The following is a 55247-nucleotide window of genomic DNA, read 5'->3' as shown; positions in this document are numbered from 1 at the left end:
AACAGCCAGGGCGCATGGGCGCGGATCATGTCCTGCACCACAAATGTCGTATAGGCGCCGAGCATCACCAGCTCCCCATGCGCCATGTTGATGACGCCCATCACCCCGAAGGTGATGGCCAGCCCCACCGCTGCCAGCAGCAGCACGGAGCCGAGGGACAGGCCGAACCACACGTTCTGCACGGTGTTCCAGAAGGCGCGCGACCTTTCGATCTCGGTAATCGCGTTTCCGGCGGCGGCGGCGATGGCAGGTTCGGGGGAGGCGAGCAGGGGGGTCAGCAGCGAGAGCGCGGACTGGTCGCGGAGATCGCCGATGAGGGCCACCGCCTTCTCCTTCTCGACCACCGGCCTGTCGGAGGTCAGCACCGCCGCCGCATGGGCGAGGGCTAGCCGCGCGCCGATCGCCGCGTCGGTCTCCGCTGCCATCGCGGCCTCGAGTGCGGAAAGCTGCTCCGGGTCCGGGGCGCGGAAGGCAGCCTCTGCAGCGGAAAGGCGTTTGGCCGGGTCGGGATCGCGCAGCGTCAGCACGCCGAGCGCCGCGCGGATGTCGCGCCGCAGGGAGTTGTTGACCTTCACCTTCTCCGCATTGCGGCCGGGGTCCGGGATTGTCTCACCCGTCAGCGCCACGCGGGTCTCACGGCCTTTCACGATCACCACGGTGCCATCGGATTTCAGCGCGGCCAGATCGCCGTCCACGAGAGCGTTCAGGACATCGACAGCGCGCGGATCGCCGGTGGCGGCAAGCGCGGTCACCACGCGGGCGCGGTCGCTGAAACCGCCGGCGGGCAACTGGGTCACCAGCTCATCCACGCTCTGCGCGGCGGCCATTCCTGCAAGGGTGATGCCGAGGGCGGCAAGAAGAAGGCGGAAGAAGGTCATGCACCTGTCCCGGAAATACATGCGGCGCGCGGAAAGGCGCGCGCCGCGAAGGGCGGATCAGTTGGAGCCGCCGCAGGTCTTGGTCTGGGTGTTGAAGTTCCCGCAGGAGAGCGGCGCCCGCCAGTCGGAGATCAGCGGCTTCGACTCCGGCAGGAAGTCCGACCATTCGTCGCCCAGCACGAGGCCCGAGGTTTCCCATACCACGTCGAACTGGCCGTCCGCCTGAATCTCGCCGACAAGCACCGGCTTGGTGATGTGGTGGTTCGGCCCCATGGAGGCATAGCCGCCCGTCAGGTTCGGCACGGCAACGCCGATGATGGAATCGATCACCGCATCCGGCGTGGTGGTGCCCGCGGCCTCCACGGCCTTCACCCACATGTTGAAGCCGATGTAATGGGCTTCCATCGGGTCGTTCGTGACCCGCTTGTCATCCTTGATGAACTTGTGCCAGCCCTCGATGAAGGCGGCATTCTCTGGCGTATCGACCGACATGAAGTAGTTCCAGGCGGCCAGGTGGCCGACCAGCGGCGCGGTGTCGAGACCCGCCAGTTCCTCCTCGCCCACGGAGAAGGCGACGACGGGGATGTCTTCCGCCTTGATGCCCTGGTTGCCGAGTTCCTTGTAGAACGGCACGTTGGCATCGCCGTTGATGGTGGAGACGACCGCGGTCTTCTTGCCGGTGGAGCCGAACTTCTTGATGTCGGAGACGATGGTCTGCCAGTCGGAATGGCCGAAGGGCGTGTAGTTGATCATGATGTCCTCGGCGGCGACACCCTTGTCCTTCAGGTATTGCTCGAGGATCTTGTTGGTCGTGCGGGGATAGACGTAGTCGGTGCCGGCCAGCACCCAGCGCTCCACGCCCTCGTTCTCCATGAGGTAATCGACGGCTGGGATCGCCTGCTGGTTCGGTGCCGCACCGGTGTAGAACACGTTCCGCTGGCTTTCCTCGCCCTCATACTGGACGGGGTAGAAAAGCAGGCCGTTCAGTTCCTCGAACACCGGCAGAACGGATTTGCGGCAGACGGAGGTCCAGCAGCCGAACACGGCGGCGACCTTGTCCGTCTCCAGCAGCTGCCGCGCCTTCTCCGCCGCAAGCGGCCAGTTGGAGGCGATGTCCACGACCACCGGCTCCAGCTTCTTGCCCAGCAAGCCGCCTTTCTCGTTCTGCTCCTCGATCAGCATGAGCATGACGTCTTTCAGCGTCGTCTCCGAGATCGCCATCGTGCCGGAAAGCGAATGCAGGATGCCGACCTTGATCGTATCTTCCTGGGCGCGAGCAGGCGCACCGAAGGCGGCGGCCAGCACTGCTGCCGCCAGAAGGGATTGTCCCAATTTCATTCTGTCCAATACTCCCGGTGGATGGCGGCAGTCCGCCCGACGCGCCGCAAGCGACCGCCGTTCGTCTCCCCCCGTTGTTGTCCCGCGGTCTGCCGCGGCGGGCGCGGCGCTCCCCGTACCCGCGTTCCGGCGGGATGACGGAGGCTTGCCACGCTGCCGACAGCGGGCAAAGGATTCTGGGCAGGACCAACGATGGCCCCGGCCGGGATGCCCAATTATTGAGCGCCCCCGGGCGGGTAAAGCACGCAATGTGTGCATGAAGCAATTTTCTTCGGCAAAGTAGGGTCTTCGCGCAAGCATCTCCCAACAGCGTTCACGGGAAGATCACGGAGGATCAAAAAACACGCAGGAGGCAGGTTGACGCAGGGCGGCGTTTTGCTACGTGTTTCGGCAGCGCCAGAGGGGAAGCCCTCGGCGCGGAAACCGGTACCGGGCCCCTCTGGCGAGAGTTCATCGGCGCTCTCGCGATGTCGGTGCCGCTGTGGAAACAGCCGGCGGAACTATGGACACATGAACAACGCGACCAACGGTCGTGCAGGAGCGGGCCGGACCCGTGCTTGCGCGTTTGGCCACGGGGGGCTGCGCGGATGAGCGGGGCAACCAGAACGAGCACGCTTTCCTATTTCAAATGGGCCTTCGTCGTTACTGCATTCGGCCTCGCGCTGGGCGCATGGCTGGGCTGGCAGACGACCGGGACGGTGCAGGGGATGCTGTCGGTCTTCTTCATCTGCTGCGTGCTGGCGGTGCTGGAGATCTCGCTCTCCTTCGACAATGCCATCGTGAACGCGAACAAGCTGAAGGACATGACCCCGGAGTGGCAGCACCGCTTCCTGACCTGGGGTATCCTCATCGCGGTCTTCGGGATGAGGATCGTGTTCCCGCTGCTGATCGTGGTCATCGCGGCGAATGTCGGGCCGTGGCAGGCGATCATCATGGCGGCGAGCCAGCCCGAGGAATATTCCCGCATCATGCAGGATGCCCACCTGCCCATCGCGGCCTTCGGCGGGACTTTCCTGATGATGGTCGGCCTCACCTTCTTCTTCAACCATGAGAAGGACGTGCACTGGGTCAGGTGGGTGGAGGAGAAGGCCGCGCGCTATTCCTCCGTCAAGGGGATCGAGATCGCGGTCGTGCTCGTCATCATGCTGGCCTTCTCCCGCATCATCCAGTCCGATCCCGACCTCGGGCCCGCGGCGGCGAACACCTTCTTCCACGCGGCGGTCTGGGGTCTTCTGACCTTCCTGCTGGTGGAAGTGGTCGGCGGGGTGCTGGACAAGCGCGAGGAGACGATGTCGGCCGCTGCAAAGGGCGGGCTGGGCGCGTTCATCTATCTGGAGGTGCTGGACGCGAGCTTCTCCTTTGACGGGGTGATCGGGGCTTTCGCGCTCACCAACAACCTGTTCGTCATCGCCATCGGTCTGGGCATCGGGGCGATGTATGTCCGCTCCATGACCATCATGCTGGTGGAGAAGGGGACGCTCGCGCATTTCCGCTATCTGGAGCACGGGGCGTTCTACGCGATCCTGATCCTGTCGGTGATCATGTACGTGCAGTCGCTCGTGCATATCCCGGAGGTCATCACCGGGCTTGGCGGCGCGGCGCTGATCGGTGTCTCGCTATGGTCCTCGATCCTCTACAACCGGCGTCATCCCGAACATTCGGACGCCGCGCCCTCCGGCCCGCAGGGCGACACGCTGTAGAACCGGAAAGGGCGGCCACCCTGGCCGCCCTTCGATCTTCCAGTTCCAGTCGCGGTTTTTAAGCCCCGGTCTTCAGTCCCGGTCTTCAGTCCCGGTCATTCAGTCGCGGTTGAAGACGCGTACCGGATGCAGCTCCCCGCTCCGGTAGGTGCCGACCGCAATCGCCTGCCCCTCGAAGGAGGCCCATGCCTCCTCGCCATATTCCACATCGGAGGAGGGCAGGACGATGCCGGGATTGCCGTTGCGGAGCCGCGCCGCGCCCTCGGGCGTTGCACGCAATTCCGGCAGATCCTCCAGCCCGTCTTCCAGCGGCAGGACGAGAGCATCCAGCTCGGGTTTCCGCGCCAGCTCCTCGATCCGTTCCATGGTGACGCCCTTTTCGGCCTCGAAGGGGCCGGACCAGACGCGGCGCAGCCATTCGACATGGCCATAACAGCCCAGAGCCTGCCCCAGATCCCGCGCGATGGACCGGACATAGCCGCCCTTGCCGCAGACCATCTCCAGCTCCAAGTGATCCGCGTCGGGCCGGAGCATGACCTCCAGGCTCTCGACCCAGAGCAGGCGGGGGGCAAGCTCCATTTCCTCCCCCTCGCGCGCGAGGGCATAGGCGCGCTCACCATCCACCTTCACGGCGGAAAACTGCGGCGGCACCTGCATGATCTCTCCCCTGAAGGCGGGGAGCGCGGCGGCGATATCGGCATCCGTGGGGCGCTTGGCGGAGGTTGCTATGACCTCCCCCTCCGCGTCATCGGTGTTCGTCGCGGTGCCGAGGCGGACGGAGAACCGGTAGCATTTCAGCGCATCGGTGACATAGGGCACCGTCTTGGTCGCCTCTCCGAGTGCGATGGCGAGAACCCCTGTCGCCGCCGGATCGAGCGTGCCTGCATGGCCAGCCTTCTTTGCGTCAAGCGCCCAGCGGACCTTGTTGACCACCGCGGTGGAGGTGATGCCCGCAGGCTTGTCCACCACGAGCCAACCCGAAATGTTGCGTCCCTTGCGCCGTGCCAAGCTCCGCTCCTTCCCTGTTCCCGAAAGCGGGCTAGCTAGCGCCCGCAGGCCGGGCCGTCAATCGGCGGCGTTCTCCGGCACGGCCAGTCCGACGATCGGGCCCATCGGAAAGCCGAAGTCGTTGCGCCGGAGCGCCGGGGCATAGAGCCGGGAGATCTTGCCGTCCAGATAAAGCGCGTTCGGCGTCTTCAGCCCCTCACGGAACAGCCGGCCGAACTCGTAAAAGGTCACGGGCCGGTCGGAGATGGCGAACACCGCTGTCCCATCCTGCCGGATACCCACGCCATTGCGGATGAAGCGGGAGTCGCTGTCGGGCAGGAAGCGGGGATGCAGCTCGCCGTCGATCACCAGCATGGGACCGGACTGGGTGGCAAAGCGGCAGGGCAGGGGATGGCGGGCGAAAGCCCGGCTTTCGACGACGGCGTAACCGCTCTCCCCGATACAGAAGACGCCGTTCGGCAACATGCCGAAATTGCCCTTGCTCGCGCCGGTGACGATGGCGTTGTGCTCGACCCCCTTCGTCACAAGCAGGCCGACCGGACCGCGGTCGGCGTGATACATGCCGCCGTTCATGGCGAAGCCGAGGCGCCGCCCCTCCGCCCGCAGGTCATTGTCGATCCGCCGGAAGGAGCCGTAGAGACTGCCCGAGTCATCGCTGTGCCACACGCGGATGTCTGCACCCTTCGGTACAGGGCACAGGACATACCCCTCGCCCTCGAACGTCATCCGCTCGCAGGGCGGGGCCGCCGCGGGGGCGGCGACGGGGATGAGGCTCATCAGGGCGGCGAGAAAGAGCAGGACGGGGGCGAACGGCCCCTCAACCCTGCCTGTCATCGCCCCGGTCATCGTCCCTGTCTTCGTCCTCGTCAGTCTCCAGATCGCGGCGCACGTCATCGCGGGCGAAAAGGCGGCGGGTCTCGTCCATCCGGTCGAATGTCTCGTCCAGCGCGAACCGCAGCTCGGGCGCGAATTTCAGCGACAGGCCGGAGGCGACGAGGCGGCGAAGCTCATGCCGGTTGCGGCGGAGCGCGGCCAGAGCCTCCTCCTGTCCCGCGCCGCCCAGCGGCATGACATAGGCCGTCGCCACATGCAGGTCGGGGGAGGTGCTGACCTCCGCCACGGTGATCGACATGCGGGACAGGTCCGGGTCATGGATGTCGCCGCGCGCCAGCACCTCCGACAAGGTGCGGCGGATCAGCTCGCCCACGCGGAGCTGGCGTTGCGAGGGGCCGGAGCCCCTGTGTGAATCCCGAGGAGTGCGCTTCTGTGCCATGATCCACCATCTAGGTCATGCGGGAGCCGCCCGCAATGCGCCGGTTTGCCAAGTTCGCCCGTGCCGGTTAGGGAGGGGCAAACGGAGGGCGTGATGACGGAACTCGAAGCAGGCGAAACCCGGCCCGGCGTGGTCGTCACGGGGGTATCGGGGCGGATGGGGCGGACGCTCGCCGCCTTGGTGCTCGACAGCCCGGAGTTGCGGCTCGTCGGGTGTCTGGAGCGGTCCGGCGGTGCCGGGGTGGGGGCGGATGTCGGCCGTCTGCTGGGCCGCGATCCGGTAGGCGTGCTTGTGGAGGACGACCCGCTGCCCGCATTCGCCCGCGCGCAGGCGGTGATCGACTTCACCTCACCCGCCGCGACCGTGGAATTCGCGGCGCTGGCTGCGCAAGCGCGTGCCGTCCATGTCATCGGGACCACCGGTCTGGAGGCGGGTGATCTTGCCAGGATCGCCGCCGCCGCGCGCCATGCGACGATCATCCGCGCAGGCAACATGAGCCTCGGGGTGAACCTGCTGCTCGGCCTGACCCGCAAGGTGGCGCAGGCGCTGGGGCCGGAGTTCGACATCGAGATCGTGGAGATGCACCACCGCCACAAGGTCGATGCGCCCTCCGGCACCGCGCTGATGCTGGGGGAAGCGGCGGCGGAGGGGCGCGGCGTGGTGCTCCCCGATGTGTCCGACCGGGGGCGCGATGGAATCACCGGGCCGAGGGAGCCGGGCCATATCGGGTTTTCCGCCGTCCGGGGCGGGGATGTCGTGGGCGAGCATGACGTGATCTTTGCCGGTCCGGGGGAGCGGCTGATTCTGCGCCATGTCGCCACGGACCGCGCGATCTTCGCGCGGGGTGCGCTCCGCGCGGCGCTCTGGGGGCAGGGGAAAGCGCCCGGCGAATACACGATGGCCGACGTTCTCGGACTCTAGCGCTTCAGGAGTTCTTCCACCCACGGGGGCACGATCTCGGTGGCGCGGCCCTGCCGCGTCTCGTCGAAGTCCGAGTGGATGGCCGAGGCTTCGAGGTTGAGTTCGATCGTATGGGCCCCGGCGCGGCCTGCATCCTGGACGAAGGCCGCCGCCGGATAGACATTGCCGGACGTGCCTATGGCGACAAAGATCTCGGCCTTTCGGAGCGCCGTCCAGATCTCCTCCATGTGATAGGGGTATTCCCCGAACCATACGATATCCGGGCGTCCCGCCGGAGCACCGCAGGCGGGACAGACCTCCTCCACCGCCATGACCGCAGGTGCTGGCCAGCGATGGCCGCAGGCCGCGCAGAGCGCGCCTTCCAGCGATCCGTGCATATGCAGCACATTCCGTGATCCCGCGCGTTCATGCAGGGTATCGACATTCTGTGTGACGATCATCACCTCTCCCGGCAGCATCGTCTCCAGCCGTGCGAGCGCTGCATGGGCGAGATTGGGCACCGCCGCACGGGACGTGCGGCGGCGGTCGTTATAGAAGTCCTGCACGAGACGTGGGTCGCGGGTGAAGGCTTCGGGCGTCGCCACATCCTCGATGCGATGATCTTCCCAAAGACCATCTGAATCGCGGAAGGTTCTGAGCCCGCTTTCGGCAGAGATTCCGGCTCCCGTCAGGATGACGATACGCATTTTTACGCTCCTGTCGCCTATAGTTATAAATAATTATGCGTCCAGCCCGTATTTCACTTTATGGTTAACATGGACGTGCTAGTCTGATGCACGGTCATCGTACTTTGTATTATCGGAGTTTTATAAAATGACCCGCGCTTCCATTTTTGCGACTACCGCCACTCTCGTTCTACTGTCTCCCCTTGCGGTCAACGCGGCTGTCATCCGCGTGACTGAGGATAACTTCACGGCAGCAGCCGGAAAGCTTACCTTTTCCGAATTCGCTGTCGGGACGGAAAATCCGGTATACGCCCCCGCCGACTATGGCGGTGGTGCGGATTCTCCCACGGTCTATACCGGTGGATACTTCACTGGCCAGTCGATCAGCCCCGACCCCGGCACCGACTGCCCCGGCGCTTCGCCCACCGGATGCGTCATCGGCTCCCCTACGGGACCGCTGTCGCTCGACGCCTCCGCCCCGCCCGCGTTCATCACGACGGACGGCGCTTTCCCCACCTCTCCGACCCTGAGCGGCACACCCCGCTTCAACGGGCCGGTCGCCCTCCTCTTCAGCGAGGATCAGACCGGCGTGGGCTTTGAGGCAGGTTATTTCGATGCCGTAGGCAGCACAGGTATCACCGCCTTCGCGCGTGACGGCTCCATCCTTGGAACCGTCGTGAACACCACGACCGGGATCGAGTTCCTCGGCCTCGTTACGGACGACCTGAAACCGGCGATCGCCGGGGTGTTCCTCGATCTCGTCGGAAATGAACCGGCGGGCTACAATATCGACAATGTGCGCTTTGGTGTGGGTGATGAAATCATCCCGCCGATCATCTCGCCGGTGCCGCTGCCGGCGGCGCTGCCGCTGTCCCTTGCGGGGCTTGGGGCCATCGCCCTCTTCCGGCGCCGCAAGGACGCCTGAACATCGTATGAATTGTGGCAAGGGCGTCCTCCGGGGCGCCCTTTCGCTTTTCGCGTCTTGTGCGGTGACGGGTTGCGTGCTGCAGTGCGGGAATACAACCGGAGGGCGTTCATGCCGGTCAAGCGCATCCTTTTCGTGTGTCACGGCAACCTCTGCCGCTCTCCCATGGCGGAGGGCGTCCTTCGGCAGATCGCCGGAGAGGCAGGGCTGACGGTGGTGGTGGACAGCGCGGGGACCGGTGTATGGACAGCGGGCGCATCGCCCGACCTGCGGGCCTTCGAAGCGGCGGAGGCGCGGGGCTACAGCCTTGAAGGCATCCGGTCCCGCAGGCTTTCCGCGGCAGATTTCTCTGCCTTCGATCATGTGATCGCGATGGACAGGGCCAATCTCGCCGTCGTCCGGCGTCTGGCGCCCGCGGAGTCACGGGCGGACACCGGCCTGCTGCTCAGACACGCCGGGCGATGGCTCCGCGTGCAGATCCCCGACCCCTACACCGATGGCCGCTTCGAGCACGCGCTCGATCTCATCGAGCACGGGTGTCGGGGTCTGGTGGCCACGCTTCAGCGCAAGGCGGCGGATCAGCGCGAGCAGTATGTTTCCGCGGCGCTGCCGAAGTTGCGGTAGCGTGTCCAGAATTCGTTGTCGGACGTCTTCTTCGACACGCGCACTTCCTGGGCTTCGTTCGGATCCTTGAAGAACCGGGCTGCGCGGCGCTGATCGGAGCCCGAAAGGGTCATGTCGGCAACCTGCTGGATGCAGTTGCACATGGCACCCGCGCGTGCGCCGCGGTCGGAGCCCAGACAGGCGTTTTCTATCGTCCCGCGCGCTTCTGCTCCGGTCGCAAGGGAAAGACCGGAGACGGCCATGCCGATGGCCAGAATCACGTATTTCATGCTGCTGTCCTCGTTCGCCTTTGGGGTGGCGTTGTCTCGCCCCCCGGATTTGTTGATCCGATGACGCTAGCACGGCCCGACCGTTTTCGCCACCTTTCCGCGCATCCCGACATGCAGTGGAGCAGCGGCGCTCCGCCACCAGATCGGGCCTGCCGCGCGGGTTCCATGCGTGCGAATCAGACGCCCGCTTGACCGCTCCCCGAAACCCGCTCATATGGCGCCATGACCGAGCTTTCGCTGATCCGCAACTTCTCCATCGTGGCCCATATCGACCACGGCAAATCCACCCTCGCCGACCGGCTGATACAGCTCACCGGCACGGTGGCCGAGCGCGATATGAAGGCGCAGCTCCTCGACTCGATGGATATCGAGCGGGAGCGGGGGATCACCATCAAGGCGAACACCGTGCGGATCGACTATCCGGCGAAGGACGGCAAGAGCTATGTCCTGAACCTGATCGACACGCCCGGCCACGTGGACTTCGCCTATGAAGTCTCGCGCTCCATGCGCGCGGTGGAGGGGTCGCTCCTCGTCGTCGATGCGACGCAGGGAGTGGAGGCGCAGACGCTCGCCAACGTCTATCAGGCGATCGACGCGGGGCATGAGATCGTGCCGGTGCTGAACAAGATCGACCTCCCCGCCTCCGACCCGGAGCGGGTGAAGGAGCAGATCGAGGATGTGATCGGCATCGACGCCTCCGACGCCGTCCCGATCTCCGCCAAGACGGGCCTCGGCATCCCCGAGGTGCTGGAGGCCATCGTTCACCGGTTGCCCGCGCCGAAAGGCGACCGTGACGCGCCGCTGAAGGCCATGCTGGTCGATTCGTGGTACGACCCCTACCTCGGCGTTGTTGTCATGATCCGCGTGATGGACGGCGTCATCCGCAAGGGTGACCGGATCAGGATGATGCAGACGGGCGCGCTCTACGGCGTGGACAAGCTCGCGGTGCTGAAGCCGCAGATGGTGGATATCGCGGAACTCGGTCCGGGCGAGATCGGTGTGCTCACCGCCTCCATCAAGCAGGTGCGTGACACCCGCGTGGGCGACACGATCACCCATGAGCGCAAGGGCACGGACAAGCCGCTTCCGGGCTTCAAGCCGGCGCAGCCGGTGGTGTTCTGCGGCCTGTTCCCGGTGGACAGCTCCGAGTTCGAGGCATTGCGCGACGCCATCGAGAAACTGGCGCTGAACGATGCCTCCTTCAGCTACGAGATGGAGACCTCCGCCGCGCTCGGGTTCGGGTTCCGTTGCGGTTTCCTCGGATTGCTGCACCTCGAAGTGATCCGCGACCGGCTGGAACGGGAATACGACATCGACCTGATCACCACCGCACCTTCGGTGGTCTATCACGTCTATATGCGCGACGGCTCCATGATGGAGCTGCACAACCCGGCCGACATGCCCGACCTGACCCATGTGGATCATATCGAGGAACCGCGGATCAAGGCGACGATCCTCGTGCCCGACGAGTATCTGGGGGACGTGCTGAAGCTCTGCCAGGACCGGCGGGGCGAGCAGCTCGACCTCTCTTACGCGGGGAGCCGGGCGATGGTGGTCTATGACCTGCCTCTGAACGAAGTGGTGTTCGACTTCTACGACCGGCTGAAATCGGTGACGAAGGGCTATGCCTCGTTCGACTACCAGATGGCCGGTTACCGTGAGGATTACCTCGTCAAGATGCAGGTGCTGGTGAACGATGAGCCGGTGGACGCGCTCTCCATCATGGTGCACCGCGACCGCGCGGAAGCGCGGGGCAGGGCGATGGTGGAGAAGCTGAAGGAGCTGATCCCCCGGCACATGTTCAAGATCCCGATCCAGGCGGCCATCGGTGGGCGGGTCATCGCGCGGGAGACGATCTCCGCCATGCGCAAGGACGTGACCGCCAAATGCTACGGCGGCGACGTGACGCGGAAGAAGAAGCTGCTGGAGAAGCAGAAAGCCGGGAAGAAGAAGATGCGGCAGTTCGGCAAGGTCGAAATCCCGCAGCAGGCCTTCATCAACGCGCTGAAGATGGACAACTGACCGCGCTATGCGCCTCACCTGCTCTACCGGCCGGTGAGGGCTGGCCGAAAACTCCAGTTCCGGGGCGGTAGAGTTCCGGGCGGTAGAGTTGTCAGGGGCCGATCACGCCCGGCCGGTCCTGTAGCCGAAGGACCATGTCCCAACGGTCAAGCCCGTCGCCGAAACCATCGGGCGTGACGGCGGCGGCAATGAAGCCGAACCGCTCATAGAAGGCGCGGGTATGCTGGCTCGTGGCGAGAGCGACCTCCGTTATGCCTGGCAGGCGACGGGCGAGCGCCATCCGCGCTTCCGTCAGCTTCCCGCCCAGCCCCCTCCGGTGCGCGGCGCGATCCACCATTCCCCAAGTGAGGATGGCGCGATGCGCTTCCGCATCGACGGACAAGCCGCCGCAGGCCAAGACCCTCTCATCGGACAGCAGCACCAGATAGGTCGCAGGCTCCATGGTGCGTAGATGGGTTTCAAACGCGTCCCTCTCCGACGGCGCAAAGAACCCGGGCACGTTGCTGTCGAATATGGCGAGGCAGGCAGCCGTGTCTGTGGGGAGCCAATGACGGACGGCAATGTTCTCCAGCACCGGGTCACCCATGTCCTCCCCATGAAAAAAGGGCTGCCTGCGGGGCAGCCCTCTCTCATTCCGTCATGCGGCTCACATCTGGGACTGGGCTTTCCGCGCTTCCCCGGTCAGGGCGGCGCCGCCGGACTGGATGTCATGTCCCGCACCTGCCATAGTGTTGCAGGCGGCGATGGCGAGGATGGCCAGCAACGGCAGAAGGCGAAGCGAGCGTTTCATGTCGAATACTCCTTTGGAATGCTGCCGTCTAACATTCGGGAACGGGCATGGGTTCCCGGTCAGGAAAGAAATTTATCGACCGCGGCCTCAACTTCGCGCGGGCGTTCCGCATGGAGCCAATGGCCGGCCCCGGCGATCTCCTCGAACACCGCGTTCGGGAACAGGTCCAGAATGCGCGCGTGCATCTCCGGGCGGACGTAGCGGGACTCGGCTCCGCTGAGAAACAGGGCAGGGCCGTCGAACCGGCCGGAGACTTCCGGGAAGCCGACGGCATTCGCCATGCCGCGTTCCAGTTCCTCCAGATTGAGCTTCCAGCGCGGGCCACCCTCTGCGCGAAGGTCCAGCGACTGAAGCAGGAAGGCGCGCGTCCCAGGGTCTTCGACCCCAGCCGCCAGCCGCTTGTCGGCCTCACCGCGGGTCGTGAGATCGGTAAGATCGAGGTCTCTCATCGCGTCTATCAGCGGCTGCTGTGTGTGATGATAGACGACCGGGGCGATGTCGGCTACGACGAGCCTGCGGATCAGTTCCGGCTCCTGCAGCGCCAGCACCATCGACGCCTTGCCGCCCATGGAATGCCCCAGCACATCCGCCCGCCCGCCATGCGCACGGATCACCTCGGCGATATCGGCGGCCATGGAGGGGTAGTCATGCGGCGCGGCCCAGGCGCTGTCGCCGTGGTTGCGCTGGTCAACCGCGATGACCTGACGCCCCGCCGAAAGGCGCTTGGCGATGACATTCCAGTTCCGCGCGGAGCCGAAAAGGCCATGCACGATGACAAGCGGGGGGGACTCGGCCGGTTCGCCGGTGATGATCGTGTTCAGCATATCCGGGTAGATATCGCCTGCCATGCGATCCGCCAAGGGGTTGCTGCGACGGAGCGGCGCACTAGCTGACTCACGGAAACGCGAGGGGTGTTGAAACGCGAGGCAGGGCGATGCGCAGGACGGATGACAGGGCGGACGATATCTCCACGCTGCTGTCGCGGCGGGCCGGGCTGCATGGCCGGACCCTGGCGGACAAGCTCTCGCATGCGCGGGGGGTGGTGCCCGGCTATGTGCGCAAGGAGGCCGGTCTTTTGGCGGAGGCGGAGCGGCTCCGGGGGCATCCGAAGCTCGCCGGACGGCTCGCGGAGCGTGATCTCGATCACGCCTATCGCGTCTGCCGGGGGCATCTGGAGGGGCGGGACCGGCGGGGTCTCCGCCGCTCCCGGTTTCTCGACTGGCTGGCCGGGCTGGCCTTTCAGTTCTTGCTGCTCGCGCTGCTGATCGGCGCCGTGCTGGTCTGGCGCGGCTTTCTGTAGATCAGAGCGTCGGGTAGAGCGGGAAGCGCCCGCAGAGGGCGGCCACTTCGGCCTTTACCTTGGCTTCCACATCGGCATTTTCTGTGTCGCCGTTCGCCGACAGGCCGTCGGTCACCTCGACGATCCAACGCGCGATCTGGCGGAACTCCTCCTCGGCAAAGCCCCGCGTGGTGCCAGCTGGTGTGCCCAGACGCACGCCAGAGGTCACGAAGGGTTTCTCCGGGTCGAAGGGCACGCCGTTCTTGTTGCAGGTGATATGCGCCCGGCCGAGCGCGGCCTCCGCAGCCTTGCCCGTCACATGCTTGGGGCGCAGGTCGGCCAGCATCAGGTGGTTGTCCGTGCCGCCGGAGACGATGTCGATGCCGCCCTTCTGAAGCTCGTCGGCCATCGCCTTCGCGTTCTTCACGATCTGTGCGGCGTAGGTCTTGAATTCGGGGCGCAGCGCCTCGCCAAGAGCCACCGCCTTGGCGGCGATCACATGCATGAGCGGGCCACCCTGAAGCCCGGGGAACACGGCGGAGTTGATCTTCTTGGCAATGTCCTCGTCGTTCGTGAGGATCATCCCCCCCCGCGGCCCGCGCAGGGATTTGTGCGTGGTGGTGGTCACCACATGGGCATGCGGCACGGGCGAGGGATGCTGCCCGCCGGCCACCAGACCCGCGATATGGGCCATGTCTACCATCAGCCAGGCGCCGACCTCATCCGCGATCTTGCGGAACTCCGCCCAGTCCCAGATGCGGGAATAGGCGGTGCCGCCGGCGACGATCAGCTTCGGCTTGTGCTCATGCGCGGCGGCCCGGATCGCCTCCATGTCCAGAAGCTGGTCCTGCTTGCGCACGCCGTAGGAGACGACGTTGAACCACTTGCCCGACATGTTCACCGGCGAGCCATGCGTCAGGTGCCCGCCCGAATTCAGGTCGAGGCCCATGAACGTGTCGCCCGGCTGGAGCAGGGCGAGGAATACCGCCTGGTTCATCTGGCTGCCGGAGTTCGGCTGCACGTTGGCGAACTTCGCACCGAACAGCTCCTTGGCCCGTTCGATCGCCAGCGTCTCGACGATATCCACATACTGGCAGCCGCCGTAGTAGCGCTTGCCCGGATAGCCCTCGGCATATTTGTTGGTGAGCACCGAGCCCTGCGCCTGAAGCACGGCCAGAGAGGCAATGTTTTCCGAGGCGATCAGCTCGATTTCGTCGCGCTGCCGACCCAGCTCCTTGCCGATCGCGCCGAAGATTTCGGGATCGCGCGCTTCGAGTTGTTCGGTGAAGAAGCCGCTGTCGCGGATCGCTGCGGTCATGGGTGCCACTCCCTGCGGGTGCTGAAAGATGGGCGCTTTTAACGCAAGCCTCTCCGCGCCGAAAGCGGTAATGCGCCGCTTTTCCGCCCGAGCCGCTTGCCAACGGATTGCGGGCGGGCGAAGACAACGGGGCAGGGGGACAGAATGACGGACAAGAGGCGGATCGCCTTCCTCGCTTCGACTTCCGATCTCGCGCAGGATGCGCGGGAACGGCTGATCGCGCGCTATGGCGATGCCCCGGTGGAGGCCGCGGATGCGATCGTGGCGCTCGGAGGGGATGGGTTCATGCTCCAGACGCTGCACGGCACGCAGCATCTCTCCGTGCCGGTCTATGGCATGAACTGCGGCACCGTCGGTTTCCTGATGAACGAATTCGCGGAGACAGGGCTGACCCGCCGTCTGGCCGATGCGGAGGAGGAGGTCATCAACCCCCTCGCCATGACGGCGGAGGATGCCGCGGGCCGCATCCATGAGGCGCTGGCCATCAACGAGGTCTCTCTGCTCCGCGCCGGGCCGCAGGCGGCCAAGCTCCGAATCACGGTGGACGGCAAGGTGCGCATGGAGGAGCTGATCTGCGACGGGGCGCTTGTCGCGACCCCTGCGGGCTCCACCGCCTACAACTATTCCGCGCATGGGCCGATCCTGCCCATCGGCTCCGCCGTGCTTGCCCTGACGCCGATGGCGGCGTTCCGGCCGCGTCGCTGGCGGGGGGCCCTGCTGCCGCGAACCGCGACCGTCAGGTTCGATGTGCTGGAACCGCAGAAGCGCCCGGTCATGGCCGACAGCGACGGAAGGTCGGTGCGCGACGTGCTCTGGGTTTCCGTCCGCTCCGACCCTGCGGTGCGGCACCGCATCTTGTTCGATCCCGGCCATGGGCTGGAAGAACGGCTTATCCGTGAACAATTCGTCTGAGGACTGACATGACCAAGCGCTTTGGAGATCCCGTCGCCGACTGGACCGCCGCCCGGAAGCCGGAGGCGACGCCGCTGGCGGGCCGGTACTCGAGGCTCGAACGGCTGGAGGAGGATGCCCATGCCGCGCCGCTCCATGCGGCGAACGGGGCGGATGACGCGATCTGGGATTACCTTCCCTATGGGCCTTTCGCCACGGCGGAGGATTACGGAAGATGGGTGCGTGACGTGTCGGCGCTGGAGGATCCGTTCTTCTTCGCCATCCGTGACCTGGACCGGGAAGGCACCCCCGCCGGCGTGGCGAGCTTTCTGCGCATCACGCCGGATGTGGGCACCATCGAGATCGGGCACATCAACCTCTCTCCCGCGTTGCAGGGGCGGCGCGCGGCGACGGAGGCGCTGTCGCTGATGATCGGCTGGGCCTTCGATGCGGGCTATCGCCGGGTGGAGTGGAAATGCGACAGCTTCAACCTGCCCTCCCGGCGGGCGGCGGCCCGGCTGGGTTTCAGCTACGAGGGGACGTTCCGCCAGGCGGCCATCACGAAGGGCCGCAACCGCGATACGGCATGGTTTGCCATCATCGACAAGGACTGGCCCGATATCCGCGCGGCGCATGCCGCCTGGCTTGATCCGGGGAATTTCGCGGCGGACGGGCGCCAGAAGACACGGCTTTCGGACCTGACCGAACCGCTGCTCGTCGCCCGCGACCCCGGGGCCGCGGGTTGAGACGCGCCCCGGAGATTGCACCACGCGGCCCCCGCGTGTAAGAGCGGCACCCAGAAAACCGCCGGAGAAGGCAGGAGGAACGAGCATGCGCAGGGTCGTCGTCACGGGTCTCGGACTGGTCACGCCGCTGGCGTCGGGAGTGGAGGAAACCTGGTCCCGGCTGTTGGCGGGGGAGTCGGGGGCAGGCCCCATCACCCGGTTCGACACCACCGGCCTCGCCACGACCTATGCCTGCGAAGTGCCCTATGGCGACGGCACGGACGGAACATTCAACCCCGACGACTGGATGGAGCCGAAGGAGCAGCGCAAGGTCGATACCTTCATCCTCTACGGCATGGCCGCCGCCACCCAGGCGATCCGCGACAGCGGCTGGGAGCCCGCGACCGAGGAGGACAAGGAGCGGACGGGCGTGATGATCGGCTCCGGTATCGGCGGGCTGAACTCCATCGCGGAAACCGCGCTGCTCATCAAGGAGAAGGGACCGCGCCGCGTATCGCCCTTCTTCATCCCGGGCGCGCTCATCAACCTTGTCTCGGGGCAGGTGTCGATCCGCTTCGGCTTCAAGGGACCGAACCATTCCGTCGTCACCGCCTGTTCCACCGGTGCCCATGCCATCGGCGATGCCGCGCGGCTCATCATGCTGGGCGATGCGGATGTGATGGTCGCGGGCGGCGCCGAGGCCGCGATCTGCCAGATCGGCATCGCGGGCTTCAATGCCTGCAAGGCGCTTTCCACCAAGCGGGCCGACGATCCCAAATCTGCCTCCCGTCCCTATGACGCGGATCGCGACGGCTTCGTCATGGGCGAAGGCGCGGGCATCGTCGTGCTGGAGGAATACGAGCACGCAAAGGCGCGGGGCGCGAAGATCTACGCCGAGGTGCTGGGCTACGGCCTCTCCGGCGACGCCTATCACATCACCGCTCCTGCGGAGGACGGTGACGGCGGCTTCCGCTCGATGAAGGCGGCGCTGAACCGGGCCGGGATGCAACCCTCCGACATCGACTACATCAACGCGCATGGCACCTCCACCATGGCGGATACGATCGAACTCGGCGCGGTGGAGCGGCTGATGGGCGATGCGGCGGCCTCCGCCACGATGTCCTCCACGAAATCGTCCATCGGCCACCTGCTCGGCGCGGCCGGGTCGGTGGAGGCGATCTTCTGCATTCTGGCGATCCGCGATCAGGTCGCACCGCCGACGATCAACCTCGACAATCCGGCCGTGGAACCGACGCTCGACCTTGCGCCGAACAAGGCGGTGAAGCGCAAGATCGACGTGGCGCTGTCCAACTCCTTCGGCTTCGGCGGCACGAATGCGTCGCTGGTGATCGGGCGGGTGACCGGCTGATGTGGCGTAACATCGCCTCCAACGCGCTGACGCTGTTCATCGTGCTTCTGGCGGCGGTGGCGGGCGTCGTCGCCTGGGGCAAGCGGGAGTTCTCAGGGCAGGGGCCGCTTGCGCAGGCGATCTGCTTTCAGGTGCCCCGCGGCGCCTCCATGAGCGCCGTCGCCGAACGGCTGGCCGATCAGGGTGCGATTTCCCACGCGGCCATCTTCCGCATCGGCGCGAACTACCGGGAGCAGTCGGGCAACCTGAAGTTCGGCTCCTACCTCATCCCCCCCGGCGCACCGATGGAGTCCATCCTCCAGAGCCTGACGCAGGCCGGACAGAGCACCTGCGGGACGGAGATCAATTACCGCATCGGCGTGCTTGTCGCCGATACCGTGGTACGGGAGCTTGACCCGACAACCAACCGCTACGTGGAAGTGGTGAAGTTCGACCCCGCGACGGAAGCGGCTCCGGCGCAATATGTCGATCTCGCCCAGGGGCAGGACGTGCGCTTCCGTGTGACGCTGGCCGAAGGCGTGACGAGCTGGCAGGTGGTCGAGGCGCTGAAACGCGCGGAGTTCCTCTCGGGAGAGGTGGGCACGGTCCCGGCGGAGGGATCGCTCTCCCCCGACAGCTATGAGGTCACCCGCGGCGGCAACCGGGCGCAGCTCATTGGCCAGATGGAGAACCGGCAGGCGGCGACGCTGGCGGATCTCTGGGCCAACCGCGCCGAAGGTCTGCCCTACGACACGCCGGAGGAGGCCCTCGTCATGGCTTCCATCGTGGAGAAGGAAACCGCGGTGCCGGAGGAGCGCCGCCGGGTCGCCAGCGTGTTCGTCAACCGTCTGCAGCAGGGGATGCGGCTTCAGACCGACCCGACGGTGATCTATGGCGTCACGCAGGGGAAAGGCGCGCTTGGCCGGGGCCTGCGGCAGAGCGAGCTGCGGCGGGTCACCCCGTACAACACCTATGTCATCGACGGGCTGCCGCCCACGCCCATCGCCAATCCGGGCCGGCTGTCGATCGAGGCCGCGCTGAACCCCGAGCAGACGGCCTACCTCTTCTTCGTCGCGGATGGCACGGGGGGGCACGCCTTCGCCACCACCCTGCAGGAGCATAACCGCAATGTCGCCCGCTGGCGGGAGATCGAACGGACGCAGGGCCTGCCGCCGGATGCGACCGGCACCAATGTCGGCGGCGCGGATCAGTAGCCCGACCCGCGGCCGGGGCGGGCCAAGTCAGACCTTGCCCGCCAGCCGCGCCTGTTCCCTGCTCAGGGCGGCCAGGATCATTTCCGCTTCATAGGGTTTCTGCACCACGGGGATGTTCTCGAACACCGAGGGAATGATGGAACTGTCCCCGTAGCCCGTGGCGAAGACGAACGGGATCTTCCGTCGGATCAGCTCCTCCGCCACCGGGAAGGACGTGTCGCGCCCGAGGTTCACGTCCAGAACGGCGAGATCGGGCGCCGCGCGCTCTATCATCGACAGGGCCTCTCCCGAGGCGCGGGCTGCGGACACGTTGTCATAACCAAGATCGCCCAGCATCGCCTCCACATCCATCGCGATCAGCACCTGATCTTCGACCAGGAGGATGTTCAGGTCATGCGCGGGCGCGTCGGCTTGTGACTCCGGCTTGGGCAGGGACATGGATTCCTCCGTAGGTGCGGGATCGGCTCCGCTCGGCGTAACATGCTGGGCAGGGATCAGGAAACGGGCGCGCAGGCCTTCGGGCGCGAAAACCACTTCCGCCTCGCCGTCCAGATCATGCGGGATGGAGCGGGTGATGAGTGTGGAGCCGAACCCGTCGCGCTTCGGCTCGACGACCTCCGGCCCGTCGCTTTCCGTCCAGGTGATCTCCACCGCTCCGTCGGCACGGCGCTGCCAGCCGACGAGCAGCCTGCCCTGAGGCTCCGACAGCGCGCCGTATTTCGCCGCATTGGTCGCCATCTCATGCAGCACAAGGGCCAGTACCGGGAAGGCGCGCACGTCAAGATGCACGGGTTCCCCGGAAAGTGTGACCGCATGGCCAAGATAGGGGCCAAGTTCCGCCCGCATCAGGTCATCGAGCATCCCGCCATCTTCGCCGCGGATCACCTGATCATGGGCATAGGCCAACGCCTGAATGCGTCCGCGCAAATCCTCCACATAATCCCTCAGGCTACCGCCATCGACGACCGGCTGACCGATCAGCGACTTTATGAGCGCCAGCACGTTCTTCACCCGGTGGTTCAGCTCGTCGTTCAGCACCCGCTGTCGCAGGGCGGCGCGGTCGCGCTCATCGGCCAGCAGCTCGCTGTGGCGGAGCAGGATTTCCGTGATCGCGCTGCGGATCGATTCCGCCGCGTCTACTTCCTGAACGGTCCAGGGGCGCGACTGCTGATAGACGGTCTCTTTCCAGATGGCGAATCTGCGCCGGGGCGTAAGCCGGTCGCCATGGGGGCCGGTCGTATAGGTCTTGTTCGGGTCTCCGGCCCAGTCGAGCGACTGGATGATCTCCTTGCGGAAGAAGAACATGTAATCGCGCGGCAACTGCGACAGTGGGATGATGAGCAGGCCGGAGGCCGCCCCGTGATATTCCGCCGCTTCGGGCAGCACGGAGGACAGCGCATTGGTGGACCAGACCCGCCCCTGCGCCACATCCCGCAAATCGGCGACGATGCTCCGCGCCGCGCCCGGGGGCGGGGTGGTGCCGGTTTCTGTCCACAACCCGTCGATCAGCAGCGCGGCGCCGTCGGCATGCAGCACCTGCGCAAGCTCCGGCAGGCTGCGGACCAGCACCCGATCCGGCGGTGTGGTGCTGCCGAGATAGGTCAGTCGCTCCACGGTCGCCCGTACCTCACGCGCGAGCTCCAGCTTCTCCTGCCGCTGGAGGGAACTTAGCTGGAGGGAGAGGAACTCACCGAACATCTCCATCGACACGCGGAGCGACATCGGCAGGACACGGCTTTCGTAATGGTGGCAGGCAATCAGCCCCCAGAGGCGCCCATCCACCACGATGGAGATCGACATGGAAGCGCCCACCCCCATGTTGCGCAGATATTCGCAGTGGATGGGAGAGACGGCGCGCAGATGGGCCTGTGACAGATCGAGCTTGCGCCCTTGGTCATCCACTTCCGGCAGAAGCGGGACGCGGTGGTCGGACGCATCGGATATGATGCGGATGGTGTTGCGGAGATAAAGCGCGCGGGCCTGGATGGGAATATCCGCTGCCGGGAAATACTGGCCGAGGAAGCTTTCCAGGTCATTCCGTTTCGTCTCGGCGATCACCTTGCCGGACCCGTCCTCCTGAAAGGCATAGGCCATCACCCGGTCATATCTGGTGGTGCCGCGGACCAGCCGGACAGCCTGCTGGATAAGGGCTGATTCCTGATCGATGCGGCGGATGCGGGCCATCAGGGTGCGGCTGATCTCCAGCGGTGCGCCGCCGCCTTCCTCCGCGGGCTCGAACTCCACCACGATCTCGTCGCCGGAGCGGTGGATGGCGATGTCGAACAGGGGACTGCCCTCCCGTGCCTCCACGGCGAAGAGCAGGGCGGGACGGTCGATGGCGAGCAAGAGAGCGTTGCGGAGCCGGTGAAGGGTCCCACGTCCCAGAACGGCGTCGGTCGATGTGCCGGGACGGAGCTCGGGCGCCTCCAGCATGGCTGCGGCATTGGCGGAGACACGGGTCACCACCGTAAGATCGCCGCTCAGGGCCAGCAGACAGCCATGCGGTTGAGTGGCGCCGGGAATGTGGATCGGCTCGCGGTCGCAGGTCGTCAGATCGAGCTGGAAGTCTCCCTGCATCAGTCCCTCTTTCCGAAGGCGTTCTGGGCGAGGGCGAAGCAGGTGCTGCTCGCCGTTGCGGCCAGACCCAGATCGAAGTCGCTCTCCGCCTCCAGCCGGACGAGGAACTCCCGCCACTCGGGCACGCGCCCCGCCTGAAGGGCAAGGTGCCGCGCTCCGTGGTCGCCCGTCAGGCCAAGCGTCTGTGACCGCCGCAGCAGCACCTGCGCCCCGAGGGTCGCGCCTTCCAGAACGTAGAGCGTGCCGTAAGCCGTCTCGCGCCGCGCATCAAGAAGGGGGCCTCCCGCCAGCGGGGCCATCGGTGTCAGGCCAAGATCGCCGATATCGGAGAGGAGGGCGGGAGCCACGCGGGCCGGCCGCCAGCCCCGAAGCCCCTCCGGCAGCGGCATGCTCTCCAGTGCCGTCTCCACCACCGCCCTGAACCGGTGAAGCGCCAGGAGATAGTCCCCATAGCCGGCCAAGCTGTCCACGCCGCCGACGGCCTTGTCCACGGCGTCATGCGAGGCATGCGTTGCGGCCCGCAGGTGCCAGCGTCGCGGCATATCCGTCATGAAAGTTCCCTTCTCGCCAGGCATTCCGGTGCAGGCCGCACCCTTCCCGCACGCGGCCGGCCAACGCATGGGATACGGGGGGAGGTATAGTGCTCTTTGACGGTCTCGCCAGAGCTAGTGAATGCTTTCGCTGATCGGCTTCAGCGGCAGATCGTCATGCGGGGGCACCGTCTGCCGTTCGATCATCCGGTGAACGCGCGGTGGCGCATCGCCGGAATGAAGGGTGCGGAGCCGCTTGGTGATCTCGTAATCCCCGACGGTACGGCGCTGGTTATGGCGGAGGTAGTCCATCCATGTCGGCACATGATAGCTTTCCGTCCAGAGGTCCGGCTGTTCGAGGTCACGCAGGAGCGCCCATTGGCGCGCGCCATCCCGGATGCGGATGCGGCGGCGCTCGCTCATCGCGGCAAGGAAGTCGTCGGTGTCCTCGGGGCGGATGACGTAATCGACCATGATCATCAGCGGCCCGCTGCGCTGCTTGATGTCCAGCCGCAGCGCGGGTTCGTTGAAGCGCTCCAGCGGGTCGAGGTTCACGGTGCCGAAGGCCGGCAGGCTCCAGCCCAGCCCGAGCGCCATGCCGAGGACCAGCGTGATGGAGGCCGCGAGCAGCGCGACATCCACCCCGTATCCCTCCGCGATCATGCCCCAGACCCAGCTCCCGATCGCCATGCCTCCGAAGGTGAACGTCTGATAGAAGGCAAGCGCCCGGCCCACGACCCAGCGGGGCGTGGAAAGCTGCACCGTCACGTTGAAGAGCGACAGCGCCATGACCCATCCCGCGCCGCCCAGCAGAAGGAACAGGCAGCTCAGCCACAGGTCCCGGCTGATGGCGAGAACGGCCGTGGTGATCGCCACGGCGAGAAAGCCGCAGCGGGCGACATTCTCGTTCGACAGCACTTCCCGCAAGCGTGCGTTGGAGAGCGCCCCCCCGATCGCGCCCAGGCCGAAACAGCCGAGCAGCAGGCCATAAGTCAGCGCGGTGCCGTTCAGCAGCCGCTGCGACACGACCGGCAGCAGCGCCAGGATGGAGACCGCGGAGAAGCCGAAGCAGAAGGCCCGCAGCATCACTTTCAGCAGATGCGGCGACATGGAGACATAGCGCAGGCCGGAGCCGATGGCGCGGCCCAGCGGTTCACGCGCAAGCGGTGCGGGTTTGGGCTCCGGCTTCCAGCGCCAGAGCGCGAAGATGAGCGAGACATAACTGAGCGCGTTCAGCGCGAAGGCCACCGCCGCTCCCGCCGTCGCCACAATGATGCCGCCGATGGCCGGCCCGACGCTCCGCATCAGGTTGAAGCCCATGGAGTTCAGCGACACGGCCTGAGCCAGATCCTGCCGGGGAACGATGTCGCCCATGGAGGATTGCCATGACGGGTTGTGAAGCGCTGTGCCCACGCCGATCAGGAAGGTGAAGCCCAGAAGCGTCCAAGGCGTCAGCAGTCCGGCAAAAGCGGTCAGCGCCAGTCCGATGGACACGAGCAGCATGAAGGACTGCGCGAACAGCATGATCCGCCGCCGGTCGAGCGTATCGGCCAGTGCACCAGCCGGGATGGAGAACAGCATGATGGGCAGTGTGGTGGAGGCCTGAACCAGCGCCACGAGACCGGTGGACGTGGTCAGCGTGGTCATCATCCAGCCCGCGCCCACGCCCTGTATCAACCCGCCGAGGTTGGACAGCAGCGTGGCCATCCACAGCATCCGAAACGTCTTGTGACGGAAGGGGGCGAGAGAGGAGGGGCGTTCAGGCACGGAAGCGTCCTCGCATGGCTGCTTAACGACCGAATATGTCGTTCTGGCTGCAACGGCAATGGCGGGATAGCTGCGCACCGCAGGATGTGACCTTTCCGCGATAAACGGGAACATCGCCGCTTAAGCGGCGTTTCATTCCCCGATCGCGGAGGGTGCGAGATGCGCGATGAGGAGTTGGTACTGCCGCTTGCCGAGGAACACGCGACGATCTCCGTGAGAAACAGCGTGTCAGGCCGGGTGAGCGTTCATCTTCGTACTGAAACCGTTGTCGAGACTGCGGAAGTGGAACTGGCTTCCACGGAAGTGGAGGTGAAGCGTGTTGCGATCAACCGGGAGGTGGATGCGGTCCCCGAGACGCGTGTCGAGGACGGTGTCACAATCATCCCCGTGGTCGAGGAACGTCTGGTCGTCCAGCGGCGGCTGGTACTTACGGAAGAGATACATCTGATCCAGCGCCAGAGGCGCGACGCCGTTTCCATGCCCGTGACCCTGAGGCGTCAACGGGCGGAGATCTTCAGAAGCGGCCGATCGTCCGAGGCTTCATCCATGAGAGAGGACCATATCATGGCCGACTATGGAAACCGGAACTTGACGGCATTTTTCGACAGCAAGGCGGAGGCGGACAAGGCGCGGAACGCGCTGAAGGCTCTGGGCCTCCCCGACAGTTCCATCCGCGTTACCGGGGGCGAGGAATATGCCGGCCGCGCCTCCTCGGATTATGAGGATCGCGGCTTCTGGGAGAGCATCTCCGACTTCTTCTTCCCCGGCGACGAACGCGAGACCTATGCCGAAGGGCTGCGCCGCGGGGGCTACCTCGTGGCAGTGAGCAATGTACCTGACGACAAGCATGATCACGTGCTCGACATCCTGGAGGACGAAGGGGCCATCGATCTCGACGTTCGCGCGGATGAATGGCGTCAGCAGGGCTGGGGCGGAGAAACCGCGACCGGTGCGGCCACCGCCGCTGCGACCGGTGCGGCAGCGACTGCGGCAGCCGCAATGAGCAGCACGCGCGGCGATACGATGCCGAAGCAGATGGCCGCGTCGCAGCAAGCGACTTCCGGCCAGATGGGCGGCACCGTCGGCAGCGCTCCGACTGCTGCGGCCTATGATGCAGCACGTGCCTATTCCGACAGGGACGAGGAAGAATATCGCGCCACCGACGAGATCATCCCGATCGTCGAGGAGCAGCTCCGCGTCGGCAAGCGGGACGTGAACCTTGGCCGGGTGCGGGTACGCTCCTACGTGGTGGAGACGCCGGTCTCCGAGGAGGTCACTCTCCACAGCGACCACGTCGAGATCGACCGTCATCCGGTGGATCGGGCGGTGAAGGCGGGTGAGGATCTGTTTCGCGAACGCGTAATCGAGGCCGAGGAACACGCAGAAGAAGCCGTGATCAGCAAGGAAACCCGGGTGAAGGAGGAGATCGCGCTCCGCCGTCATCAGGAGGATCACACCGAAACCGTATCCGACAAAGTGCGCCACACCGAGGTGGAGATCGAGGACGCACGCAAGGAAATGAAAACGCGGAGCGCCGAAGTCATCGACTCCAAGGATATGGCGGCGATGCGGGATACGAAGGACAAACCCGTTCGCCCCATCTGACTCCGGGCCGGCGGTGGGCCGCCTTTGGGAGACGCTGACACTTCTGGGGCCGGCTCATTATCGGGCCATCTGACCCTCGGGCCGCCTGACCCTTGGGCCGCCTCATTGTCGGGAACGCATCGCGAGGGGGCGGCCGCAGGAGCCGCCCTTTCGCTTGCTGACGGTTCAGGCTTCGGAGCCATCTTCCATGGCTTCCAGCTCATCTATGAAGCCGGAAATCATCGACAGGCCCTTGTCCCAGAAGGCGGGATCCGTCGCGTCCAGCCCGAAGGGGGCGAGAAGTTCCTTGTGATGCTTCGACCCGCCCGCCTTCAGCAGCGCGAAATACTTGTCCTGGAAGGAGGGATCGCCTTCCTCATAGACCGCGTAGAGCGCATTCACCAACCCGTCGCCGAAGGCATAGGCATAGACGTAGAACGGCGAATGCACGAAGTGCGAGATATAGGTCCAGTAGGTCTCGTAGCCTTCCATGAACCGGAAGGCATCGCCGAGGCTTTCCGCCTGCACGGACATCCAGAGCGCGTTGATGTCCTCTGGCGTGAGCTCACCCTCCCGGCGCGCGGCATGTAGCTTGCATTCGAAGTCATAGAACGCGATCTGCCGGACGACGGTGTTGATCATGTCCTCCACCTTGCCGGCGAGGAGCGTCTTCTTCTCTTCCGGCGTCTTCGCCTCCGCCAGCAGTTTGCGGAAGGTCAGCATCTCCCCGAACACGCTCGCCGTTTCTGCCAGCGTCAGCGGGGTGGAGGACAGAAGCTCTCCCTGTCCCGCGGCCAGCACCTGATGGACCCCATGGCCCAGTTCATGGGCAAGCGTCATCACGTCCCGCGGTTTGCCGAGGTAGTTGAGCATGACATAGGGATGCACTTCGGTGACGGTCGGATGCGCAAAGGCACCGGGCGCCTTGCCGGGCTTCACGCCCGCGTCGATCCAGCCCTTGGTGAAGAACGGCTCCGCGATCTCCGCCATCTTGGGTGAGAAGTCGGAATAGGCGTCAAGCACCGTCTTCTTCGCCGTCGTCCAGTCCACCGTTGTCGGCGCATCGACGGGAAGGGGGGCGTTCCTGTCCCAGATCTCCAGATGGTCTAACCCCATCCACTTCGCCTTCAGACGGTAGTAGCGGTGGGAGAGCCTCGGATAGGCCGCGACCACGGCGTTGCGCAGCGCCTCCACCACCTCCGGCTCCACCTGATTGGACAGATGGCGGGCGGTCTGGGCGGTCGGCATCTTGCGCCAGCGGTCCTCGATCTCCTTTTCCTTGGCGAGCGTGTTGTGGACACGGGAAAAGAGCTTGATGTTCTGGCCGAACACCCGCGCCAGCTCCCGCGCCGCCGCTTCCCGCGTCGCGCGGTCGGTGTCGGTCAGCAGATTGAGCGTGGCCTCAAGGTTGAGCGTCTCGTCCTTGACGGTGAACTCCAGCCCGGCGGTCGTCTCATCGAACAGCCGGTTCCACGCAGCAGCCCCGACGGCGGACTGGTCGTGCAGGAACGTCTCCAGCTCATCGGAAAGCTGGTAGGGGCGCATGGCGCGGATCCGCTCGAAGATCGGCTTGTAGCGGGCGAGATCGGCGTTCTCCGCAAAGCGAGCCTCCAGCGCCGCATCGTCGATCCGGTTCAGTTCGAGCGAGAAGAACACCAGCGGCGTGGTGAAGGTCGTGATCCTGTCCTGACAGTCGGAGAGGAACTTGGCCCGCGCGCTGTCCATGGTGTTCTGATAGTAGCGCAACCCGGCATAGGACATGACCCGCCCCGCCACGGTGTCGATCCGCTCATAGCGGCGGACGACCTCCAGCAGCCCCGCCGCGTCCAGATCGGCCAGACGACCCTGATAGGACGCGGCGAAATCGGCACATTCGGCCTCCAGCCAGTCCATGTCCTCCCTGAGCTTCGGTGCGTCCGGGGCGGCGTAGAGGTCGGTCAGGTCCCATTCCGGCAGATCGCCGAACGCGGCTGCGCCGGAGGCGGTGTCGAAAACGGGTCGGGGGAGGGGCAGGGCCATGGCAAGTCTCCTTTTGCGCCATAAACTGGTGTGGTCGGCGGGAGAGTGCAAGCTGTAGCAACGCCGGACGGCGGCGCGCGGACGGTGGTGTGATCCTTGCGGAGCTGTATGAGGCCCGTCATTCGTGCAGGAATTTCCGGGCTGAAGGACGCGGCTTCGGTCGCTATGATCCGCCTGCAAGGCAAGCGGAGGATACCCATGCTCAAGGTGGCTTTGGTGACCGGAGGAACCCGCGGCATCGGCAGGGCCATAGCGGAGGATCTGCAGCGGGACCACAAGGTCGTGATCACGTGGCGGACAACGGCGCCGGAGGGCCTTTCCCCGGACATCAGTGCCATTCGTGCTGATCTAGCCGAGCCGGATGCGGCTTTCCGGGTCGTGGCGGAAGTGATGGCGCAGCTGGGTCGTCTGGACGTGATCGTCAACAATGCGGGTGTCGTTCGGCACACCCCGAAGGAGCGCTTCGATGCGGCAGCGGCGACGGCGATTCTTGCGGTCAATCTGCTCGCGCCCCAGGCCCTCCTCGCGGCAGCCTTGCCGCATCTGAAACCCGGTTCTGCCATCGTGAACATATCTTCCGTGAATGCCGTGCTGCCCCCGCGCGACGCTTCCACCTATGGGGCGAGCAAGGCTGCGCTGAACCTCTGGACCCGCGCCATGGCGAAGGAGCTGGGCGGCAGGGGGATTCGGGTAAATGCCGTGGCTCCTGGCGCCATCAATACCCCAGAGCACCCCCGGTCCGCGGAATTGACCGCGCTTTTCGTCGGGGAGACCGCTCTCGGCCGGATGGGGGAACCGCGCGACATCGCCCGCGCCGTTCGCTTTCTGGTGAGCGAGCAGGCAGGGTTCATCACCGGAGAGGTTCTTACTGTCTCCGGCGGGTATCGTCTCTGACCGCCCCTCGTGGACAGCCGTCTTGCAGGCCGCGGGCCATTACCCGGGCGGAGGGGTCATCACCCGCTACCCGGGCGGAGCGGGCCGGGCTTCCGCCTCTGCGAGCAAAGCGCGGAGCGTATCGAGCGTGTCGATCTCCGACACCGGCTTGTCCTGACGCCAGCGGAGCATCCGGGGGAAGCGGAGCGCGATGCCGGATTTGTGGCGGGGGGAGGGCTGGATTCCCTCGAATCCGATCTCGAACACCAGTTCGGGCGGCACGCGCCGGACCGGGCCGAAGCGTTCGAGCGTATGGCTGCGGACCCATTGGCTGATCTTGCGGAACTCCGCATCCGTCAGGCCGGAATAGGCCTTGGTGAAGGGCACGAGTTCGTTGCCGTCCCGCACTGCGAAGGTGAAGTCGGTATAAAGCGTCGCGCGCCTTCCGTGACCCGCCTGTGCATAGATCATCACCGCATCGACCGTCATCGGATCGACCTTCCACTTCCACCAGTCGCCCCGCTTCCGCCCGCCGGTGTAGGGCGAGGCGAGCCGCTTCAGCATCAGGCCCTCCGCGCCGATCGCGCGGGCGCGGTCGCGCTCACCGGGCAGGCTGTCCCAGCCGTCGAAGGCGAGAAGCGGCGAGAGGTGGAGCGGCAGGTCTGGCGGCATCGCCCCGACAAGAGCCTCCAGCGCGGCCCGGCGTTCGGAGAGCGGCAAGTCGCGGATGTCCCGCCCCTCGGCCTCGAGCAGGTCATAGGCCAGCAGCACCACGGGCGCGTCATTGAGCACCTTGCGGGACAGGGTCTTGCGCCCGATCCGCGTCTGAAGGGCGGAGAAGGGAAGGGGGGCCTCCCCCTCCCACGCGAGTATCTCGCCGTCGATCACCGTCCCGTCGGGCAGGAAGTCCAGCGCGCGGGCAAGCTCCGGGAAGCGGTCGGTCACCAGTTCCTCCCCCCGGGACCAGAGGAAATGCGCGCCGCCGCGCCGGATGAGTTGCCCCCGGATGCCGTCCCATTTCCATTCCGCGATCCAGTCCGCCGGCGGCCCCAGCGCCACCGCCTCGCCTTCCAGCGGCGAGGCGAGACAGAACGGATAGGGCCGCGAGAGGTCCGCCTCCGGGTCCGGTTCGAGCACGAGGCGCGCGAAGGTGGTGGTGTCCGGCGTCCAGCCGCCCATCAGCCGGTGGGCAAGGGTGGCTTCCTCCACCCCGGTGGCTTCCGCCAGCGCGCGGGTCATCAGGCCCTGGCTCACCCCCATGCGGAAGCCGCCCGTGATGAGCTTGTTGAAGATGAAGCGCTCCTCCCCTCCCAGGCGGTCCCAGATGCCGAGGATCACCTGCTTGCGCGCGGGCTCGTCCATGAGTGCGATATCCCGCAGCCGGGCGATCCAGTCGGACAGCGGCAGGTCTTCCGTGCCCTTGGGGGCCGGAAGCAGCAGGGCGATCGTCTCCGCAAGATCGCCGACCATGGCGTAGCTTTCCTCGAACAGCCAGAAGGGCAGTCCGGCGGCCTCCGCCGCCCATTCGGCCAGCCGCGTGGCATTCACCGCGCGCTTCGGACGGCGGCCGGAGAGGAGGGCGATGGTCCAGAGCCGGTCCGCGTCATCGGCGGTGCGGAAGTAGTCCGCCAGCGCCGTCACCTTGGCCCCCGTCTTGGTCGTGCGGTCCAGTGCGGCAAAAAGGGCGGCGAAGCGCTTCATTCGACCACCTCATCGCCCGCTTCGTCGCCCTCGTAACGGGTCTCGACGATGGCGGCGTCGAAGCCTTGTTCGGCAAGCCACCTGCGGAACGGTTGTGTATAGCCGTGGGTGACGAAGACACGCTCCGCCCCGGTCGCCCGGATCGCGCTGTTCAGCCCCGCCCAGTCTGCATGGTCGGACAGCACGAAGCCCCGCTGCACGCCCCGGTTCCGCCGCACGCCGCGCAAGGCCATCCAGCCGGAGGCGAGGGCTGTCTCCGCCGCGCCAAAACGCCGCACCCAAGGCGAGGCCAGCGCAGAGGGGGGCGCCACAACCAGCCCCCCCGGCAGCGCCCGGAGATCGGTCTCCGGCGTCACGCGGACCGTGTCGGGCAGGGAAACCCCCGCCGCCCGCAACGCCTCCGTCGTACCCTCTATCGCGCCATGGGTGAGCAGGGGGCCGATCCCGTTGTCAACGGAGGCGAGGATCCGCTGCGCCTTTCCCAGCGAATAGGCTCCGATGACGGAAAACCGCCCCGCGGCGGCATTCGCCTTCCACCAGTCGTTCACCGCGCCCATGATCTCTGCCTGCGGCTGCCAGGAAAAGATCGGCAGGCCGAACGTGCATTCGGAGATGAAGGTATCGCAGGGCACCGGCTCGAACGGCTCCGACAGGCCGTCCGGTTCGGTCTTGTAATCGCCGGAGACCACCCAGACCTCTCCGTCGCGCTCGATACGCACCTGTGCGGAGCCGGGAACATGGCCGGCCGGATGGAAGGAGAGGGTTACCCCGCCGACCTGCCGCCGCTCCCCATAAGGCAGCACCTCGACCCGCACATCGCCCAGCCGGTAGCGGAGGATGGGCGCGGTGAGCGGCGTGGCGAGATAGCGGTTGCTGCCGATGCGCGCGTGATCCGAATGCGCATGTGTGATCACGGCCCGATCCACCGGACGCCAGGGGTCTATGTGGAAGCCGCCCTCGGGGCAGAAGATCCCGGCATCGGTGAAGGTAAGAAGAGAGTTGCCCCGCATGCGTGAGAGATAGCGGTGTCGCTTGCGTCGGCCACCCCCGCCTTGCCTGGACGAGCACGGCGTGAACGAGCAGGGCGTGAACGAGTGCGGTGGGAAAGAGCACGGCGTGAACGAGTGCGGTGGGAAAGAGCACGGTGGGAGCGAGCGCGACGGGAGCGATTTCGGCAGGCGCAATTTCCGGCGCCGGAGAGCGTTCCGCAGACGTTTCCGAATGGAGGGCGGGTATCCAGCGGACAAGCCGCTGGCGCCTGCGGCGAGGCAAGCGGCGGCCGTCGCCTTTTCCTTCGCCGCCATTGCTCTAGATGCAGAAAAATGTGGCACAATTAGAAGAATGTGATGGCTTTGCGATGAAAAGACCGACAGTCCTGCAGGTGGTAAAGCCAATCACCCGGCGCCGCTCTTCCCTAATGCCAGTCGGGCTGCTTAAGTGAGACAGATCACGGCAGGCCGGCGGGACATGGCGACGACCTATTTTAATGAAATGTTCGATGGCGGGATTGTCCGCCCCCCCTATTCAGGATTGGAAGACTGGACGAAGTCCATGCCTGCCGAACTCCGCACGCTGAAGCAGGCGGAGGCGGAGGCGCTTTTCCGGCGCATCGGCATCACTTTCGCCGTTTACGGCGAGGGCGGCGACCCGGACAGGCTCATCCCTTTCGACATGTTCCCGCGGGTGTTCACGCAGAACGAGTGGCGCAAGCTCGAACGCGGGATCAAGCAGCGGGCCCGCGCGCTGAACGCCTTTCTGGCCGATGTCTATGGGCGGGGGGAGATGATCCGGGCGGGGCGCATTCCGGCATCGCTGGTCTATCGCAACGAAGCGTATGAGAAGGCCGCCGCCGGCTTCATGCCGCCGCGGGGCGTGTTCTCCCATATCGTGGGGATCGACCTCGTGCGGACGGGGCCGGATCAGTTCTACGTGCTGGAGGATAACTGCCGCACCCCGTCCGGCGTCAGCTACATGCTGGAAAACCGGGAGATCATGATGCGCATGTTCCCGCAGCTTTTCCGGCAGAACCGGATCGCGCCGGTGGACCGCTACCCCGAGCTTCTGCGGCGGACGTTGAGCTCGGTCGCCCCCGCGAAATGCGACAGCGATCCGACCATCGTCATCCTGACGCCCGGCCATTTCAACTCCGCCTACTACGAGCATTCCTTTCTGGCCGACCTGATGGGCGTGGAGCTGGTGGAGGGGCAGGATCTGTTCGTGGAGGGGGAATTCGTCTGGATGCGGACGACGGAAGGCCCGAAGCGGGTGGATGTGATCTATCGCCGGATCGACGATGCCTACATCGACCCGCTCTGCTTCCGGCCCGATTCCATGCTGGGCATTCCGGGACTGATGGATGTCTATCGCTCAGGCGGGGTCACCATCTGCTCCGCCCCCGGTGCGGGCGTGGCCGATGACAAGGCGGTCTATACCTATGTGCCCGACATGGTGCGTTTCTATCTCGGGGAAGAACCCATCCTCCAGAACGTGCCCACATGGCAGTGTCACAAGTCGGACGAATACAAATATGTCATGGAGCATCTCCCCGATCTGGTGGTGAAGGAAGTGCATGGCTCGGGCGGCTACGGCATGCTGGTCGGCCCGAAATCGACAAAGGAGCAGATCGCCGCCTTTGCAGAGCGCATCCGTGCCAATCCCTCCAACTACATCGCGCAGCCGACGCTCGCGCTTTCCACCGTGCCGAGTTTCGTGCAGGAGGGGATCGCGCCCCGGCATGTCGATCTGCGGCCCTACTGTCTGGTGGGGGAGCGGGTGGAGCTCGTGCAGGGCGGGCTGACCCGCGTCGCGCTGACGGAGGGATCGCTCGTGGTGAACTCCTCGCAGGGCGGCGGGGTCAAGGACACCTGGGTTCTGGCGGAGTGACGACATGCTGAGCCGGACGGCAGACAACCTCTACTGGATCGCGCGGTATATCGAGCGGGCCGAGACAATGGCGCGGCTGCTCGAAGTGGGCGCGCGGATCGCACTCATGCCGTCTGCTGACGGCTACCGCAGCGAGTGGGAATCGTTGCTGCAGGCTTCCGGTACTGCGGCCGGATTCCAGCACAAATACGGCGATCCCGTTCAGCGCAATATCGAAAGCTACCTGTTCTTCGACCAGGACAACCCGTCCTCCGTCGTCTCCTGTTTCGGCATGGCGCGGGAGAATGCGCGGATCGTGCGCACCGCCCTTACGGCCCAGCTTTGGGATGCCCTGAACGGCGCGTTCCAGGAGCTTCGCAAACTGGAGCGGATGGAGCGGAGCGAGCTTGACGTCAGCACCATGGTGGAATGGACGATGCGCCAGTCCGCATTGATCCGCGGCGCCATGGACACCACGCTTCTGCGCAACGACGGCTACGACTTCCTCAATCTCGGCTTCTATCTCGAGCGGGCGGACAATACCGCGCGGCTGATGGACGTGAAATATTACGTCCTGCTGCCGACGGTGGATCTCGTGGGATCGGGGCTCGACAACTATCAGTGGACGACGCTTCTGCGCGCGATGTCGGCGCAGCGGGCCTTCCACTGGGCCTACGGGGGGGATGTGACGGCGGCCAAGATCGCGCATTTCCTGATCCTGAACCCGCAGAGCCCGCGCTCCCTCCTGACCTGCATGCATTCCGCGAATTCTCATCTCGACCGCCTCGCCCGTGGCTATGGGGGCACGACGGACGCACAGCATATCTCGCGGCGTCTGCTTGCCTCCCTTGCCGATACGCGGGTGGAGGAAATCTTCGATGAAGGACTGCACGAGTTCCTGACACGCTTCATTCAGGACATCGCAGGGCTGGGCCACAGTGTCTATGAAGCCTATCTGAGCGGCGACACCCGATGATTCTCAATGTTCAGCACCGCACCATCTACCGCTACGACATTCCTGTCCGCGGTGTGGTGCAGAGCTTCCGCCTCACCCCGTCCCTGTTCGACGGACAGAAAATCCAGACCTGGTCCATAGACGTGAGCGAGGGCCTGCCGGGCGGCAGTTTCCGCGATGGGGCCGGTGACCGCGTCACCAGTTTCTCCCTCCGGGGTCCGGTGAGCGAGATCACCGTTGCCGTCCGCGGCACGGTGGAGACGATGGACACGTCCGGCGTGCTGCGCAACCACCGGGAGTATGTCGCGCCCGATGCCTATCTTCGCGATACACCGATGACGCGGGCCAATACAGCCTTTGCGGATCTGGCCGCGAGCGTGGGCGATGCGTCGGGTGCCCTTGATCTTGCCCATCGGCTTTCGGATGCCGTGTCGGAGGCCATCGCCTATACACCCGGCGCGACGGAAGCAGGCACGACCGCGGCGGAGGCGCTCGCGCTCGGGCAGGGGGTCTGTCAGGATCAGTCGCATGCGCTCATCACGCTGGCGCGGCTGAAGGATATTCCCGCCCGCTACGTCTCCGGCTACCTGCTGGCCGACGAGGCCGAGGGCGAAACGGCCACCGAGCATCGCGCCGCCCATGCCTGGGCCGAATTGTTCGTGGCCGGGCTGGGTTGGGTGGGTTTCGACGCGGCAAACCGTTGCTGCCCGGATGAACGCTATATCCGTCTGGGGTCGGGCTACGACTCGGTGGATGCCGCGCCGATCCGGGGCATCTCCCGCGGGACGGGAGAGGAGAGACTTGACGTAACGGTTGCCGTTCAGTCCGTGCAGCAATAATCTGCGGAGCGCTGCAAACCACGGGACTGCCCTCCATGACCTATTGCGTTGGAATCCTTCTGAACGAAGGGCTGGTGATGCTGTCGGATACGCGCACCAACGCGGGTCTGGACAACATTGCCATTTATCGGAAGATGTTCGTTTTCGAAAAGCCGGGCGACCGGGCGATCTGCATTCTGACAGCGGGGAGCCTGTCGGTGACGCAGACGACCATCGCGCGGCTGAAGGAGGCGATCAAGGAGCCGGACGGAGGGCACGGCGCTTCCATCATGGAGGCGCAATCCATGCTGCAGGTCGCGGAGATCGTGGGCAACGCGCTGGCCGATGTGTCGCAGGATGTGTCGGAAAAGCTGGAGCGCATGCATCAGAGCGCGCGCGCCTCCATGATCGTCGCCGGGCAGCGCAAGGGCGGCGACATGCGAATGTTCCTCATCTACCCGGAGGGAAACTTCATCGAGGCGACGGAGGACACGCCCTTCCTGCAGATCGGCGAGCACAAATACGGCAAGCCGATTCTCGACCGCGTCGTCACGATGGAAACGCCGATCGAGGACGCGCAGAAATGCGCACTGCTCTCCATGGATTCCACCCTGCGTTCGAACCTTTCCGTGGGGATGCCGCTCGACCTGCTGGTGATTCGCCGGGATGAGCTGAAGGTAGGTCTGCGCCGCCGGATCGAAGCGGGAGACGAGAGTTTCATGAAGATGAGCGCGGCCTGGTCGGATGCGCTGCGGGACAGTTTCATTCGCATCAAGATCTGACGCGGCTCCGGTACAGGCTGATGACCTGCTCCATGAAGTGCTCACGGTGGCGGGGTGCTTCCATCATCAGTTCATGCCGTGCGCCGGGAAAGATCTCCACCTCCGCCCCGGGCCAGTGTGCCATGCCGCGCCGGATCGCGCGGGCGTCCACCACGCGTTCGTCGCTGCCGACACCCACATAGGCGGGGATCCCGGGCGGCGGCAGGGTGGCAAGCACCCGCATCTCCACCAACGCCTCATGCAGCCAGCGAAGGCTTGGCCCGCCGAGGGCCAGTTCCGGATGCGCCTCCATCGCCGCCCGCATCCGGGCCAGCATCATGGGATCGCTGGTCAGGTTGTTGAGCGCGGGGCGCGCCGTCAGCACATAGGGTGTTGCGGGATGGCCCGGCGGGTGCAGGCCCGGTCGCCCCGCGCGGAGAGCGACGGAGGAAAGCAACCAGGCGAGCGGTCGTGTGAGACCCGGAAGGGTCAGACCCCACATCGGCGCGCTGAAGGCCGCGGCCTTTACGGCCAGCCCCTCATGCAGGGCCCGCCGCGCGATGGCTCCCCCCATGGAATGCGCGAGCAGCAGGGTGGGCGAAGGCATGTCGAGTGCTTGCGCCGTGGCAAGCATTGCCTGCACATCCTGTTGATAATCGCGGAAATGTTCCACGTCACCCATGCGGATGGCCGGATCGCGGTGGGCCGACAATCCTTGCCCACGCCAATCGACGGCAAGGGTGGCAAAGCCTGCATCGCGGAGAATGCGGGCGATGCCGTCGTATTTTTCGACATATTCCGTGCGGCCCGGAAACAGCAGCACCGTGGCGAGAGCGCCGGCCGCGGGCCAGAGGGCGAAGCGCAGGCACGTTCCGTCCTCCGCCCGCCGCCAATAGGCCGCGGCCCCGGACGAGCCGTCCGCGCCGAGATGGAGCGGGGCCGGCTCGAGGCGCATGTCAGGCCAAGGCCGAGCCGAGCTTCATCGCCGTGCCCATGTTGCCGTCAAGCTTCAGCTTGCCGCTCATGAAGGCCATCGTCGGGCTCAGGTCGCCGGCGAGAATCGCCTGGAAGGTCTTGACGTCAGCCGTCAGCGTCACATCCGTCTCGTCATCGCCTTCCCGCACGCCGGACTGGTCGATCACGATGGCGCCTTCGTCCTTGATGACGAATTTCGCGCTTCCGTCGAACCCGTCCGACAGGCGGCCCGAAAGGGTTTTCACCGCTTCGTCGATGACATTGCTCATTACCCAAATCCTCCAATTGTGACCGTCCGCAGAACGGGACGGTATTCGCAGGCGGCTTCGCTTGCGCTATCTTCAGGTTATGGTGTCGATACTCTCCAAGCTCAATCCTTTCGTGACGGCAGCTTTCGCCGCCGTGATCGCGTTTCCCCTCCATGCGGAGGAAACGGTGGAGCAGCGGCTTCTGAGGGAGTTGAAGGATCCGCAGAATACCGCCTGGCAGCGGACGGAAAGCGATTTGCAACGTGAATGGTCGCGTTCGGGTTCCGCCTCCATGGACCTGCTGTTGCAGCGGGGGCGCGACGCGATGGAGACCGGCGACACGCAGGAGGCGATAGAGCATCTCACCGCGCTGACCGACCATGCCCCCGACTTCGCCGAAGGCTGGAACGCGCTGGCCTCCGCGTATTTTCAGGCGGGCAAGTTCGGCCCCGCCGTGGACGACATCCGCCGGACACTCGCCCTCAATCCCAATCACTACGGCGCGCTGTCGGGGTTGGGGATGATCCTGGAGGACATGGGCTACGACGCCTCCGCTCGCGATGCCTATCGCGCCGCGCAGGCTATACATCCCCATCAGCCCGACATAGAAAAGGCCGTGGAAAGGCTGGATCGCGAAATGTCCGGTCAGGCACTCTAGGGGCCCCGTTCAGGGGGAATCGGCACACCCATGCGCGACCAGACGAGGACCGTGGCGGTCCTTGGTCCCACCAATACCGGCAAGACCCATTATGCCATCGAGCGGATGCTGGCGCACCGCACGGGGGTGATCGGCCTGCCGCTCCGCCTTCTCGCGCGTGAGGTCTATGACCGTATCGTGGCACAGCGCGGGCCGTCCGTCGTGGCGCTGGTGACGGGGGAGGAGCGGATCGTTCCCGAGCGCGCGCGCTACTGGGTCTGCACGGTGGAGGCGATGCCGCAGGAGATCGGCGCCGATTTCGTCGCCGTGGACGAGATCCAACTCTGCGCGGACCTCGAACGCGGACATGTCTTCACCGACAGGCTTCTACGGGCGCGGGGCCTGCACGAGACGATGTTTCTCGGCTCCGACACCATGCGCGGCGCCATCGCGGCGCTGGTTCCGGGGACGACCTTCCTGCATCGCGAGCGGTTCTCGGAACTGAGTTATACCGGCTCCAGGAAGATCAGCCGGATGCCCACCCGTTCCGCCATCGTCGGATTTTCGGTGGAGAACGTCTATGCCAATGCGGAACTGATCCGGCGGCAGAAGGGGGGATGCGCGGTGGTGACGGGCGGTCTCAGCCCCCGGACGCGGAACGCGCAGGTCGCGCTCTATCAGAATGGCGATGTGGATTACCTCGTGGCGACCGATGCGATCGGCATGGGGCTGAACCTCGACATCGGCCATGTCGCCTTCTCGGCGCTGGCGAAATTCGACGGGCACCGGATGCGCCCGCTTTTCCCGCATGAGATGGGTCAGATCGCCGGGCGCGCGGGCCGCCATACCCAGCCCGGCAGTTTCGGCGTGACGGGCGAGGCGCGCCCGCTGCCGGAGGATCTGGTGGATGCGATCGAAAACCACCGTTTCGCCCCGATCCGCAAGCTGCAATGGCGCAATTCCGACCTGTCCTTCGGTTCCGTCGAGCGGCTCATCGCGTCACTGGAGGCGGGGACGAACAACGAATGGCTCACCCGCGCGCGGGAGGCGGACGACCTGGCGGCGCTCCGCCATCTGGCCGCCATGCCGGAGGTGGTGGACCTTGTCCGGGGCACCGCCGGCGTACGGCTTTTGTGGGATGTATGCCGGATTCCCGATTTCCGCGGAATTTCCTCTACGGAACATGCAGGACTGCTGGCGCGAATCCATGGTTTCCTGCAAGCTGACGGACGGGTGCCGGATGATTGGCTGGCCCGCAACGTGAAGCGGATCGACCGGACGGACGGAGATATCGATGCGCTGTCGAAGCGGCTCGCGCATATCCGCACCTGGACATACGTGGCACAGCGAAGCGGCTGGGTGACAGATGAAAACCATTGGCGCGGCGAAACGCGCGCGGTAGAAGACCGGCTGTCGGACGCGCTTCACATGCGTTTGACCCAGAGATTTGTCGACCGGCGCACCAGTGTGCTCCTGCGGCGGTTGAAACAGAAGGAGAGCCTTGTGGCTGAGGTGAACGACAAGGGCGAAGTGACGGTCGAGGGCGAGTTCGTCGGCCGGCTGGAGGGCTTCCGCTTCCATCAGGATGCGACGTCCGGCCCGGACGAGGCGCGGACGCTGCGCTCGGCGGGCCTTCAGGCGCTGAAGCCGGAATTCCATCTGCGGGCCGACCGTTTCTACAACGCGCCGGATACCGAGCTGGACTTTACCGAGCAGGGCGGCCTGATGTGGGGCTCCTCCGCGGTGGGCAAGCTTGTCGCCGGGGCGGACCCGATGCGCCCGCAGGTCGAGCCTTTCGTGGATGAAGAAGCCGGTCCCGACGTGGTGGAGAAGGTCCGCCGCAGGCTCCAGCACTTCATCGACCGGAAGGTCGCGACCCAGTTCGAGCCGCTGCTCGCCCTGTCAAAGGACGAGGCGCTCACCGGTCTGGCGCGTGGTTTCGCCTTCCGTCTGGTGGAGGCGCTCGGCGTCCTGCCGCGCGATCAGGTGGCCGATGAGGTCAAGCAGCTGGATCAGGAGGCGCGCGGCGCACTCCGCAAGCACGGGATCCGCTTCGGCCAGTACACGATCTTCCTGCCGGCGCTGCTGAAGCCCGCGCCGACCCGGCTTCGGCTGGTGCTCTGGTCGCTGGCGAACGGCTTGCAGGAGTTTCCCGAAAGCCCGCCGCCCGGCCTTGTCACCATTCCGAACATCGTCGAGGTGCCGAAGCAGCACTATACGCTCGCAGGCTACCGTCCGGCGGGCAAGCGGGCGATCCGCATCGACATGCTGGAGCGTCTGGCAGACCTGCTCCGCGCCAAGGACTGGCGCGCGGGCTTTGAGGCGACACCCGAGATGCTCTCCATCACCGGCATGACGCTGGAGCAGTTCTCCGACCTGATGGAAGGGCTTGGCTTCAAGGCGGAGCGGGGCGAACGGCCCAAGGTCCGGGCGGAGCAGGCGGCGAAGGAAGCCGCGCTGCGGGAAATGCCCGTGGGCCTTGCCGAGGATGTGGAGGCCGTCGCCTCCGGCACCGATGCGGTGTTCGATGCGACCGGGGCGGAAGCGGATCTGGATGACGCGCGCGTGCCGGTGGAGGCCGTTGACGGGCTCGAACCCGGCCAACCCGTGCGCACGCCCGCTTTCCCCGACGAGGAGCCTGACGATCCGGCGGATGAGACCGGCTCCGATATGGCGCCCGAGATCACCTCTGACGATGCGCTCGGTGCCATTCCGGTTTCTGACGATGCGCTTCGAGCCCTCGCGGCCGAAGATGGTGTGGAAGCTCCCGTGGAGCCGGTCGAGTCGGAGGTGTTCTATACCTTCGTCTGGGCGCCGCGGCCGCGTCACAACCGCAACGCTCCCCGGGGCGGCGAAGGCCGTTCGCGCGGCCGTAACGAGCGGCAAGGGGGTGATCGCCAGGCGGGCGAGCAGCAGGCCACCGGCGAAAACCGGGGCGAACGGCGGGAGGGCCAGTCACATGGTCAGCCCCACGGCCAGCCGCATGGACAGCCGCGCGGTGAGCGGAGGAACAAGCCCGAAGGCGGCAAGCCCGATCACGGCAAGCGGCAGAAGTTCGAGGGCAAGGAAGGTCGTCACGGCGGAAAGGGCAAGGAAAAGCGCTCCGAGCAGCCGCGAAGCTTCGAATCGCGCCCGCCCCGCAATGATCGTATCGACCCGGACAGCCCCTTCGCCATCCTCGCGGCGTTGAAGGAGCGGAAGTAACCCTTGGCCGTCCTCGCCACGCGGGAGACGATGCGGCTCGACAAGTGGCTCTGGCATGCCCGCTTCTTCCGCACCCGGACGCTTGCGTCCGAAGTGGTGGAGGCGGGTCATGTGCGTGTGAACGCGCGGCGGGTGCAGAAGCCCGCCTTCGCCATCGGCGAGGGGGACACGCTGACCTTTCCGCAGGCCGGGCGAATCCGGGTCGTTCGCGTTCTTGGATCGAGCCTGCGCCGCGGTCCGGCGACAGAGGCGCAGGCGCTTTACCTCGATATGGATGCGGAAGGTGTTCCGCCATCCCCGGCGGCGGAGGAACAGCCATCCTCCAGCCCGCGACGTTAGGGGCACCGGGCCTTTCCGGTGTCACCCGTCTTGATCCCCGCCAGCTGTTAGACTAGCTAGTCTCCGCCAGACGTGAAAGACCGATCCCATGACTTATGTCGTCACCGACAACTGCATCGCATGCAAATATACCGACTGCGTGGAAGTCTGCCCGGTCGACTGCTTCTATGAGGGCGAGAACATGTTGGTCATTCATCCCGATGAATGCATCGACTGCGGCGTCTGTGAGCCGGAATGCCCCGCCGATGCAATCCGCCCCGATACGGAGCCGGATGTGGAGGAATGGGTCGCGTTCAACCGCAAGTATGCCGAGCAATGGCCGGTGATTCTCTCCCGCAAGGATCCGTTGCCTGAGGCGACGGAACGGGACGGCGAAACCGGGAAGCTGGCAAAATACTTCTCCGAAACGGCTGGCGAAGGCTCCTGATTCGGGCTCTACGGCGCGATTCCGGCATGGCAATTTGATGACAAGTCCTTGAAGGCGCTTGCCCGCTGTTTACGCATGAGTCACGACGCTTTAAAACAGCGGTGCTTTGTGCTATATTTCTTCCACAAAATGCTTGGAATGCCGAAGGCAGGCGGTCTCTCACCTCGACGATCCGTCTGAAGCAATCAGCTTGTCCGATCATTCTCCTGAAGCGGAAGCGCTTCCGGCGGATGGTTTTGTGGCCTGTGGGATTCCCATGAGAGGAAGCGACTGAATGACGAAGACCAAGAAGTCCGAGTTTCACCCCGATGATTTCGTGGTGTATCCGGCCCATGGCGTCGGCAGGATCATCTCGATCGAAGAGCAGGAGATCGCCGGTCTCAAGCTTGAGCTGTTCGTGATCTCGTTCGAGAAGGACAAGATGACCCTTCGCGTGCCGATCAACAAGGCGGCGGAAATCGGTATGCGTTCGCTTTCGACGCCCGATATCGTGTCCAAGGCGCTCGAGACGCTGAAGGGCAAGGCGAAGGTGAAGCGGGCCATGTGGTCGCGTCGTGCTCAGGAATATGAGCAGAAGATCAACTCCGGTGATCTGCTTTCCATTGCCGAGGTGGTCCGGGACCTGCATCGCTCCGACGATCAGCGCGAACAATCCTATTCCGAGCGTCAGCTCTACGAAGCGGCGCTCGAACGGCTGACGCGTGAGGTGGCCGCCGTTGCCGGAGTGGACGAGGCCAATGCGCAGAAGAAGGTCGATGACGTTCTGCTGTCCCGTGCGGCCTGAACTTTTTCCCTGAACGTTTTCAGTGATCGCGAAGCCGCGCCCGATCCGGCGCGGCTTTTTCATGTCTTCAGAGCAAGGTGGAGAGGGTTGCAAGCGCGGTGATTTCGGCGAGCTGCTGGCTCGCTCCGAGCACATCACCCGTCTGTCCGCCGATCTTGATACGGGCAAGTATAGCGACGACAAGCGCCGCCGCAGCGGCCGCCAGCGTTGCGGCCAGTCCGGGCATCCCGCACAGTCCGAACGCAATCACCGCTCCCACGGCCATTGATACGATGGCAACCGCCTTGCCGGGGCGCCCGATAGAGGCAGCCAGCCCGCCGTTCCGCGCAAAGGGCAGGGCAGCCATCACGCCCGGCAGGACCGCTCGTGACAGCGAACCTGCCACGATCAGCGCGAAGAGCGCGTCCCCGCCTGCCAGCAACCCTCCGATCAGCGTCGCGCGCGCCATGAGCGACAGGACGAGCGCCAGCACCCCGTAGCTGCCGATACGGCTGTCTTTCATGATCTCCAGACGGCGCTCTGTCGTCCGGCCGCCCCAGAAGCCGTCCGCCGTATCCGCCAGCCCGTCCTCATGCAGGCCCCCTGTCACCAGGATCGCCGCCGCCAGCACACAGACCGCGGCGAAACCCGCAGGCAGACCGATATCCGCCAGCAGAACACCGCAAGCCGCCGCGAGCGCGTTCACGACACCACCGACCACCGGCCACGCCCAACAGGATCCCGCGGGCGAAGCCGCCGCGACGGGAAGCCGCGTCAGCAGCCCGAAGGCGTTCCTGATGTCGTGAAAAGGGCTCACGTCCCGCTCCGGTTGCATCCGCCGCGCCTTGGATAGAGAAGGGACATTCCGCAAGCAACGGATGAAACATGCCTGTCCTTACCTCCTCTGCCGATTTTCGCATTCTCCTCACCGATCTGCCGCAGCCGGATCGCGCCGCGCTTGCCGCCGCTGACGCACGAAACGGCCGATTGACGAAGCCGCAAGGGGCCTTGGGGGGGCTCGAGATGCTGGCGATCTGGTATGCGGGCTGGCGGGGGGCGGAAACGCCCGCCATCACGCGTCCGCAGATCGTCATCTATGCGGGCAATCACGGTGTGGCTACGAACGGTATCTCCGCCTTCCCGCCGGAGGTGACCGCACAGATGGTCGCGAATTTCGCAGCAGGCGGGGCTGCGATCAACCAGCTCGCGCGCGAGGGGGGGGCGATGCTGGATGTCATACCGCTCGACCTCGACCGGCCGACCGCCGATTTCACACAAGCGCCCGCGATGACCGAGGCAGACCTTGTGAATGCGCTGTCGGCGGGATGGGAGTCGGTGGACCCGCAGGCCGATGTGTTCATCGCGGGGGAGATGGGCATCGGCAACACCACGGTTGCCGCTGCTATTGCTGCGGCGCTTCTGGGTGGTGGAGCCGAGGCATGGATCGGCCGGGGGACCGGTCTTGACGATGCCGGGCTGGCCCGCAAGCGCGCGGCCGTGGAGGCCGGGCTGATGCGCCACGCTGCCGTGCTCGATGATCCGCTGGAGGTGCTGCGCTGCCTTGGCGGACGGGAGGTGGCGGCCATGACCGGGGCCATTGCGCGGGCGCGGGTCGAGCGGATCCCCGTCATCCTCGACGGGTTCATCTGCTGTGCGGCGGCGCTCGTGCTGCAACGGCTCAATGAAGGCGCCCTCGATCACGCCGTGGCTGGGCACCTTTCGGAGGAGACGGCACATCGCCGCCTGCTGACCGCGCTCGGCAAGGAGCCGATCCTGTCGCTCGGCCTTCGGTTGGGAGAGGGCTCCGGTGCCGCTCTCGCGCTGCCGGTGCTGAAGGCCGCGGTCGCCTGCCTGTCCGGCATGGCGACGTTCGGTGAGGCGGGCGTGACGGAGGGCTGACCCCCTGGCAGGGTGCTGAAAAAGTATTCCGATGTTGCTCCGGGGCGGAGATCTTCCCTGTGTGGTTGAAGATCACCCTAAAAACCGCAGGTTTTTGCGCGTGATCGGACCGATTTTTTGAGCTTTAACGCAAGGCTGGCCAGACCTACGACTTTTTCAGCAGCCTGCTAGCGGACGGTGGCGAGGAAGCGGTCCACTTCCTCCTCCGTGGTCGCCCAAGAGCAGACGAGCCGCGCGGCGACGGGCTCGTCCTCCGGACCGTCGAGCGATTGGCTCCCCGGCCAGAGGTAGTAGTAGGCTCCGGCCTCCTGCGCGCGCCGGTGCCCCTCACGCGGCCATGCGGCAAAGACCGCGTTCGCCTCGGTCGGATGAACAAGCGAAGCACCCGGCAGGCCCGCTATGCTCTGCGACAGCCGCGCCGCCATGGCATTGGCATGACGGGCGCTGCGCAGCCACAGGTCGTCCTCCAGATAGGCCAGCATCTGGGCGGAGAGGTAGCGATGCTTGGAGAACAGGTGGCCGCCCCGCTTGCGGCGAAGCTCGAACTCCCAGGCCTTCGCAGGGTCGAAGATCACCACGGCCTCGACGCCCAGCAGTCCGTTCTTGGTGCCGCCGAAGCTCAGGATGTCCACGCCCGCCTTCCACGTCATCTCCGCCGGGGAGGCATTGGTGGCGGCAAGCGCGTTGGCGAAGCGGGAGCCGTCCATATGAACCGGGATCCCAGCGGCCCGCGCGATGGCGCAAAGCCGCTCCACTTCCGCGACCGTATAGACGGTGCCGTTCTCCGTCGCATTGGTGAGGGAGAGCGCGCCCTTCTGCACATTGTGAACGCCTGCGCCGCCCGCCGATTGGAGCGCCAGCTCCAGTCCGGCCGGGTCTATCCTGGCATGATCGCCATCAAGCAGGGTGAGCTTTGCGCCGCCCGTATAGAACTCAGGCGCCGCGCATTCGTCTTCCTCGATATGCGCGTGGCGGTGGCAATAGACCGTCTGCCACGGCTGGACGAGACAGGCGAGCGAGAGGGAATTGGCGACCGTGCCGGTCGCGACAAGATAGACGGCGGCCTCCGGCGCTTCGAACACCGCGCGCATCCGGGCCTCCACCTCCCGCATCAGAGGGTCCGCTCCGTAGGAGGACATGGCGCCATGGTTCGCCCGCTCGATCGCGTCGAGCACCTGCCGCGGGACGGGGGCGATATTGTCGGAGGCAAATTGCATCAGATGTCCTCTTCGATCACGTGGTCTTCCCATTCGTCCTCGGCCACCTCGAACTCCGGCACGGTGCGGCCGCGGACGGAGACGCCGGCGCGGTGAACCTCCTCCCTGTCGCCGCAGAGAAGATGGTGCCACGGATAGAGCGGCCGCCCCTCGTTCAACAGCCGGTAGGCGCAGGTGCGGGGCATCCAGTAGGAGATCTCGTCGATATTCGCGGGGGTCAGCACCACGCATTCCGGCACGAACTGGCGGCGATTCTCGTAATGCGCGCAGCGGCAGGAGCCGTCATCGAACAGGCGGCAGGCGATGTCGGTGAAGAACACCTCGCCCGTGTCGGCGTCTTCGATCTTGTTCAGGCAGCATTTGCCGCAGCCGTCGCACAGCGCCTCCCACTCCGGGGGCGTCAGCTCGCGGAGGGGGTAGCGCTCCCAGAAGCGGGGGCGGAGAGGGGGGTTGGGCTGGCGTTTCATCGGTTGCGGACCATGCACCTGTTGCGCGGCGGTTGAAAGCCCGATCACGCTCTCCGCGCCGCATAGACGACATGCGGACGCAGCGGATGTCCCTCGGGCAGCGCGGGGTGATCGAAATCCAGATCGGCACGGCGACTCATGCCGATCCGCTCCATCACCCGGCGGGAGGGGCGGTTGCCGGTCGCCGTGAAGGCGACGATCTCATCGAGCTTCATTGCCCCGAAGCCGTGATCGAGCCACGCCCGCGCGGCCTCCGAGGCAAGGCCCATACCCCAGAAGGCGCGCGGCAGGCGCCAGCCCACCTCCACCGCGCCGGTCAGGGGGCCTTGCAGCACCGGATTGAGGCCCACCATTCCCGCAAAGGCCCCGTCCTCGCGCCGCTCCACCGCCGTGAAGGAGAACCCCTTCTCCGCGGCGCGGGCGATGAGCCTGTCCATCAACGCGTCGCTTTCCTGCCGGGTGAGGGGGGCGGGGAAGTGGCGCATGACCTCTGCATCGGCATTCATGGCGGCGAAGGGCGCGCGGTCCCGCGGCTCCCAGGGGCGCAGGATCAGCCTCTCGGTCGTCAGGATCATGCGCGCAGGGTGGCCAGAATGTCCCGCGCACGGGCGCAATCGGCATCCATCCGGGCGATGAGCGTGTCGAGGCTGTCGAACTTCATCTCCGGGCGCAGCCATTCGATCAGGGCGACCGACAGATGCTCGCCATAAAGGTTGCCGGAGAAATCGAAGATGAATGTCTCGATATTCGGGGTGTTTTCGCCGAACATCGGCCGCGTTCCGATGGAGGCCGCACCGCCGTAGTCCCCCGCATGAGGACCGCTGAGGACGCGCACCTTCACCGCGTAAACACCGAAGCGCGGCGGGTGGATGGCCGCGATGGACATGTTCGCGGTCGGAAAGCCCAGCTCTCGCCCGCGGGCGTCGCCGTGCAGAACTTCCCCCTCGATCCGATGCCAGTGTCCCAGCATCCGGCGGGCATCGCCGGGACGGCCCTCGGTCAGGGCACGGCGGATCGCGGTGGAGGAGATCTCCTCCACCTCGTCCGAAACGAGCGGTGCCACCGTGACGCCGAAGCCGATCTCCCGGCCCAGCTCCTCCAGCCGCCGCGCATCGCCGCCCCTGTCATGGCCGAAGTGAAAGTCCGCGCCGACGACAGCATGACGGATGCCCAGTCCTTCGTGCAGAACCTGCCGCGCGAAATCCTCGGCCGAAAGGGCGGCCAGCGCGGCGTCGAAGGGCAGTTCATAGAGGATATCCACGCCGAGCCGCGAGAGCCGGTTTTCCTTCGCCTCGGCGTTCATCAGCCGGAAGGGCGGGGCATCCGGCTGGAAATACTCGCGGGGATGCGGCTCGAAAGTGATGACGCCCAGCGGGCCTCCCGCCGCACGCGCGATGTCGATCACGGACTGATGGCCCAAGTGAACGCCGTCGAAATTGCCGATGGCGACCGAGGCCCCCCGGTCGCTGTCAGTGACGGTCCTGTAATCCCGGATGATCCGCATGGCCTTCCCGTATCCCCGCGCAAATGCCGCCGCAAGCGCCTTAACGGAGGCGCCCGATGGTGAACTGCGGGTCCAGCCCCTTTTCCCGGAGATAGGCTGCAAGCGCCTCCGGTTCCGGCTGCTCCTCCGTCCGGGTTTCCCAGGCGGCCAGCCCGCCGGAGACGAAGATCGCGTCGATCCCGTTTTCCAGCGCGCCCCTGACATCCGTCGCGGGACCGTCGCCGATACCGGCAATGCGCCCTGCGGCAATGCCGATCTGATGGAGCCTGCGGCGGGCGAGGTCATAGATCGGCGCATGGGGCTTGCCGAAGTAGAGGCTCGTGCCCCCCATATCCTCATAAAGCTCCGCAAGCGCGCCCGCGCAGTAGATGCGCTGTTCCCCCTGATCGACGACGATATCGGGATTGGCGCAGAGCAGTTTCACCCCACGCTCCACCAGCGGCTTGAACCGTTCGACATAGTCGGCGGGCGTTTCCGTCATCTCGAAGAAGGGGCCGGTGCAGACAATGCCTTCCGCAGCCTCTGCGGGAACGAGTTCGATGGGGGGCAGGAGGGCGGCTTCGGCTGCCGTGTCCTTGGCCATTTCCGTGAAGAAACTCGAATGCTCCTTCGCCCCGATGTGCCAGACCTTCCGGCCGACGGCGCCTTCGATCATCGCGGTCTGCGCCGCATCGCCGGAGGTGGTGATATCGTCATAGCATTCCGGCGGCACGCCGAGCCGCCCGAGCTGCCGCCGGACGGAAGGGCGGGGCCGGGGGGAATTCGTCAGGATCATCACCCGGCGCCCCTCCGCCCGCCACGTCTTCAGCGCCTCGACCGCGGCGGGAAAGGCGCGCACCCCGTCATGGACGCAGCCCCAAAGATCGCAGAACAGGACGTCGTAGTCGTCCGAAACCTCTGCGATGTGCTCGATGATGCGGGTCATGCGCGCCGTCCGGTCAAAGGCTCAGTACCGGGATGATCTGCTTCTTTCGGCTCATCACGCCGGGCAGGACGACAGTATCGCCTGCGACGGCTGCGCCGAAGCTCTTCTCGGCCACGATCCTCACCAGATCGTTCGGCACGAGCAGCGTCGCTTCCTCGCGCAGGATATCCACGATGAAGAGCAGCACCTGATCCGCGCCATCCTCCGTCGCGACCTGCGGCATGGAGGCCATCAGGCTGTCCTTGCGATCGAGGACGACCTGGGGAGCGGTGGTCTCCAGCACGCTCACGCGGAACTGCTTGCCGCCGACCTCGTATTCCTTCGAATCCATCCGCAGAAGCTCCGCATCGGAGAAGGCGGAAACGTCCGACTTCGCCGCGAACATCTGCGCTGCATAGTCGGGGATGGACACGCCTAGATCGGCCGCGAGCTTCTCCGCCACCTGCCTGTCGTGCGGCGTCGTGGTGGGGGAGCGGAACTCCAGCGTGTCCGACAGGATGCAGGAGAGCGCCATCGCCTTGATCGCGTCCGGCATTTTCGCCGCATCCTCGCCCATCAGGTCGATCATCACGGTGGCGGTGCAGGCGAGGGGACGGATCGTCACGTCGATCGGCGTCTTGGTCTTGATCCCGCCGGTCAGCAGGTGGTGGTCGATGATCGCGATGACATCGGCACCGGGCAGCGACTCGGGCAGTTCGAGCGGGTTGTTCGTATCGACGATGACAACCTTTGCGCCCGGCTCCAGCTCCGAGATGATCTCCGGCTTGGCCATCCCCCAGTGGGAGAGGACGAAGGCCGCTTCCGTATTGGGTTCGCCGAGAAGCTTCGGCACCGCGGGAGTGCCTTTCACTTCGGTCAGATACCAGGCCCAGACGATAGGGGAGCCGGTGGAATCTGTGTCGGGCGACTTGTGGCCGAGGACCTGGATCATGGTGCAACCGTCCTGAAAGAAATGTCGGCTGCGTTATAGGGGTTGGGCTCGGCCTTGTCACGGCCTGGCCGCGGTGTGGGAGCGCGCAGTGTCAGATCGCAATGTCAGATCCCGGTGTGCAACGGGGTCTGCTGGTGCTGAACAAGACGCCAGCCTTCAGGGTCGCGCCGATAGACCGAGGTGCAGATCGCCCGATAGCTGGACCCGCCGCGCTCCGCGCTCGCCACATAGCCCAGCACCACGACGGAATCGCTCTCCGTCAGGCGCCGTCCGGTCATGTTGACGGAGCGCCAACGCGGCGCGCTGTCAACCGCCTCCAGAATGGCGTCGTTCTGCACGAGGCCCGATTCAGGAAAGGCCATGAGACAGCCGGGCGCCATATGATTCATGTAGGCGAGACGTCCCCCGATCCAGAGACTTTCCTCCTGCTCCCAAATGCCGTTGGCAGGCATCTGCACCTCCATTCTTTATATATCCGACATAAAACTGTCGGCCCCCTTCCGACGTTCCATGGTTCGATTTTTTACGCGGCAAAACCGTTGACAGGCGCGGAGCGCTTGCCTACCTAGGCTGTCGTTGGCACTCACCTGAATGGAGTGCTAACGTCGCATAACCTGAACCCCAAGGGAGTTCTCAGATGGCATTCAAACCCCTGCACGACCGCGTTCTGGTCCGTCGCGTCGAAGGCGATGAAAAGACCAAGGGCGGCCTGATCATCCCCGATACCGCGAAAGAAAAACCGGCCGAGGGCGAGATCGTGGCGGTCGGCGAAGGCGCCCGCAAGGATTCGGGCGAACTGATCGCTCCTTCCGTCAAGGCCGGTGACCGCGTGCTGTTCGGCAAATGGTCGGGCACCGAAGTCACGATCGACGGCAAAGAGCTGCTCATCATGAAGGAAAGCGACATTCTCGGCATCATCGCCTGAGGCGCTTCACTTCCCCGCAACACCAACCCAAGGAGCTACATATGGCTGCCAAGGACGTACGTTTCGAATCCGACGCCCGCAACCGCATGCTGCGCGGCGTCAACATCCTCGCCGACGCCGTGAAGGTGACGCTGGGCCCGAAAGGCCGTAACGTTGTCATCGAGAAATCCTTCGGTGCTCCGCGCATCACGAAGGACGGTGTGTCGGTCGCCAAGGAAATCGAACTGGAAGACAAGTTCGAGAACATGGGCGCCCAGATGGTGAAGGAAGTCGCTTCCCGCACCAACGATGAGGCCGGCGACGGCACCACCACCGCCACCGTGCTCGCGCAAGCGATCATCAAGGAAGGTCTCAAGTCGGTCGCTGCCGGCATGAACCCGATGGACCTGAAGCGCGGCATCGACCTCGCCACCGCGAAAGTCGTGGAAGCGATCAAGGCCGCTGCCCGCCCGGTGAGCGACTCTGCTGAAGTCGCGCAGGTCGGCACGATATCCGCCAACGGCGAAGCCGAAATCGGCAAGCAGATCGCCGATGCGATGCAGAAGGTCGGCAACGAGGGTGTCATCACCGTCGAAGAGAACAAGGGCCTTGAGACCGAGACCGAAGTCGTCGAAGGCATGCAGTTCGACCGCGGCTACCTCTCGCCCTACTTTGTGACCAACCCGGACAAGATGATCGCCGAACTCGACGACGCGCTCATCCTGCTGCACGAGAAGAAACTCTCCTCGCTGCAACCGATGGTCCCGCTGCTCGAAGCCGTGATCCAGTCGCAGAAACCGCTCCTCATCATCGCCGAGGACGTGGAAGGCGAAGCGCTTGCGACCCTCGTGGTTAACAAGCTGCGCGGTGGCCTGAAGATCGCTGCCGTCAAGGCGCCGGGCTTCGGTGACCGTCGGAAAGCCATGCTGCAGGACATCGCGATCCTGACGGGTGGCCAGGTGATCTCCGACGATCTGGGCATGAAGCTGGAGAATGTCGGCATCGACATGCTCGGCCGTGCCAAGAAAGTCCAGATCAACAAGGACAACACCACGATCGTGGACGGCGCTGGCGACAAGGCCGAGATCGAAGCCCGCGTGGCCCAGATCCGCACCCAGATCGAGGAAACCACCTCCGACTACGACCGTGAAAAACTGCAGGAACGCGTGGCCAAACTGGCTGGCGGCGTTGCGGTGATCCGCGTTGGCGGCATGACCGAAGTCGAAGTCAAAGAGCGCAAGGACCGCGTCGATGACGCCCTGAACGCGACCCGTGCGGCCGTGCAGGAGGGGATCGTCGTCGGTGGCGGCGTGGCTCTGGTTCAGGCCGCGAAGGTGCTCGAAGGGCTGGAAGGGGAGAACTCCGACCAGAACGCCGGCATCGTGATCGTCCGCAAGGCGCTCGAAGCGCCGCTGCGTCAGATCGCCCAGAACGCGGGCGTGGACGGCTCTGTCGTCGCAGGCAAGGTGCGCGAGTCGAACGACAAGACCTTCGGGTTCAACGCGCAGACCGAAGAATATGGCGACATGTTCAAGTTCGGCGTCATCGACCCGGCGAAAGTCGTGCGGACCGCTCTGGAAGACGCGGCCTCCGTCGCTTCTCTCCTGATCACCACTGAAGCCATGATCGCCGAGAAGCCGAAGGAAGCTGCGGCTCCCGCCGGCGGCATGGGCGGCATGGGCGGCATGGACGGGATGATGTGATCCCGGCCTAGCGCCATTACTACGGAAAGGGGGCCCTCGTGGCCCCCTTTTCCTTACGAGAAAGCGTTGTGCAGTGCAGATGCAGCGCGAACCATGATCAGACCGTGGAAAGCTCGCGGCGCCACTATGCCGAGACATATGACCGGATAGCCGGACGGGCGGCGACAACGGCGAGGATGCTGCCTCGCCAACGCCTCGCGCGCGAAGCCACGACGATTTTCTTCAGCTTAAGCACATGAAAAAGCTGATATTCATGTTGCGCTGACTGACGCTATCGTGCCTGCCTTTGCGCCTTTGCGCCTTTGCGCCTTTGCGCCTTTGCGCCTTTGCGCCTTTGCGCCTTTGCGCCTTTGCGCCTTTGCGCCTTTGCGCCTTTGCGGCGCTGCGGGAATCGCGGGTCATTCGTCGGCTTGCGCGTCGACGTCATGGGCAACCCAGTAATGCCATATGACGCAGGCCACCGTCCGAATGTGTTCGAACCGAAGCCTGCTGCGTCCCAATGCATTCAACCGGAATCCGTAGGACAGGTGAACGACACCTGCTGAGGGATAATTCAATAATGTCGGGGATAAGTGGCGGAGAGGGTGGGATTCGAACCCACGGAACGCTTGCACGCTCAACGGTTTTCGAGACCGCCCCGATCGACCACTCCGGCACCTCTCCGCATTTGAGGGTCGTCGCGGCGCTATTAGAGGGTTGATGCAGCGGCTGCAAGTGGTTTTCCGCGTGCGGCAAGCGCTTGGCCTTGGAAATCGGAGGAGGGGCGCATAGAGTTTTGCGGTGTCGATCTCGGCATATCCATCGAGGAGCGCCGGATGTATCGCTTTTCCATCCTTGTCTTGTCTCTCGTGCTGGCGTTCCCGGCGGAGACGGTGACGCCTGTTCGGGCGGAGGGAGCGCCGATTGCGACATCCCGGGCGGAGGTGACACTTCTTCTGGAAGCACTCCATATCGATGAGACGCTCGACACCCTGCGGCGAGAGGGGCTGGCCTATGGGGCTTCCATCGAGGAGGACTTGTTCCCCGGACGCGGTGGCAACCGATGGGCGGAACTTGTCGCGTCCATCTACGCGCCCGAGCGGCTCAAGCAGGATTTTCTAGCGGGGTTCGCTCCTGCGTTCCTGCGGATGGGTGCTCCCGATCGTCAGGCGGCGCAGATGTTCTTCGCCGGCGCTCTTGGCCAGAAGGTGGTCATGCTCGAGAATGAGGCGCGCGTTGCGCAGCTCGACGAGGCGGTGGAGGATGCCAGCCGCGACCGGGCCGAGGAGATGATCGCACAGGAAGATCCGCGCGTGGCCCTGATCGACCGCTTCGTGGAGGCGAATGATCTCACGGAGGCCAATGTGGTAGGGGCGCTGAACGCGAATATCGCTTTCTACGCCGGGCTGAACGAAGGGCGCGCCTTCGGATCTCCCTTGAGCCAGGAGGACATCCTGAAGGATGTCACCTCTCAGGCAGACGATGTGCGGCAGGAGACGGAGGACTGGCTCTATTCCTATCTGCTCATGGCCTACCAGCCCTTGACGGATGCGGAACTGGAGCACTACACGGCCTTCACCCTCACTCCGGCGGGGCAGGGGCTCAACCGCGCGCTTTTCGCAGCCTATGACGGGCTGTTCGAAGGGCTCTCCCACGATCTTGGCCGAAATGCCGCGCGCTTCCTGTCCGGGCAGGATCTCTAGGCTTTACTTGTCGTCCGACGCTCGCTATAGGACTGCCTCCGGCGGGGAATCTCTCCGTTCCGGGTAATTCTATGTCGTCCCGAAGGGGGCGCGCTGTCCGAGGTGCGGCGATTGCCGCGTGAACGCCGGGTATCGGGACCGAAAGACGCGGTTGAGAAAGGGAAGACCATGTTTGCGGTCCTGAAGACCGGTGGCAAGCAGTACAAGGTGCAGGCGGGTGACGTTCTGCGCGTGGAAAAGCTTGCGGCAGAAGCCGGTGAGAAAGTCCAGTTCAACGATATTCTGGCCGTGGGTGGCGACAGCCTGACCCTCGGTGCGCCCTTCGTCGCCGGTGCTGCCGTGCAGGCGGAAGTGATCGACCAGATCAAGGGCGACAAGGTGATCCACTTCGTCAAACGCCGCCGGAAGCACTCCTCGCAGCGTACCCGTGGGCACCGTCAGCAACTGACGCTCGTCCGCGTGACGGACATTCTGGCCTCCGGCGCTGACGCGAGCGGCGTCAAGGCCGCGATCGGCTCGGGCACCAAACAGCCCGTCGCCGCGGAATAAGGAGAGAGCAGATGGCACACAAGAAGGCAGGCGGTTCGTCCCGCAACGGCCGCGACTCCGCGGGCCGTCGTCTCGGCGTGAAGCTCTATGGTGGCCAGGCGGTCATTCCGGGCAACATCATCGTGCGTCAGCGCGGCACCACCTGGTGGCCGGGCGACAATGTCGGCATGGGCCGTGACCATACGATCTTTGCGCTGACCGAAGGCCGCGTGGAGTTCAAGAAGGGCCTCAAGGGCCGCACGTTCATTTCGGTGCGCCCCGCGGTGGAGGCCGCCGAATAAGCCGAACCTTTACATTTCGGATGTAAGCGGGGGGTCGGCGTAAAAGCCGGCCCCCCTTCCGCTTCCGGCGGCGCTGCAAGGGCAGGGGGAGCCCGGCGTGCAGGATGCGACAATTTTCCGCTGGGCTCATGGCAAGAATGTGTCTTGCCGCAAAGCCTTCGGGATACAGATCTTTTTGACCGGGTGACGCCCGGAAGGGAATTGGAGGGTTGGAATGAGTGTCAATGCGATCCTGGATGGAAGCGCGGTTACGCCGGTGGAGCCTCAGCCCGTGATTCGGGCGGAGCGGCTCGTGCTGCGTCCGCTGCGAAAATCCGACGCGGGGCTTCTTTCGCTCTACTCCGGCGACCGGCGCGTGGCCGAAGGCACCCGCGCCATCCCCCATCCCTTGCCGCCCGGCATGACGGAGGCCTATATCGCGCGCGCTGAATCGCCCAAGCGGGTGGAGGATGTCTGGGCGCTTGATGGCTCGGAGCAGGGACTGGCCGAGCTTCTGGGCGTGATCAGCCTCACCCACATCGACAACAACCAGTCGGAAGTCGGCTATTGGGTGGCGCCCGCGTTCTGGAATGCGGGTTTCGCATCCGAGGCGATGGCCGCTCTGCTTGGCGCGAACCCGCACAAGTCGCGCACGCTTTTTGCCGAGGCCTTTCAGGACAATCCCATCTCCGCCCGTGTGCTGACCAACGCCGGGTTCCGGTATCTCGGCGATGCCGAAGCCTATTCCATCGCCCGGGGGAGCAATGTGCCCACCTGGACCTATCTCCGCCCGATGACCTGATACGCGCGTCAGCGCAGCTTCCGAAGGGCCGGCTTGAGACTTGCCGGCCCTTCGCCTATTCAAGACCATTCCGCAGACAAGGCGCGCCAGCATGAAATTCCTCGATCTCGCCAAGGTATATATCCGTTCCGGCGGCGGTGGCTCCGGTTGCGTCAGCTTCCGGCGGGAGAAGTTCG

The 55247-nt window shown here is 65.4% G+C and carries 56 protein-coding genes and 1 tRNA gene (2 of these 57 running past the window's edge); 29 read left to right on the top strand and 28 right to left on the bottom strand.

Annotated features, from left to right (window positions below):
- A protein-coding gene (gene urtB, locus CDV49_RS15120; protein WP_088216237.1) for an urea ABC transporter permease subunit UrtB crosses the window boundary here: on the bottom strand, positions 1 to 878 show its 5' portion. 709 nt of this gene lie to the left of the window's left edge; the window shows 878 of its 1587 coding nt (coding positions 1-878); it begins with the start codon at positions 876 to 878; its stop codon lies off the left edge, out of view.
- A 57-nt stretch (positions 879 to 935) separates the two neighbouring features.
- Positions 936 to 2216, bottom strand: coding sequence for an urea ABC transporter substrate-binding protein (gene urtA, locus CDV49_RS15115; RefSeq protein WP_088216236.1), 1281 nt, complete (start codon positions 2214 to 2216; stop codon positions 936 to 938).
- Positions 2217 to 2803: 587 nt separating this feature from the next.
- Between urtA and CDV49_RS15110 the strand changes: the two genes are divergently transcribed.
- The gene (locus CDV49_RS15110; RefSeq protein ID WP_088216235.1) at positions 2804 to 3916 is read left to right on the top strand and encodes a DUF475 domain-containing protein; all 1113 of its coding nucleotides are present in this window, start codon (positions 2804 to 2806) and stop codon (positions 3914 to 3916) included.
- Between the two features lie 99 nt (positions 3917 to 4015).
- Here the strand turns inward: CDV49_RS15110 and truB are convergent, their stop codons facing one another.
- The 3 genes from truB to rbfA are packed head-to-tail and all read right to left on the bottom strand — an operon-like array spanning position 4016 to position 6197.
- Positions 4016 to 4924 (bottom strand): tRNA pseudouridine(55) synthase TruB, encoded by a 909-nt coding sequence (gene truB, locus CDV49_RS15105; protein ID WP_088216234.1) that lies wholly within the window; start codon positions 4922 to 4924, stop codon positions 4016 to 4018.
- A 57-nt stretch (positions 4925 to 4981) separates the two neighbouring features.
- Positions 4982 to 5758, bottom strand: coding sequence for a phosphodiester glycosidase family protein (locus CDV49_RS15100; protein WP_088216283.1), 777 nt, complete (start codon positions 5756 to 5758; stop codon positions 4982 to 4984).
- On the bottom strand, positions 5742 to 6197 hold the full coding sequence (rbfA, locus tag CDV49_RS15095) for a 30S ribosome-binding factor RbfA (RefSeq protein ID WP_088216233.1): 456 nt from the start codon (positions 6195 to 6197) through the stop codon (positions 5742 to 5744). Before rbfA ends, CDV49_RS15100 begins: the two co-directional genes overlap by 17 nt.
- Before the next feature lie 93 nt (positions 6198 to 6290).
- Between rbfA and dapB the strand changes: the two genes are divergently transcribed.
- The gene (gene dapB, locus CDV49_RS15090) at positions 6291 to 7118 is read left to right on the top strand and encodes a 4-hydroxy-tetrahydrodipicolinate reductase (protein WP_088216232.1); all 828 of its coding nucleotides are present in this window, start codon (positions 6291 to 6293) and stop codon (positions 7116 to 7118) included.
- Here dapB and CDV49_RS15085 read toward each other — a convergent pair.
- Complete coding sequence (locus CDV49_RS15085) at positions 7115 to 7804, bottom strand: NAD-dependent deacylase (protein WP_088216231.1); 690 nt, start codon at positions 7802 to 7804, stop codon at positions 7115 to 7117. The two genes, dapB and CDV49_RS15085, sit on opposite strands and share 4 nt — an antisense overlap.
- 127 nt (positions 7805 to 7931) lie before the next feature.
- Between CDV49_RS15085 and CDV49_RS15080 the strand changes: the two genes are divergently transcribed.
- On the top strand, positions 7932 to 8708 hold the full coding sequence (locus CDV49_RS15080; protein ID WP_088216230.1) for a VPLPA-CTERM sorting domain-containing protein: 777 nt from the start codon (positions 7932 to 7934) through the stop codon (positions 8706 to 8708).
- A 111-nt stretch (positions 8709 to 8819) separates the two neighbouring features.
- Entirely contained in the window at positions 8820 to 9332 is a 513-nt protein-coding gene (locus tag CDV49_RS15075; RefSeq protein ID WP_088216229.1) for a low molecular weight protein-tyrosine-phosphatase, read from the top strand.
- On the opposite strand, the gene CDV49_RS15070 is transcribed toward CDV49_RS15075, so the two are convergent.
- Positions 9287 to 9601, bottom strand: a complete 315-nt coding sequence (locus CDV49_RS15070; protein WP_088216228.1) for a hypothetical protein — start codon at positions 9599 to 9601, stop codon at positions 9287 to 9289. The genes CDV49_RS15075 and CDV49_RS15070 overlap by 46 nt on opposite strands.
- 222 nt (positions 9602 to 9823) lie before the next feature.
- On the opposite strand from CDV49_RS15070, the gene lepA reads away from it, so the two are divergent.
- Positions 9824 to 11623 (top strand): translation elongation factor 4, encoded by a 1800-nt coding sequence (lepA, locus tag CDV49_RS15065; protein WP_088216227.1) that lies wholly within the window; start codon positions 9824 to 9826, stop codon positions 11621 to 11623.
- A 91-nt stretch (positions 11624 to 11714) separates the two neighbouring features.
- Here the strand turns inward: lepA and CDV49_RS15060 are convergent, their stop codons facing one another.
- The 3 genes from CDV49_RS15060 to CDV49_RS15050 are packed head-to-tail and all read right to left on the bottom strand — an operon-like array spanning position 11715 to position 13237.
- On the bottom strand, positions 11715 to 12209 hold the full coding sequence (locus tag CDV49_RS15060) for a GNAT family N-acetyltransferase (protein ID WP_088216226.1): 495 nt from the start codon (positions 12207 to 12209) through the stop codon (positions 11715 to 11717).
- Positions 12210 to 12269: 60 nt separating this feature from the next.
- Positions 12270 to 12413, bottom strand: a complete 144-nt coding sequence (locus CDV49_RS15055; protein ID WP_088216225.1) for an entericidin A/B family lipoprotein — start codon at positions 12411 to 12413, stop codon at positions 12270 to 12272.
- 59 nt (positions 12414 to 12472) lie between these two features.
- On the bottom strand, positions 12473 to 13237 hold the full coding sequence (locus CDV49_RS15050; protein ID WP_088216282.1) for an alpha/beta fold hydrolase: 765 nt from the start codon (positions 13235 to 13237) through the stop codon (positions 12473 to 12475).
- Between the two features lie 110 nt (positions 13238 to 13347).
- Between CDV49_RS15050 and CDV49_RS15045 the strand changes: the two genes are divergently transcribed.
- Positions 13348 to 13713, top strand: coding sequence for a hypothetical protein (locus tag CDV49_RS15045; protein WP_088216224.1), 366 nt, complete (start codon positions 13348 to 13350; stop codon positions 13711 to 13713).
- A 1-nt stretch (position 13714) separates the two neighbouring features.
- Here the strand turns inward: CDV49_RS15045 and glyA are convergent, their stop codons facing one another.
- The gene (gene glyA, locus CDV49_RS15040; protein ID WP_088216223.1) at positions 13715 to 15010 is read right to left on the bottom strand and encodes a serine hydroxymethyltransferase; all 1296 of its coding nucleotides are present in this window, start codon (positions 15008 to 15010) and stop codon (positions 13715 to 13717) included.
- Between the two features lie 144 nt (positions 15011 to 15154).
- Here glyA and CDV49_RS15035 point away from each other — a divergent pair, with 144 nt between their 5' ends.
- From CDV49_RS15035 to mltG, 4 genes are all read left to right on the top strand, one after another.
- On the top strand, positions 15155 to 15922 hold the full coding sequence (locus CDV49_RS15035; RefSeq protein WP_088216222.1) for an NAD kinase: 768 nt from the start codon (positions 15155 to 15157) through the stop codon (positions 15920 to 15922).
- Between the two features lie 8 nt (positions 15923 to 15930).
- A complete protein-coding gene (locus CDV49_RS15030) occupies positions 15931 to 16647 on the top strand; it encodes a GNAT family N-acetyltransferase (protein ID WP_088216221.1) in 717 nt (238 codons plus the stop codon).
- A gap of 85 nt (positions 16648 to 16732) precedes the next feature.
- Entirely contained in the window at positions 16733 to 17995 is a 1263-nt protein-coding gene (gene fabF, locus CDV49_RS15025; RefSeq protein ID WP_088216220.1) for a beta-ketoacyl-ACP synthase II, read from the top strand.
- Positions 17995 to 19188, top strand: a complete 1194-nt coding sequence (gene mltG, locus CDV49_RS15020; protein ID WP_088216219.1) for an endolytic transglycosylase MltG — start codon at positions 17995 to 17997, stop codon at positions 19186 to 19188. Before fabF ends, mltG begins: the two co-directional genes overlap by 1 nt.
- A gap of 27 nt (positions 19189 to 19215) precedes the next feature.
- Here the strand turns inward: mltG and CDV49_RS15015 are convergent, their stop codons facing one another.
- The 3 genes from CDV49_RS15015 to CDV49_RS15005 all read right to left on the bottom strand — a co-directional run bounded on the left by CDV49_RS15015 (position 19216) and on the right by CDV49_RS15005 (position 24062).
- Complete coding sequence (locus CDV49_RS15015) at positions 19216 to 21765, bottom strand: HWE histidine kinase domain-containing protein (RefSeq protein WP_218821987.1); 2550 nt, start codon at positions 21763 to 21765, stop codon at positions 19216 to 19218.
- Positions 21765 to 22316, bottom strand: a complete 552-nt coding sequence (locus CDV49_RS15010; RefSeq protein ID WP_143413182.1) for a biliverdin-producing heme oxygenase — start codon at positions 22314 to 22316, stop codon at positions 21765 to 21767. Before CDV49_RS15010 ends, CDV49_RS15015 begins: the two co-directional genes overlap by 1 nt.
- A gap of 114 nt (positions 22317 to 22430) precedes the next feature.
- The gene (locus tag CDV49_RS15005) at positions 22431 to 24062 is read right to left on the bottom strand and encodes an MFS transporter (RefSeq protein ID WP_088216280.1); all 1632 of its coding nucleotides are present in this window, start codon (positions 24060 to 24062) and stop codon (positions 22431 to 22433) included.
- Between the two features lie 159 nt (positions 24063 to 24221).
- Here CDV49_RS15005 and CDV49_RS15000 point away from each other — a divergent pair, with 159 nt between their 5' ends.
- Positions 24222 to 25667, top strand: coding sequence for a YsnF/AvaK domain-containing protein (locus tag CDV49_RS15000; RefSeq protein ID WP_088216217.1), 1446 nt, complete (start codon positions 24222 to 24224; stop codon positions 25665 to 25667).
- Positions 25668 to 25832: 165 nt separating this feature from the next.
- On the opposite strand, the gene CDV49_RS14995 is transcribed toward CDV49_RS15000, so the two are convergent.
- Positions 25833 to 27665 (bottom strand): M3 family oligoendopeptidase, encoded by a 1833-nt coding sequence (locus tag CDV49_RS14995; RefSeq protein WP_088216216.1) that lies wholly within the window; start codon positions 27663 to 27665, stop codon positions 25833 to 25835.
- A 198-nt stretch (positions 27666 to 27863) separates the two neighbouring features.
- Here CDV49_RS14995 and CDV49_RS14990 point away from each other — a divergent pair, with 198 nt between their 5' ends.
- A complete protein-coding gene (locus tag CDV49_RS14990) occupies positions 27864 to 28559 on the top strand; it encodes an SDR family NAD(P)-dependent oxidoreductase (protein WP_088216215.1) in 696 nt (231 codons plus the stop codon).
- Positions 28560 to 28625: 66 nt separating this feature from the next.
- On the opposite strand, the gene CDV49_RS14985 is transcribed toward CDV49_RS14990, so the two are convergent.
- Together CDV49_RS14985 and CDV49_RS14980 are read right to left on the bottom strand one after the other, a co-directional pair.
- The gene (locus CDV49_RS14985; protein ID WP_088216214.1) at positions 28626 to 30239 is read right to left on the bottom strand and encodes an ATP-dependent DNA ligase; all 1614 of its coding nucleotides are present in this window, start codon (positions 30237 to 30239) and stop codon (positions 28626 to 28628) included.
- Positions 30236 to 31249, bottom strand: coding sequence for a ligase-associated DNA damage response exonuclease (locus CDV49_RS14980; RefSeq protein WP_088216213.1), 1014 nt, complete (start codon positions 31247 to 31249; stop codon positions 30236 to 30238). Before CDV49_RS14980 ends, CDV49_RS14985 begins: the two co-directional genes overlap by 4 nt.
- Positions 31250 to 31706: 457 nt before the next feature.
- On the opposite strand from CDV49_RS14980, the gene CDV49_RS14975 reads away from it, so the two are divergent.
- The 4 genes from CDV49_RS14975 to CDV49_RS14960 are packed head-to-tail and all read left to right on the top strand — an operon-like array spanning position 31707 to position 35656.
- A complete protein-coding gene (locus CDV49_RS14975) occupies positions 31707 to 33122 on the top strand; it encodes a circularly permuted type 2 ATP-grasp protein (protein WP_088216212.1) in 1416 nt (471 codons plus the stop codon).
- A 4-nt stretch (positions 33123 to 33126) separates the two neighbouring features.
- Positions 33127 to 34077 (top strand): alpha-E domain-containing protein, encoded by a 951-nt coding sequence (locus tag CDV49_RS14970; RefSeq protein WP_088216211.1) that lies wholly within the window; start codon positions 33127 to 33129, stop codon positions 34075 to 34077.
- Positions 34074 to 34895 carry a transglutaminase family protein gene (locus CDV49_RS14965; protein WP_088216210.1) on the top strand — a complete coding sequence of 274 codons (822 nt, stop codon included), beginning with the start codon at positions 34074 to 34076 and terminating at the stop codon, positions 34893 to 34895. The genes CDV49_RS14970 and CDV49_RS14965 overlap by 4 nt, the downstream gene beginning before the upstream one ends.
- 35 nt (positions 34896 to 34930) lie before the next feature.
- A complete protein-coding gene (locus CDV49_RS14960) occupies positions 34931 to 35656 on the top strand; it encodes a proteasome-type protease (RefSeq protein ID WP_088216209.1) in 726 nt (241 codons plus the stop codon).
- Here CDV49_RS14960 and CDV49_RS14955 read toward each other — a convergent pair.
- Together CDV49_RS14955 and CDV49_RS14950 are read right to left on the bottom strand one after the other, a co-directional pair.
- On the bottom strand, positions 35646 to 36590 hold the full coding sequence (locus tag CDV49_RS14955) for an alpha/beta fold hydrolase (RefSeq protein ID WP_088216208.1): 945 nt from the start codon (positions 36588 to 36590) through the stop codon (positions 35646 to 35648). The genes CDV49_RS14960 and CDV49_RS14955 overlap by 11 nt on opposite strands.
- Position 36591: 1 nt before the next feature.
- Positions 36592 to 36879, bottom strand: coding sequence for an SCP2 sterol-binding domain-containing protein (locus CDV49_RS14950; protein ID WP_035706601.1), 288 nt, complete (start codon positions 36877 to 36879; stop codon positions 36592 to 36594).
- A gap of 61 nt (positions 36880 to 36940) precedes the next feature.
- On the opposite strand from CDV49_RS14950, the gene CDV49_RS14945 reads away from it, so the two are divergent.
- From CDV49_RS14945 to CDV49_RS14925, 5 genes are all read left to right on the top strand, one after another.
- Positions 36941 to 37516, top strand: coding sequence for a tetratricopeptide repeat protein (locus CDV49_RS14945; protein ID WP_256947360.1), 576 nt, complete (start codon positions 36941 to 36943; stop codon positions 37514 to 37516).
- Positions 37517 to 37546: 30 nt separating this feature from the next.
- Positions 37547 to 40699: a helicase-related protein gene (locus CDV49_RS14940; protein WP_088216207.1), complete on the top strand. Its 3153-nt coding sequence runs from the start codon at positions 37547 to 37549 to the stop codon at positions 40697 to 40699.
- 3 nt (positions 40700 to 40702) lie between these two features.
- The gene (locus tag CDV49_RS14935; protein WP_373447807.1) at positions 40703 to 41038 is read left to right on the top strand and encodes an RNA-binding S4 domain-containing protein; all 336 of its coding nucleotides are present in this window, start codon (positions 40703 to 40705) and stop codon (positions 41036 to 41038) included.
- A gap of 88 nt (positions 41039 to 41126) precedes the next feature.
- A complete protein-coding gene (gene fdxA / locus CDV49_RS14930) occupies positions 41127 to 41465 on the top strand; it encodes a ferredoxin FdxA (RefSeq protein ID WP_035740705.1) in 339 nt (112 codons plus the stop codon).
- Between the two features lie 274 nt (positions 41466 to 41739).
- The gene (locus CDV49_RS14925; protein ID WP_035706589.1) at positions 41740 to 42249 is read left to right on the top strand and encodes a CarD family transcriptional regulator; all 510 of its coding nucleotides are present in this window, start codon (positions 41740 to 41742) and stop codon (positions 42247 to 42249) included.
- A gap of 67 nt (positions 42250 to 42316) precedes the next feature.
- On the opposite strand, the gene cobS is transcribed toward CDV49_RS14925, so the two are convergent.
- The gene (gene cobS / locus CDV49_RS14920; protein ID WP_256947359.1) at positions 42317 to 43045 is read right to left on the bottom strand and encodes an adenosylcobinamide-GDP ribazoletransferase; all 729 of its coding nucleotides are present in this window, start codon (positions 43043 to 43045) and stop codon (positions 42317 to 42319) included.
- A gap of 68 nt (positions 43046 to 43113) precedes the next feature.
- Between cobS and cobT the strand changes: the two genes are divergently transcribed.
- Positions 43114 to 44127 (top strand): nicotinate-nucleotide--dimethylbenzimidazole phosphoribosyltransferase, encoded by a 1014-nt coding sequence (cobT, locus tag CDV49_RS14915; RefSeq protein WP_088216205.1) that lies wholly within the window; start codon positions 43114 to 43116, stop codon positions 44125 to 44127.
- 167 nt (positions 44128 to 44294) lie between these two features.
- On the opposite strand, the gene CDV49_RS14910 is transcribed toward cobT, so the two are convergent.
- The 7 genes from CDV49_RS14910 to CDV49_RS14880 form a co-directional block, all read right to left on the bottom strand.
- Positions 44295 to 45344, bottom strand: coding sequence for a threonine aldolase family protein (locus CDV49_RS14910; protein WP_088216204.1), 1050 nt, complete (start codon positions 45342 to 45344; stop codon positions 44295 to 44297).
- Positions 45344 to 45811 (bottom strand): YcgN family cysteine cluster protein, encoded by a 468-nt coding sequence (locus tag CDV49_RS14905; protein ID WP_088216277.1) that lies wholly within the window; start codon positions 45809 to 45811, stop codon positions 45344 to 45346. The genes CDV49_RS14910 and CDV49_RS14905 overlap by 1 nt, the downstream gene beginning before the upstream one ends.
- Before the next feature lie 44 nt (positions 45812 to 45855).
- Positions 45856 to 46386 carry a GNAT family N-acetyltransferase gene (locus CDV49_RS14900; protein ID WP_088216203.1) on the bottom strand — a complete coding sequence of 177 codons (531 nt, stop codon included), beginning with the start codon at positions 46384 to 46386 and terminating at the stop codon, positions 45856 to 45858.
- The gene (locus tag CDV49_RS14895) at positions 46383 to 47315 is read right to left on the bottom strand and encodes a bifunctional riboflavin kinase/FAD synthetase (protein ID WP_088216202.1); all 933 of its coding nucleotides are present in this window, start codon (positions 47313 to 47315) and stop codon (positions 46383 to 46385) included. Before CDV49_RS14895 ends, CDV49_RS14900 begins: the two co-directional genes overlap by 4 nt.
- Before the next feature lie 40 nt (positions 47316 to 47355).
- Entirely contained in the window at positions 47356 to 48240 is an 885-nt protein-coding gene (locus CDV49_RS14890; RefSeq protein ID WP_088216201.1) for a TIGR01459 family HAD-type hydrolase, read from the bottom strand.
- A gap of 13 nt (positions 48241 to 48253) precedes the next feature.
- The gene (locus tag CDV49_RS14885) at positions 48254 to 49171 is read right to left on the bottom strand and encodes a manganese-dependent inorganic pyrophosphatase (RefSeq protein ID WP_088216200.1); all 918 of its coding nucleotides are present in this window, start codon (positions 49169 to 49171) and stop codon (positions 48254 to 48256) included.
- Positions 49172 to 49275: 104 nt separating this feature from the next.
- Complete coding sequence (locus CDV49_RS14880) at positions 49276 to 49623, bottom strand: DUF4440 domain-containing protein (protein ID WP_179209233.1); 348 nt, start codon at positions 49621 to 49623, stop codon at positions 49276 to 49278.
- Positions 49624 to 49808: 185 nt separating this feature from the next.
- Here CDV49_RS14880 and groES point away from each other — a divergent pair, with 185 nt between their 5' ends.
- Together groES and groL are read left to right on the top strand one after the other, a co-directional pair.
- Complete coding sequence (gene groES / locus CDV49_RS14875) at positions 49809 to 50096, top strand: co-chaperone GroES (RefSeq protein WP_035706563.1); 288 nt, start codon at positions 49809 to 49811, stop codon at positions 50094 to 50096.
- Between the two features lie 41 nt (positions 50097 to 50137).
- A complete protein-coding gene (groL, locus tag CDV49_RS14870; RefSeq protein ID WP_088216198.1) occupies positions 50138 to 51778 on the top strand; it encodes a chaperonin GroEL in 1641 nt (546 codons plus the stop codon).
- A 573-nt stretch (positions 51779 to 52351) separates the two neighbouring features.
- Here groL and CDV49_RS14865 read toward each other — a convergent pair.
- Positions 52352 to 52441, bottom strand: a tRNA-Ser gene (locus CDV49_RS14865).
- 152 nt (positions 52442 to 52593) lie between these two features.
- Between CDV49_RS14865 and CDV49_RS14860 the strand changes: the two genes are divergently transcribed.
- The 5 genes from CDV49_RS14860 to obgE form a co-directional block, all read left to right on the top strand.
- Positions 52594 to 53460 (top strand): hypothetical protein, encoded by an 867-nt coding sequence (locus CDV49_RS14860; protein WP_088216197.1) that lies wholly within the window; start codon positions 52594 to 52596, stop codon positions 53458 to 53460.
- 168 nt (positions 53461 to 53628) lie between these two features.
- Entirely contained in the window at positions 53629 to 54009 is a 381-nt protein-coding gene (gene rplU / locus CDV49_RS14855; protein ID WP_035706553.1) for a 50S ribosomal protein L21, read from the top strand.
- 11 nt (positions 54010 to 54020) lie between these two features.
- Entirely contained in the window at positions 54021 to 54290 is a 270-nt protein-coding gene (gene rpmA, locus CDV49_RS14850; protein ID WP_035706550.1) for a 50S ribosomal protein L27, read from the top strand.
- 214 nt (positions 54291 to 54504) lie between these two features.
- Positions 54505 to 55071, top strand: coding sequence for a GNAT family N-acetyltransferase (locus CDV49_RS14845; protein ID WP_088216196.1), 567 nt, complete (start codon positions 54505 to 54507; stop codon positions 55069 to 55071).
- 91 nt (positions 55072 to 55162) lie between these two features.
- Positions 55163 to 55247, top strand: the 5' end (the start) of a protein-coding gene (gene obgE / locus CDV49_RS14840; RefSeq protein WP_088216195.1) for a GTPase ObgE. The gene runs 959 nt beyond the window's last position; 85 of the gene's 1044 nt are visible here — the first part of the coding sequence; its start codon is at positions 55163 to 55165; the stop codon falls past the right edge of the window.

The organism is Haematobacter genomosp. 1 (genome assembly GCF_002196855.1).
In the GTDB taxonomy this organism is placed as follows: Bacteria; Pseudomonadota; Alphaproteobacteria; order Rhodobacterales; family Rhodobacteraceae; genus Haematobacter.
This window is presented reverse-complemented; position numbering and strand designations above follow the sequence as displayed.

Bases quoted from the DNA above. Each gene is read 5' to 3' on its own strand.
- CDV49_RS14985 (WP_088216214.1), bottom strand. From the start codon at position 30,239: ATGAAGCGCTTCGCCGCCCTTTTTGCCGCACTGGACCGCACGACCAAG.
- rbfA (WP_088216233.1), bottom strand. From the start codon at position 6,197: ATGGCACAGAAGCGCACTCCTCGGGATTCACACAGGGGCTCCGGCCCC.
- CDV49_RS14965 (WP_088216210.1), top strand. From the start codon at position 34,074: ATGATTCTCAATGTTCAGCACCGCACCATCTACCGCTACGACATTCCT.
- CDV49_RS14890 (WP_088216201.1), bottom strand. From the start codon at position 48,240: ATGACCCGCATCATCGAGCACATCGCAGAGGTTTCGGACGACTACGAC.
- CDV49_RS14975 (WP_088216212.1), top strand. From the start codon at position 31,707: ATGGCGACGACCTATTTTAATGAAATGTTCGATGGCGGGATTGTCCGC.
- CDV49_RS14980 (WP_088216213.1), bottom strand. From the start codon at position 31,249: ATGCGGGGCAACTCTCTTCTTACCTTCACCGATGCCGGGATCTTCTGC.
- rplU (WP_035706553.1), top strand. From the start codon at position 53,629: ATGTTTGCGGTCCTGAAGACCGGTGGCAAGCAGTACAAGGTGCAGGCG.
- CDV49_RS14995 (WP_088216216.1), bottom strand. From the start codon at position 27,665: ATGGCCCTGCCCCTCCCCCGACCCGTTTTCGACACCGCCTCCGGCGCA.
- CDV49_RS14925 (WP_035706589.1), top strand. From the start codon at position 41,740: ATGACGAAGACCAAGAAGTCCGAGTTTCACCCCGATGATTTCGTGGTG.
- CDV49_RS14905 (WP_088216277.1), bottom strand. From the start codon at position 45,811: ATGAAACGCCAGCCCAACCCCCCTCTCCGCCCCCGCTTCTGGGAGCGC.
- CDV49_RS15000 (WP_088216217.1), top strand. From the start codon at position 24,222: ATGCGCGATGAGGAGTTGGTACTGCCGCTTGCCGAGGAACACGCGACG.
- CDV49_RS15075 (WP_088216229.1), top strand. From the start codon at position 8,820: ATGCCGGTCAAGCGCATCCTTTTCGTGTGTCACGGCAACCTCTGCCGC.
- rpmA (WP_035706550.1), top strand. From the start codon at position 54,021: ATGGCACACAAGAAGGCAGGCGGTTCGTCCCGCAACGGCCGCGACTCC.
- glyA (WP_088216223.1), bottom strand. From the start codon at position 15,010: ATGACCGCAGCGATCCGCGACAGCGGCTTCTTCACCGAACAACTCGAA.
- CDV49_RS15050 (WP_088216282.1), bottom strand. From the start codon at position 13,237: ATGCTGAACACGATCATCACCGGCGAACCGGCCGAGTCCCCCCCGCTT.
- CDV49_RS14895 (WP_088216202.1), bottom strand. From the start codon at position 47,315: ATGCGGATCATCCGGGATTACAGGACCGTCACTGACAGCGACCGGGGG.
- mltG (WP_088216219.1), top strand. From the start codon at position 17,995: ATGTGGCGTAACATCGCCTCCAACGCGCTGACGCTGTTCATCGTGCTT.
- CDV49_RS14940 (WP_088216207.1), top strand. From the start codon at position 37,547: ATGCGCGACCAGACGAGGACCGTGGCGGTCCTTGGTCCCACCAATACC.
- CDV49_RS15100 (WP_088216283.1), bottom strand. From the start codon at position 5,758: ATGACAGGCAGGGTTGAGGGGCCGTTCGCCCCCGTCCTGCTCTTTCTC.
- CDV49_RS14990 (WP_088216215.1), top strand. From the start codon at position 27,864: ATGCTCAAGGTGGCTTTGGTGACCGGAGGAACCCGCGGCATCGGCAGG.
- CDV49_RS15045 (WP_088216224.1), top strand. From the start codon at position 13,348: ATGCGCAGGACGGATGACAGGGCGGACGATATCTCCACGCTGCTGTCG.
- CDV49_RS14960 (WP_088216209.1), top strand. From the start codon at position 34,931: ATGACCTATTGCGTTGGAATCCTTCTGAACGAAGGGCTGGTGATGCTG.
- fdxA (WP_035740705.1), top strand. From the start codon at position 41,127: ATGACTTATGTCGTCACCGACAACTGCATCGCATGCAAATATACCGAC.
- CDV49_RS15110 (WP_088216235.1), top strand. From the start codon at position 2,804: ATGAGCGGGGCAACCAGAACGAGCACGCTTTCCTATTTCAAATGGGCC.
- CDV49_RS15010 (WP_143413182.1), bottom strand. From the start codon at position 22,316: ATGACGGATATGCCGCGACGCTGGCACCTGCGGGCCGCAACGCATGCC.
- CDV49_RS15055 (WP_088216225.1), bottom strand. From the start codon at position 12,413: ATGAAACGCTCGCTTCGCCTTCTGCCGTTGCTGGCCATCCTCGCCATC.
- CDV49_RS14955 (WP_088216208.1), bottom strand. From the start codon at position 36,590: ATGCGCCTCGAGCCGGCCCCGCTCCATCTCGGCGCGGACGGCTCGTCC.
- lepA (WP_088216227.1), top strand. From the start codon at position 9,824: ATGACCGAGCTTTCGCTGATCCGCAACTTCTCCATCGTGGCCCATATC.
- fabF (WP_088216220.1), top strand. From the start codon at position 16,733: ATGCGCAGGGTCGTCGTCACGGGTCTCGGACTGGTCACGCCGCTGGCG.
- CDV49_RS14880 (WP_179209233.1), bottom strand. From the start codon at position 49,623: ATGCCTGCCAACGGCATTTGGGAGCAGGAGGAAAGTCTCTGGATCGGG.
- CDV49_RS15060 (WP_088216226.1), bottom strand. From the start codon at position 12,209: ATGGGTGACCCGGTGCTGGAGAACATTGCCGTCCGTCATTGGCTCCCC.
- CDV49_RS14845 (WP_088216196.1), top strand. From the start codon at position 54,505: ATGAGTGTCAATGCGATCCTGGATGGAAGCGCGGTTACGCCGGTGGAG.
- CDV49_RS14950 (WP_035706601.1), bottom strand. From the start codon at position 36,879: ATGAGCAATGTCATCGACGAAGCGGTGAAAACCCTTTCGGGCCGCCTG.
- CDV49_RS15015 (WP_218821987.1), bottom strand. From the start codon at position 21,765: ATGCAGGGAGACTTCCAGCTCGATCTGACGACCTGCGACCGCGAGCCG.
- CDV49_RS15070 (WP_088216228.1), bottom strand. From the start codon at position 9,601: ATGAAATACGTGATTCTGGCCATCGGCATGGCCGTCTCCGGTCTTTCC.
- CDV49_RS14900 (WP_088216203.1), bottom strand. From the start codon at position 46,386: ATGATCCTGACGACCGAGAGGCTGATCCTGCGCCCCTGGGAGCCGCGG.
- CDV49_RS15080 (WP_088216230.1), top strand. From the start codon at position 7,932: ATGACCCGCGCTTCCATTTTTGCGACTACCGCCACTCTCGTTCTACTG.
- CDV49_RS15035 (WP_088216222.1), top strand. From the start codon at position 15,155: ATGACGGACAAGAGGCGGATCGCCTTCCTCGCTTCGACTTCCGATCTC.
- dapB (WP_088216232.1), top strand. From the start codon at position 6,291: ATGACGGAACTCGAAGCAGGCGAAACCCGGCCCGGCGTGGTCGTCACG.
- CDV49_RS14885 (WP_088216200.1), bottom strand. From the start codon at position 49,171: ATGATCCAGGTCCTCGGCCACAAGTCGCCCGACACAGATTCCACCGGC.
- urtA (WP_088216236.1), bottom strand. From the start codon at position 2,216: ATGAAATTGGGACAATCCCTTCTGGCGGCAGCAGTGCTGGCCGCCGCC.
- CDV49_RS14970 (WP_088216211.1), top strand. From the start codon at position 33,127: ATGCTGAGCCGGACGGCAGACAACCTCTACTGGATCGCGCGGTATATC.
- CDV49_RS15085 (WP_088216231.1), bottom strand. From the start codon at position 7,804: ATGCGTATCGTCATCCTGACGGGAGCCGGAATCTCTGCCGAAAGCGGG.
- CDV49_RS15030 (WP_088216221.1), top strand. From the start codon at position 15,931: ATGACCAAGCGCTTTGGAGATCCCGTCGCCGACTGGACCGCCGCCCGG.
- CDV49_RS14860 (WP_088216197.1), top strand. From the start codon at position 52,594: ATGTATCGCTTTTCCATCCTTGTCTTGTCTCTCGTGCTGGCGTTCCCG.
- CDV49_RS14910 (WP_088216204.1), bottom strand. From the start codon at position 45,344: ATGCAATTTGCCTCCGACAATATCGCCCCCGTCCCGCGGCAGGTGCTC.
- groL (WP_088216198.1), top strand. From the start codon at position 50,138: ATGGCTGCCAAGGACGTACGTTTCGAATCCGACGCCCGCAACCGCATG.
- cobT (WP_088216205.1), top strand. From the start codon at position 43,114: ATGCCTGTCCTTACCTCCTCTGCCGATTTTCGCATTCTCCTCACCGAT.
- groES (WP_035706563.1), top strand. From the start codon at position 49,809: ATGGCATTCAAACCCCTGCACGACCGCGTTCTGGTCCGTCGCGTCGAA.